At 68.1% G+C, this 57,671-nt stretch carries 46 protein-coding genes, 1 tRNA gene and 1 riboswitch (1 of these 48 only partly in view); of the genes, 15 read left to right on the top strand and 32 right to left on the bottom strand.

Features of this window, described 5'->3' with window-relative positions:
- The 9 genes in view from V7D63_RS03240 to V7D63_RS03200 are tightly spaced (at most 30 nt apart) and all read right to left on the bottom strand, a layout consistent with a single transcriptional unit that may run on beyond the window.
- Positions 1-460, bottom strand: partial view of a carbonic anhydrase gene (locus V7D63_RS03240; protein ID WP_333590816.1) — the 5' portion only. 203 nt of this gene lie to the left of the window's left edge; only the first 460 of its 663 coding nucleotides appear in the window; its start codon is at positions 458-460; the stop codon falls past the left edge of the window.
- The gene (locus tag V7D63_RS03235) at positions 457-1,020 is read right to left on the bottom strand and encodes a hemerythrin domain-containing protein (protein WP_333590815.1); all 564 of its coding nucleotides are present in this window, start codon (positions 1,018-1,020) and stop codon (positions 457-459) included. Before V7D63_RS03235 ends, V7D63_RS03240 begins: the two co-directional genes overlap by 4 nt.
- A 30-nt stretch (positions 1,021-1,050) precedes the next feature.
- Complete coding sequence (locus V7D63_RS03230; RefSeq protein WP_333590814.1) at positions 1,051-2,268, bottom strand: hypothetical protein; 1,218 nt, start codon at positions 2,266-2,268, stop codon at positions 1,051-1,053.
- Between the two features lies 1 nt (position 2,269).
- A complete protein-coding gene (locus V7D63_RS03225; protein ID WP_333590813.1) occupies positions 2,270-3,388 on the bottom strand; it encodes a peptidylprolyl isomerase in 1,119 nt (372 codons plus the stop codon).
- The gene (narI, locus tag V7D63_RS03220; RefSeq protein ID WP_333590812.1) at positions 3,385-4,104 is read right to left on the bottom strand and encodes a respiratory nitrate reductase subunit gamma; all 720 of its coding nucleotides are present in this window, start codon (positions 4,102-4,104) and stop codon (positions 3,385-3,387) included. Before narI ends, V7D63_RS03225 begins: the two co-directional genes overlap by 4 nt.
- A gap of 12 nt (positions 4,105-4,116) precedes the next feature.
- Positions 4,117-4,824 (bottom strand): nitrate reductase molybdenum cofactor assembly chaperone, encoded by a 708-nt coding sequence (narJ, locus tag V7D63_RS03215; RefSeq protein WP_333590811.1) that lies wholly within the window; start codon positions 4,822-4,824, stop codon positions 4,117-4,119.
- Between the two features lies 1 nt (position 4,825).
- Complete coding sequence (gene narH, locus V7D63_RS03210) at positions 4,826-6,352, bottom strand: nitrate reductase subunit beta (RefSeq protein WP_333590810.1); 1,527 nt, start codon at positions 6,350-6,352, stop codon at positions 4,826-4,828.
- Positions 6,349-10,077, bottom strand: a complete 3,729-nt coding sequence (locus V7D63_RS03205; RefSeq protein ID WP_333590809.1) for a nitrate reductase subunit alpha — start codon at positions 10,075-10,077, stop codon at positions 6,349-6,351. The genes narH and V7D63_RS03205 overlap by 4 nt, the downstream gene beginning before the upstream one ends.
- 2 nt (positions 10,078-10,079) lie before the next feature.
- Positions 10,080-12,770, bottom strand: a complete 2,691-nt coding sequence (locus V7D63_RS03200) for a nitrate/nitrite transporter (protein ID WP_333590808.1) — start codon at positions 12,768-12,770, stop codon at positions 10,080-10,082.
- A gap of 277 nt (positions 12,771-13,047) precedes the next feature.
- On the opposite strand from V7D63_RS03200, the gene ftrB reads away from it, so the two are divergent.
- Complete coding sequence (gene ftrB, locus V7D63_RS03195; protein ID WP_333590807.1) at positions 13,048-13,815, top strand: transcriptional activator FtrB; 768 nt, start codon at positions 13,048-13,050, stop codon at positions 13,813-13,815.
- A 3-nt stretch (positions 13,816-13,818) separates the two neighbouring features.
- Here ftrB and moaA read toward each other — a convergent pair whose 3' ends face one another.
- Positions 13,819-14,811 (bottom strand): GTP 3',8-cyclase MoaA, encoded by a 993-nt coding sequence (gene moaA / locus V7D63_RS03190; RefSeq protein ID WP_333590806.1) that lies wholly within the window; start codon positions 14,809-14,811, stop codon positions 13,819-13,821.
- A riboswitch (molybdenum cofactor riboswitch) is annotated at positions 14,801-14,938 on the bottom strand. It overlaps the preceding gene by 11 nt.
- Positions 14,939-15,077: 139 nt before the next feature.
- Here moaA and modA point away from each other — a divergent pair.
- From modA to modC, 3 genes are read left to right on the top strand one after another with little or no spacing between them, the layout of a single operon-like run.
- Positions 15,078-15,902, top strand: a complete 825-nt coding sequence (gene modA / locus V7D63_RS03185) for a molybdate ABC transporter substrate-binding protein (protein WP_333590805.1) — start codon at positions 15,078-15,080, stop codon at positions 15,900-15,902.
- Complete coding sequence (gene modB, locus V7D63_RS03180) at positions 15,899-16,588, top strand: molybdate ABC transporter permease subunit (protein ID WP_333590804.1); 690 nt, start codon at positions 15,899-15,901, stop codon at positions 16,586-16,588. The genes modA and modB overlap by 4 nt, the downstream gene beginning before the upstream one ends.
- Positions 16,585-17,646: a molybdenum ABC transporter ATP-binding protein gene (gene modC, locus V7D63_RS03175; RefSeq protein WP_333590803.1), complete on the top strand. Its 1,062-nt coding sequence runs from the start codon at positions 16,585-16,587 to the stop codon at positions 17,644-17,646. Before modB ends, modC begins: the two co-directional genes overlap by 4 nt.
- 9 nt (positions 17,647-17,655) lie before the next feature.
- Here the strand turns inward: modC and V7D63_RS03170 are convergent, their stop codons facing one another.
- Together V7D63_RS03170 and V7D63_RS03165 are read right to left on the bottom strand one after the other, a co-directional pair.
- On the bottom strand, positions 17,656-18,840 hold the full coding sequence (locus V7D63_RS03170; RefSeq protein ID WP_333590802.1) for an NnrS family protein: 1,185 nt from the start codon (positions 18,838-18,840) through the stop codon (positions 17,656-17,658).
- Between the two features lie 118 nt (positions 18,841-18,958).
- Positions 18,959-21,184, bottom strand: a complete 2,226-nt coding sequence (locus tag V7D63_RS03165; RefSeq protein ID WP_333590801.1) for an adenosylcobalamin-dependent ribonucleoside-diphosphate reductase — start codon at positions 21,182-21,184, stop codon at positions 18,959-18,961.
- Between the two features lie 162 nt (positions 21,185-21,346).
- Here V7D63_RS03165 and V7D63_RS03160 point away from each other — a divergent pair, with 162 nt between their 5' ends.
- Complete coding sequence (locus V7D63_RS03160; RefSeq protein ID WP_333590800.1) at positions 21,347-21,844, top strand: hemerythrin domain-containing protein; 498 nt, start codon at positions 21,347-21,349, stop codon at positions 21,842-21,844.
- Here V7D63_RS03160 and V7D63_RS03155 read toward each other — a convergent pair.
- The 8 genes from V7D63_RS03155 to V7D63_RS03120 form a co-directional block, all read right to left on the bottom strand.
- On the bottom strand, positions 21,841-23,028 hold the full coding sequence (locus V7D63_RS03155) for a molybdopterin molybdotransferase MoeA (RefSeq protein WP_333590799.1): 1,188 nt from the start codon (positions 23,026-23,028) through the stop codon (positions 21,841-21,843). The genes V7D63_RS03160 and V7D63_RS03155 overlap by 4 nt on opposite strands.
- Positions 23,029-23,352: 324 nt before the next feature.
- Complete coding sequence (gene moaC / locus V7D63_RS03150; protein WP_333590798.1) at positions 23,353-23,829, bottom strand: cyclic pyranopterin monophosphate synthase MoaC; 477 nt, start codon at positions 23,827-23,829, stop codon at positions 23,353-23,355.
- Positions 23,826-24,362 (bottom strand): molybdenum cofactor biosynthesis protein B, encoded by a 537-nt coding sequence (moaB, locus tag V7D63_RS03145; RefSeq protein ID WP_333590797.1) that lies wholly within the window; start codon positions 24,360-24,362, stop codon positions 23,826-23,828. The genes moaC and moaB overlap by 4 nt, the downstream gene beginning before the upstream one ends.
- On the bottom strand, positions 24,362-24,823 hold the full coding sequence (locus V7D63_RS03140; protein ID WP_333590796.1) for a molybdenum cofactor biosynthesis protein MoaE: 462 nt from the start codon (positions 24,821-24,823) through the stop codon (positions 24,362-24,364). Before V7D63_RS03140 ends, moaB begins: the two co-directional genes overlap by 1 nt.
- A gap of 3 nt (positions 24,824-24,826) precedes the next feature.
- Positions 24,827-25,078 (bottom strand): MoaD/ThiS family protein, encoded by a 252-nt coding sequence (locus V7D63_RS03135; protein WP_333590795.1) that lies wholly within the window; start codon positions 25,076-25,078, stop codon positions 24,827-24,829.
- Between the two features lie 5 nt (positions 25,079-25,083).
- Positions 25,084-26,919: a pyridoxal phosphate-dependent decarboxylase family protein gene (locus tag V7D63_RS03130; RefSeq protein ID WP_333590794.1), complete on the bottom strand. Its 1,836-nt coding sequence runs from the start codon at positions 26,917-26,919 to the stop codon at positions 25,084-25,086.
- A 95-nt stretch (positions 26,920-27,014) separates the two neighbouring features.
- Positions 27,015-28,523 carry a carotenoid oxygenase family protein gene (locus V7D63_RS03125; protein WP_333590793.1) on the bottom strand — a complete coding sequence of 503 codons (1,509 nt, stop codon included), beginning with the start codon at positions 28,521-28,523 and terminating at the stop codon, positions 27,015-27,017.
- Positions 28,520-28,897, bottom strand: a complete 378-nt coding sequence (locus V7D63_RS03120) for a DUF2141 domain-containing protein (RefSeq protein WP_333590792.1) — start codon at positions 28,895-28,897, stop codon at positions 28,520-28,522. The genes V7D63_RS03125 and V7D63_RS03120 overlap by 4 nt, the downstream gene beginning before the upstream one ends.
- 294 nt (positions 28,898-29,191) lie before the next feature.
- On the opposite strand from V7D63_RS03120, the gene V7D63_RS03115 reads away from it, so the two are divergent.
- A complete protein-coding gene (locus tag V7D63_RS03115; RefSeq protein ID WP_333590791.1) occupies positions 29,192-29,980 on the top strand; it encodes a LytTR family DNA-binding domain-containing protein in 789 nt (262 codons plus the stop codon).
- A 51-nt stretch (positions 29,981-30,031) separates the two neighbouring features.
- Here the strand turns inward: V7D63_RS03115 and V7D63_RS03110 are convergent, their stop codons facing one another.
- From V7D63_RS03110 to V7D63_RS03090, 5 genes are all read right to left on the bottom strand, one after another.
- Positions 30,032-30,805: a hypothetical protein gene (locus V7D63_RS03110; protein WP_333590790.1), complete on the bottom strand. Its 774-nt coding sequence runs from the start codon at positions 30,803-30,805 to the stop codon at positions 30,032-30,034.
- A 413-nt stretch (positions 30,806-31,218) separates the two neighbouring features.
- Positions 31,219-34,878, bottom strand: coding sequence for a hypothetical protein (locus V7D63_RS03105; protein ID WP_333590789.1), 3,660 nt, complete (start codon positions 34,876-34,878; stop codon positions 31,219-31,221).
- Positions 34,875-36,458 carry a hypothetical protein gene (locus tag V7D63_RS03100; protein ID WP_333590788.1) on the bottom strand — a complete coding sequence of 528 codons (1,584 nt, stop codon included), beginning with the start codon at positions 36,456-36,458 and terminating at the stop codon, positions 34,875-34,877. Before V7D63_RS03100 ends, V7D63_RS03105 begins: the two co-directional genes overlap by 4 nt.
- Positions 36,455-36,979: a hypothetical protein gene (locus tag V7D63_RS03095; RefSeq protein WP_333590787.1), complete on the bottom strand. Its 525-nt coding sequence runs from the start codon at positions 36,977-36,979 to the stop codon at positions 36,455-36,457. Before V7D63_RS03095 ends, V7D63_RS03100 begins: the two co-directional genes overlap by 4 nt.
- 42 nt (positions 36,980-37,021) lie before the next feature.
- Entirely contained in the window at positions 37,022-38,269 is a 1,248-nt protein-coding gene (locus tag V7D63_RS03090; RefSeq protein WP_333590786.1) for a hypothetical protein, read from the bottom strand.
- 313 nt (positions 38,270-38,582) lie between these two features.
- Here V7D63_RS03090 and V7D63_RS03085 point away from each other — a divergent pair, with 313 nt between their 5' ends.
- The 6 genes from V7D63_RS03085 (at position 38,583) to V7D63_RS03060 (ending at position 45,485) form a co-directional block, all read left to right on the top strand.
- Entirely contained in the window at positions 38,583-39,137 is a 555-nt protein-coding gene (locus V7D63_RS03085; protein WP_333590785.1) for a hypothetical protein, read from the top strand.
- Positions 39,138-39,142: 5 nt separating this feature from the next.
- Positions 39,143-40,561: a hypothetical protein gene (locus V7D63_RS03080; RefSeq protein WP_333590784.1), complete on the top strand. Its 1,419-nt coding sequence runs from the start codon at positions 39,143-39,145 to the stop codon at positions 40,559-40,561.
- A 74-nt stretch (positions 40,562-40,635) separates the two neighbouring features.
- On the top strand, positions 40,636-41,154 hold the full coding sequence (locus V7D63_RS03075) for a hypothetical protein (RefSeq protein WP_333590783.1): 519 nt from the start codon (positions 40,636-40,638) through the stop codon (positions 41,152-41,154).
- 163 nt (positions 41,155-41,317) lie between these two features.
- Positions 41,318-42,790, top strand: a complete 1,473-nt coding sequence (locus V7D63_RS03070; protein WP_333590782.1) for a hypothetical protein — start codon at positions 41,318-41,320, stop codon at positions 42,788-42,790.
- Positions 42,787-44,523, top strand: a complete 1,737-nt coding sequence (locus tag V7D63_RS03065) for a caspase family protein (protein ID WP_333590781.1) — start codon at positions 42,787-42,789, stop codon at positions 44,521-44,523. Before V7D63_RS03070 ends, V7D63_RS03065 begins: the two co-directional genes overlap by 4 nt.
- Positions 44,520-45,485: a serine protease gene (locus tag V7D63_RS03060; RefSeq protein ID WP_333590780.1), complete on the top strand. Its 966-nt coding sequence runs from the start codon at positions 44,520-44,522 to the stop codon at positions 45,483-45,485. Before V7D63_RS03065 ends, V7D63_RS03060 begins: the two co-directional genes overlap by 4 nt.
- Here V7D63_RS03060 and V7D63_RS03055 read toward each other — a convergent pair.
- From V7D63_RS03055 to V7D63_RS03025, 7 genes are all read right to left on the bottom strand, one after another.
- Positions 45,482-46,216, bottom strand: a complete 735-nt coding sequence (locus tag V7D63_RS03055) for a TetR/AcrR family transcriptional regulator (RefSeq protein WP_442882109.1) — start codon at positions 46,214-46,216, stop codon at positions 45,482-45,484. The two genes, V7D63_RS03060 and V7D63_RS03055, sit on opposite strands and share 4 nt — an antisense overlap.
- The gene (locus V7D63_RS03050) at positions 46,203-47,855 is read right to left on the bottom strand and encodes an AMP-binding protein (protein WP_333590779.1); all 1,653 of its coding nucleotides are present in this window, start codon (positions 47,853-47,855) and stop codon (positions 46,203-46,205) included. Before V7D63_RS03050 ends, V7D63_RS03055 begins: the two co-directional genes overlap by 14 nt.
- Positions 47,792-49,435 (bottom strand): carboxylesterase/lipase family protein, encoded by a 1,644-nt coding sequence (locus V7D63_RS03045; protein WP_333590778.1) that lies wholly within the window; start codon positions 49,433-49,435, stop codon positions 47,792-47,794. The genes V7D63_RS03050 and V7D63_RS03045 overlap by 64 nt, the downstream gene beginning before the upstream one ends.
- Positions 49,432-50,760 carry a spinster family MFS transporter gene (locus tag V7D63_RS03040; protein WP_333590777.1) on the bottom strand — a complete coding sequence of 443 codons (1,329 nt, stop codon included), beginning with the start codon at positions 50,758-50,760 and terminating at the stop codon, positions 49,432-49,434. Before V7D63_RS03040 ends, V7D63_RS03045 begins: the two co-directional genes overlap by 4 nt.
- 1 nt (position 50,761) lies before the next feature.
- Positions 50,762-53,080, bottom strand: coding sequence for a TonB-dependent receptor (locus V7D63_RS03035; RefSeq protein ID WP_333590776.1), 2,319 nt, complete (start codon positions 53,078-53,080; stop codon positions 50,762-50,764).
- A gap of 343 nt (positions 53,081-53,423) precedes the next feature.
- Positions 53,424-53,852 carry a DoxX family protein gene (locus V7D63_RS03030; RefSeq protein ID WP_333590775.1) on the bottom strand — a complete coding sequence of 143 codons (429 nt, stop codon included), beginning with the start codon at positions 53,850-53,852 and terminating at the stop codon, positions 53,424-53,426.
- A gap of 258 nt (positions 53,853-54,110) precedes the next feature.
- Positions 54,111-54,200, bottom strand: a tRNA-Ser gene (locus tag V7D63_RS03025).
- Between the two features lie 131 nt (positions 54,201-54,331).
- On the opposite strand from V7D63_RS03025, the gene msrA reads away from it, so the two are divergent.
- The 3 genes from msrA to V7D63_RS03010 all read left to right on the top strand — a co-directional run bounded on the left by msrA (position 54,332) and on the right by V7D63_RS03010 (position 57,542).
- The gene (msrA, locus tag V7D63_RS03020; protein WP_333590774.1) at positions 54,332-54,982 is read left to right on the top strand and encodes a peptide-methionine (S)-S-oxide reductase MsrA; all 651 of its coding nucleotides are present in this window, start codon (positions 54,332-54,334) and stop codon (positions 54,980-54,982) included.
- A gap of 4 nt (positions 54,983-54,986) precedes the next feature.
- Complete coding sequence (locus V7D63_RS03015; RefSeq protein WP_333590773.1) at positions 54,987-55,331, top strand: MmcQ/YjbR family DNA-binding protein; 345 nt, start codon at positions 54,987-54,989, stop codon at positions 55,329-55,331.
- Positions 55,332-55,475: 144 nt separating this feature from the next.
- Positions 55,476-57,542: a S46 family peptidase gene (locus tag V7D63_RS03010; RefSeq protein WP_333590772.1), complete on the top strand. Its 2,067-nt coding sequence runs from the start codon at positions 55,476-55,478 to the stop codon at positions 57,540-57,542.
- Positions 57,543-57,671 lie beyond the last annotated feature (129 nt).

The following is a 57,671-nucleotide window of genomic DNA, read 5'->3' as shown; positions in this document are numbered from 1 at the left end:
CTTGATCCACTACATTCAGTTCGGCCAGGAAGTCGGTCTGGGTTTCCACATCGCGCATGGCGCGCAAGGTCGAGGCGGCGTCCTCGCCCAGCCGTCGCAAGCCGCGCAGCCAGTGGTCGAGCATCCCGTGTCTGCCTCCATCCAGCGCCGCACGCACGCCGCCGCAGCCGGTGTGGCCGCACACGATGATATGGCGAACCTTCACGATCTCCAGCGCGAAATGGAGCGTCGCCATCAGGCCGAGATCGCCGCTGGGCGCCAGATTGGCGACGTTGCGATGGACCAGCAGCGCATCAGGCTCCAGTCCGACGATCTCATGGGCGCAGGCGCGGCTGTCCGAACAGCCGATCCACAGATAGTCCGGCGTGGTCCCGCCCTCGCGCCGCTGAAGCCAGTCGCCGTCGGCGCGGGCGCGGGCGGCGGCCCAGTTCAGATTGTTGTCGAACAGCGCCTCGATCACGGCGCCGCGTCCGATGTCGAGACCGGACGGCCCGGCAGGCCGCGCCGCGCGGCCATCCGGCGCGCGAAGACCTCCAGATCCTCCTGGGTCAGCCTCAGCCGCGCGATGGGCAGGACCACCGCATTCTCCAGGGCGATATGGGCGCGTTCGCGGGCGACGAAGGCGCGAAGCTGGCGCTGGGCCTTCGGGCTTGCGGCGGGGGGGCGCTCCAACCGCAGCGAGGCTTCCAACAGGCTGATCAGTTGCGCGACCACGTCGATGTCATCCCGATGGTCGGCAGACAGACTGCCGAGGACGCGGTCGACTTCGTCCTCGGGTTCGCAACGCCGTCGCAGCAGGGGGAACAGGTCGTCCTCCTCGTCCACGATATGCAGCGGCAGGTCGTGACGCAGAAAGGTCAGCGCCTCCTGGGTCTCCAGATGCGAGACGACCTGGGACGCCGCGATCCGCTCGATCAGGGCGCAGAACTGCCGGTGCCGATAGTGTTCGGCGAACAGCCAGTTCAACGGCTCGGCCATCAAGGCCGTCGGAATCGGTTCGATGGCGGGCGCGTGCTTCACCTCAACGTCTCCCACGGGAATGACCCCTGGTCAGAATTTGTACTCCAGCGCCATCCAGAGCTTGTCGCGATCCGCATAAGGACCGGCGCCGTCGAACAGGGCCGCCTTGGTCTCGACCGCCCAGCGGGCGTCCAGGATCAGACGGGCCGAAACGTCGAACTCTCGGCCGAAGTCGAGATCGCCGTCGCGGTCGGAAAAGTCCCGCCAGGCGCCGGTGAACAGCACCTGACGGCCGACCGGCGGATCGGCCCAGGTGTGCGTCACGGTGATCGAATCGTCGGTCAGGCCGCGCGCCGGCGTGGTCAGGAAGACATCGGCCCAGCCCTGAAAGGCGTGCAGCGTCGCCAACGGGGTCTGGAACCCGCGAACGCCGTTTCCGTCTAGTCTTTCCCGCGCCAGGGTCACGGTGAACGGGCCGTGCGCCACGCCCGCCGCCAGTTGGCCGTAGTCCAGATCGAACTGGGCCGGGTTGGCGCCGTATTCCGTCTGGCGCGCGTATTCGATGACCCAGTTCAGCGACCAACCGTCCGCGATCGGGCGGCCGCCCGCCAGGCGCGCGCCCACGGTGGCTGACGACTGGCCGGGCGCATTGTCGAAATCCAGCCACTGGCCGTCGAGCGACAACCGCCCCGCCGGGGTCGGCGTTTCGACATGAACCAGATGGCTGTCCGAACGCCATTCGCCGACCGGGCTGTCGTCGCCGAACACCCGGTGCACGCGGTCGATATAGGCGTAGGTCAGGTTGAACGGCTTGAACGCCGTGGTCGTCACCCGAACGGCGTCGAAGGTCTGTTCGTTCTGGCGAAAGCCGACATTGCCGACATAGCGGGCGTTGCCGAACACGATCCGCTGACGGCCCAGGGTCACCTCGGTGTCCGGCGCGCCGGTCCAGGAGACCTGGAGACGATTCAGCTCCAGCGTGTCGGGATCGGCCACGACGGCGCGGGTCGGCGGGCCGTGGATGGTGTCGTTGAAGTCATCGAGCACGGCCTGAACCGCCTCGCCCTCGACCAGGACGGTGAAGCCCGAGACGGTCGGGCTGCGCCACCCCAACCGCAAACGGGTGGTCAAGGCGTCGGCGTCGTCCAGCCCGTCCTGACGCACCGCCTCATAGCGGGTGCGGCTGTCGAACAGGATTGTTCCCGGCAAGACGCCGGCGGCCGTCCCGGACGTCGGGGGGGCCGTCTGCGCTAGCGCGGCGCCGGGAACCAGCAGGACGGCGACGAGGGCGGGAACGATGCGTCGCATGTCAGGCTCTCTTGATCAGCGTGTAGGCGCGAGCCGCCGGTTGGACCTTGCTCTTCAGGATCGCCCGCACGCAGCCCAGGGCCGGGTCGTCGGCGCCCTGGGCGGCCGAGATCAACCGGGTCCAGCGTTCATCGTCGGCGTCCTTCACGAAGTCGGCGATCTGGTCGCGCACGAAGTCCGCGAAAGCGGCCTGGTCGGCGGCGGCCGCGGTTCTGACCTGTTCGGCCAGTTCAGGATCGGCCCCGTCGAGCCAGGTCTCGACCCGTTCGGCCACGCCGTCGCGATCCTGAAGCAGGTCGCCCAGGGACAGGGTTCCGGCGCCGACGCGCCCGTCTTCCGTCAACGTCAGGGCCACCCCCTGTTCGCGCGCCTCGGCGGCCAGACCGGCGACATAGCGCGTCGCCGCCGCCGTCCAGGCCCGGCTCTCCAGGTGTAGGGCGATCTGTTCATGCACATGTTCAAACGGCAGATCGCGCCCGTCGATGCGGCGATCCAGGCGCAGCACGTGCCAGCCGAAGCGTGACCGCACCGGCTCAGCGGAGACTTCGCCCGGCCGCAGCCGCGCCAGACCAGTCTCGACCGAGGCGGTCAGGTCGCCGGGGCTGAGCTGGCCCAGAGAGCCGCCGATCGCGGCCGACGAACAGGTCGAATGGGTCTTGGCCAGGTCGGCGAAGCGGACGGCCGGATCGCCCAGTGCGTCGATCAGGGCCTGGGCGCGGGCGCGGGCCGTATCCCAGTCGGCGGGCGTGTCTTCGTCCGGCGCGATCAGGATGTGCGAAGCCTCGGTCAGGGTCGGCGTGCGGAAGGCCTCGCGGCGGCCGTCATAGACCCGGCGGCACTCGGCCTCGTCCGGCGTCTCAACCGTGACCTCGGTGTCCAGCACGGCGCGGATCAGGGCCTCTTCAGGCGTCTCTTCGCGGCCGTCCTCCTCGATCACCGTCTCCGGCTCCAGGCCCAGGGCGTGGGCGCGGTCCAGCAGCAGCGCCCGGATCGCCAGGGCATGGCCAGCGGCGCGCAGGGCGTCCTCGGCGGTGTCGGCTGGGTGGTTCTGGGCCTCTTCGGCGATCAGACGTTCGGGGATCTGGACCCCGTCGATGACCTTGCTACGGGCGGCGCTCATCGACGCACCCCGATCCGGCGGCGGTCGATCGGCATGGCCCGCTTGGACCGCACCAACTGCCAGCCGCGACGGTTCAGATACCAGATCGGCGCCGACAGCATGTGCACCAGGCGGGTGAACGGGAACACCAACAGAATGGTCAGGCCCAGCGCCAGGTGCGCCTTGAAGACCCAGTGCACGTCCGCGATGTAGGTCGAGGCCTGCGGGTTGAAGGTGAATATCCCCTGCGCCCAGTTCATGAATTTGATCATCTCGGCGCCGTCGCGGTGACCCAGCGACAGCGGAATGGTCGCCAGACCCAGGCACAGTTGCAGCATCAGGATGATCAGAATGGCGGTGTCGCCAAAGCTGGAGGTGGCGCGGATGCGCGGGTCGAACAGCCGCCGGTGCAGCAGCAAGAGGCCGCCCGTCAGGCAGAAGGCGCCCGCCACCCCGCCGGCGACGATGGCCAGCATCTGTTTGAAGCCGTGGCTGACGCCCAGCGTGTCCCACACCACCACCGGCGTCAGCAGGCCCACGAAATGGCCGCCGAAGATGGCCAGTATGCCCAGGTGGAACAGCACCGAACCGGTCACGAGCTGGCGTCGGCGCAGCAGTTGCGACGAGCCGGTGCGCCAGGTGTACTGCTCGCGGTCGAACCGCAGGACCGAACCGAGCGCCAACACCGCCAGGGCGATGTAGGGATAGACGCCGAAGGCCAGGAAGTTGATGTCCATCATCGTGCTCCTCTAGGCGGCCTGACCGTCGGGACGGTCGGCGCGGGGTTCGCCGTTCATGGCCTTCAGCATCGCTTCGGCCTTGGGGCAGCCGTCGTCGGTGGACGGGCCGAAGGTGACGGCGGTCTCCTCCCAGGCCTTGTCCAGCGCGGCCAGATCGTCGGGGTCTTCCTCAGGCTCGGCCATCAGGTCGGCCACGGCCTTGAAGTCCGGCGCCGCGTCCGACAGGGCGACCAGGGCGCCGAACACCGCCCGGTACGGGCTGGACTTCTTGTGCAGCCGCTCGGCCAGGGCCTCCAGCACATGGGCCGCCTCGCCCAGCAGCGAGGCCGCCTGGTCGTCGGGCAGCACCGACAGGAAGTCCAGGAACACCGGCAGATAGTCCGGCAGTTCCTTGGCCGACATCTCCAGGCCGTGCTGTCCATACAGCTCGATCAGATTGGCCATGGCCTGGCCGCGGTCGCGGCTCTCGCCGTGGACGTGCTCATACAGGTTCAGCGACAAGGTGCGGGTGCGGTCGAACACCTGCACATAGTCTTCCTGAAGCTCGTAGATATCCGCTTGGGCCAGGCGTTCACCCAGCCGCGTCAGAGCCTTGGCGACCGGCGCCGGAATGCGGCCTTCCTCGCCGATCACCCCGAGGATGGCGGGCATCACCTGCCGTTGCTCCTCGCTCGGATAGCCCAGCATCAGGCCCAGGGCGCGATAGATCAGAGCCATCTCAGGACACCTTCGCCAGGGGTTTGGCGCGTGAGCGCTTGTCCTTGCCGAACAGGCCCAGTTCGGTGCGGCCGCCCGAGCAGCCATTGCCGAAGGTGAAGCCGCAGTCCGAGCGCAGTTCGTAAGCGTCTTCGGCCATCTCGCGGTGCGTCGTCGGAATGACGAAGCGGTCCTCGAAATTGGCGATGGCCATGATCTGGTACATCTCGTCGATCTGGGCGGCGGTCAGGCCGACGCGCTCGGCGATGTTGTGGTCGATCCGGCCCTCGATGGAGCGCGCGCGCATATAGGCGCGCATCGCCATCATCCGCTCCAGCGCCTGGACCACCGGCTCCTCGACGCCCGCGGTCAGCAGGTTGGCCAGGTATTTGACCGGGATCCGCAGCGAGCGGACGTCGGGCATCTCGCCATCCATCTCCAGCGCGCCGGCGGCCGCCGCGTTCTGGATCGGCGACAGCGGCGGCACGTACCAGACCATCGGCAGGGTCCGGTATTCGGGGTGCAGCGGGAAGGCGACCTTCCACTCCATCGCCATCTTCCAGATCGGACTGCGCCGGGCGCCTTCGATCCAGGCCTCGGGCACGCCGTCGGCGCGGGCCTGGGCGATCACGGCCGGGTCGTTGGGGTCCAAAAAGACGTCGAGCTGGGCCTGGTACAGGTCGCCCTCGTCCGGGGTCGAGGCGGCGGCCTCGATCCGGTCGGCGTCATACAGCAGCACGCCGAGATAGCGGATGCGGCCCACGCAGGTTTCCGAACACACCGTCGGCAGACCCGCCTCGATGCGCGGATAGCAGAAGACGCATTTCTCGGATTTGCCGGATTCCCAGTTGTAATAGATCTTCTTGTACGGGCAGGCCGAGACGCACATGCGCCAGCCGCGGCACTTGTCCTGGTCGATCAGGACGATGCCGTCCTCTTCACGCTTATAGATGGCGCCCGACGGGCAGGCGGCCACGCAGGTCGGGTTCAGGCAGTGCTCGCACAGCCGGGGCAGGTACATCATGAAGGTGTTTTCAAAGGCTCCGTAGATCTCCTTCTGAACGCCCTCGAAATTGTAATCCTGCGACCGCTTGGAGAACTCGCCGCCCAGGATTTCCTCCCAGTTCGGACCCCATTCGATCTTCTCCATCCGCTCGCCGGTGATGGCCGAGCGCGGCCGGGCGGTGGGGAAATGCTTCATCTCCGGCGCGGTCTGGAGATGGGCGTAGTCGAAGGTGAACGGCTCGTAGTAGTCGTCGATCTCCGGCAGGTCGGGGTTGGCGAAGATCTTGGCCAGGATGCGCCATTTGGCGCCCATGCGCGGCTCGATCTGGCCGTTCTTCTTGCGCCGCCAGCCGCCGTTCCAACGCTTCTGGTTCTCCCAGTCCTTGGGATAGCCGACGCCGGGCTTGGTTTCGACGTTGTTGAACCAGGCGTATTCGACGCCTTCGCGGTTGGTCCAGACGTGTTTGCAGGTGACGGAGCAGGTGTGGCACCCGATGCATTTATCGAGGTTCAGCACCATGCCGATCTGAGCACGGACCTTCATTGGGCGGCCTCCTGGGCGTCGAGGGGTTGGTCCAGCCAGTCGACCTTGGTCATCTTGCGCACGACCACGAACTCATCGCGGTTCGAGCCGACCGTGCCGTAGTAGTTGAAGCCGTAGGCGAGCTGGACGTAGCCGCCGATCATGTGCGTCGGCTTCAGCACGATGCGGGTCACCGAGTTGTGGATGCCGCCGCGTTCGCCGGTGATCTGGGACCCCGGCGTGTTCACGATCTTCTCTTGCGCGTGGTACATGAAGGTCGTGCCTTCACGGATGCGCTGAGACACCACCGCCCGCGCCGCGATGGCGCCGTTGGTGTTGAACAGCTCGACCCAGTCGTTGTCGACGATGCCGGCCCGGCGCGCGTCCGTCTCCGATATCCAGATGACCGGCCCGCCGCGGTTCAGCGTCAGCATCATCAGGTTGTCGGAATAGGTCGAGTGGATGCCCCACTTCTGGTGCGGGGTGATGAAGTTCAGCTCGATCTCGGTCTCGCCATTGGGCTTGCGGCCCTTGATGGACAGCGTCTTCAGGTCCAGCGGCGGACGGTAAACGCACAGCGCCTCGCCGAAGGCTCGCATCCACGGGTGGTCCTGATACAGCTCCTGTCGGCCCGACAGGGTCCGCCAGGGTATCCGCTCGTGGACGTTGGTGTAGTTGGCCGCATAGCAGACGTGTTCCGACTCCAGACCGGACCAGATCGGCGACGAGATGATCTTGCGCGGCTGGGCCACGATGTCGGCGAAGCGGATCTTCTCGTCTTCCTTGGGGTGGGCCAGATGGGTGTGGTCCAGCCCCGTGTGCTTGGACAGCGACGCCCAGGACTTGACCGCCACCTCGCCATTGGTTTCCGGCGCCAGCATCAGCACGGTCTCGCAGGCCTGAACGGCGGTCTCCATGCGCGGCAGGCCCTGGGACACGCCCTCGTCCAGCACCGCGCCGTTCAGATCGGCCAGCAGCTTGACCTCATGCTCGGTGTTCCAGGCCAGGCCCTTGCCGCCGTTGCCGATCTTGCTCATCAGCGGCCCGAGCGAGGTGAACTGTTTGTACAGGTTCGGATAGTCGCGCTCGACCACGGTGATCTGCGGCATGGTCTGGTTGGGGACCGGTTCGCACTCGCCCTTCCACCAGTCCTTGACGTCATAGGCCTGGGCCAGTTCGGCCGGGCTGTCGTGCTGGATCGGGGTCAGGACCACGTCCTTCTCGACGCCCAGAACCTCGGTGCAGACCTCCGAGAAGGTCTTGGCCAGGCCGCGGAAGATGTCCCAGTCGCTGCGCGATTCCCACGACGGGTCCACCGCCGCCGTCAGCGGGTGGATGAAGGGGTGCATGTCCGAGGTGTTGAGGTCGTTCTTCTCGTACCAGGTGGCCGTCGGCAGAACGATGTCGGAATAGACCGCCGTGGTGGACATGCGGAAGTCCAGCGTGACCAGCAGGTCCAGCTTGCCCTGCGGCGCCTGGTCGCGACAGGTCACCTCGCTCGGCCGGGCCGCACCGTCCTCGCCCAGGTCCTTGCCCTGAACCCCGTGCGAGGCGCCCAGCAGGTGTTTGAGGAAATACTCGTGGCCCTTGCCCGAGGAGCCGAGCAGGTTGGAGCGCCAGACGAACATGTTGCGCGGCCAGTTGGCCGGATCGTCGGGGTCCATGCAGGACATTTCCAGCGACCGGTTCTTGAGCCGGTCGACCGTGTAGGTTTTGGCGTCGACGCCCGCCGCCGCGGCCTCACGGGCCACCTCCAGCGGATTGGTCTTCAGCGCCGGGGCCGACGGCAGCCAGCCCATGCGCTCGGCCTTGGCGTTGAAGTCGATCATCGAGCCGGACCAGTCGCCGTCCGGCGCCGTCGGCGACAGGATTTCCGACATGGCCACCGTCTCATAACGCCACTGATCGGTGTGGGCGTAGAAGAAGGACGTCGCATTCTGCTGGCGCGGCGGGCGGATCCAGTCGGTGGCGAAGGCCACCGGCGCCCAGCCGGACTGAGGCCGCAGCTTCTCCTGGCCGACATAGTGGCACCAGCCGCCGCCCGACTGGCCGACACAGCCGCACATCACCAGCATGTTGATGACCGCGCGGTAGTTCATGTCCATGTGGAACCAATGGTTCATGGCCGCGCCGATGATCACCATCGAACGCCCATTGGTCTTTTCGGCATTGGTCGCGAAGCCGCGCGCCACGGCGATGATCTGGTCGCGCGGCACCGTGGTGATGGTCTCGGCCCAGGCCGGCGAATAGGGCGCCGGATCATCATAGTCGGTCGGCATGTGGTCGCCGCCGAAGCCTTGATCGACGCCGTAGTTGGCCAGGAACAGGTCATAGGCCGTGGTCACGAAGGCCTCGCCGTCCGCCAGCTTCATGCGCTTGACCGGCACGTTGCGGACCAGGACGTCGGGGTGGTCAGTGACGGCGAAGCCGTTGCCCGCGGTGTTGCCGAAATAGGGGAAGCGCACGCCCTCGACGGAATCGTGCGCGCCCTTCAGGCCCAGGCGCAGCTTGACCTCGGCGCCGTGAGCCTTCTCCTCCAGGTTCCACTCGCCGTTCTCGCCCCAGCGGAAGCCGGCCGAGCCGTTGGGCGCGACCACCTTGCCGGAGATCTCGTCGATGGCGACGGTCTTCCAGTCCGGGTTGTTCTTCTGACCCAGGGCCTTGGGGAAGTCGGCGGCGCGCAGCATCCGGTCAGGCACCAGCGCCCCGTCCTGGGGAACCAGCCGCACCAGCATCGGCAGGTCGGAATACTGGCGCAGATAGTCGCGGAAGTAGGGCACCTCGCGATCGATGTGGAACTCTTTCAGGATGACATGGCCGAACGCCATGCCCAGGGCCGCGTCGGTCCCCTGTTTCACCGCCAGCCAGATGTCCGAGAATTTGGACGCCTCGGAATAGTCGGGACAGATCACCGCCGACTTGGCTCCGCGATAGCGCGCCTCGGTATAGAAGTGGGCGTCGGGCGTGCGCGTCTGGGGCACGTTCGAACCCCACAGCAGCAGGAAGCCCGAGTTGTACCAGTCGGCCGATTCCGACACGTCGGTCTGTTCGCCCCAGGTCTGGGGCGAGGCCGGCGGCAGGTCGCAGTACCAGTCGTAGAACGAGCCGCAGACGCCGCCCATCAGTTGCAGGTACCGGGCGCCGGCCGCGTAGGACAGCATCGACATGGCCGGGATCGGCGAGAAGCCGAACACCCGATCCGGTCCCCAGGTCTTGATCGTGTGGGCGTTGGCCGCCGTGATCAGCTCATTGACCTCGTCCCAGGTCACCCGGACGAAGCCGCCCTTGCCGCGCATCTGGACATAGTCCTGGCGTTTGGCGGCGTCGGCCTGGATCGAGGCCCAGGCGGCCACCGGCGTCATCGTCGCGCGCGCCGCACGCCAGTGTTTGAGCAGGCGCGAGCGGATCAGCGGGTATTTCACCCGATTGGCCGAATACAGATACCAGCTATAGCTGGCGCCCCGGGCGCAGCCGCGCGGCTCGTGGTTGGGCAGTTCGGGCCGCGTGCGCGGATAGTCGGTCTGCTGGGTCTCCCAGGTGACGATGCCGCCCTTGACGTAGATCTTCCACGAACAGGAGCCGGTGCAGTTCACCCCGTGGGTCGAACGCACGATCTTGTCGTGCTGCCAGCGGTTTCGATAGGCGTCCTCCCAGGTGCGGTCGTCATCGTTCATGACGCCATGCTTGTCGGAGAACAGCTCGGTCTTGCGCGTGAAGAAGGCGAGACGGTCGAGGGTGTGGCTCATGTTCAGGCCGCCTTGTTCGAGGTCGGGTTCAGGATGGAGTTCTTGCGGGCGTAGAAGACCCAGTTCACCGCCGCGCAGGTCAGGTAGAAGCCCAGGAAGATGTAGAGCGCCGTGGCCGGGCCGCCGGTCGCCCCCATCGAACTGGCGAAGGCCAGGGGGATGAAGAAGCCGCCGTAGGCGCCGATGGCCGACGAGAAGCCGACGATGGCCGCCGACTCCAGCTCAGAGGACTTCAGCCGCTCCTCCGCCGTGGCAGTCGGCATCAGCCGGGGCATGTCGGCGCGCACCAGGGCCGGGATCATCTGGAAGGTCGAGGCGTTGCCGACACCGGTCCAGAAGAACAGCCACAGGAAGCTGGCGAAGAAGATCGGGAACGACGGCTCGGCCCCCAGGGCGCCGACGCCGTAGAGCACGCTGACGACGCCGGCCATCAGGGCGACGAACACCCACTGGGTGACGTGCTGGCCGCCCAGGCGATCCGAGATCCAGCCGGTCAGGGCGCGCGACGCCGCGCCGACCAAGGGTCCCAGGAAGGCGAAATGCAGGATGTCGATGTGCGGGAACAGCGTCCGGCCCAACAGCGGGAAGGCCGCCGAGAAGCCAATGAACGAGCCGAAGGTGCCGATATAGAGATAGCACATCAGCCAGTTGTGCTTGCGCTTGAACACCACCGCCTGCTCCTTGAACGAGGCGCGGGCCGAGGCGACGTCGTTCATGCCGAACCAGGCGGCGATCGCGGCCAGCACGATCAGCGGCGCCCACATGAAGCCGGCGTTCTGAAGCCAGACCTGATGCTGGACACCCTCGATCACGGCGGTCTGGGGCGCGCCGCCCATGGGACCGAACAGGGCGAAGCCCGCCGCGATCGGCGCCAGAAGCTGAAGCGCGCTGACGCCCAGATTGCCGAAGCCGGCGTTCATGGCCAGGGCGTTGCCCTTCTCCCGTTTCGGGAAGAAGAAGCCGATGTTGGACATCGACGAGGCGAAGGCGCCGCCGCCCAGGCCGCAGGACAGCGCCAACAGCACGAACACCCAATAGGGCGTGTCCAGATCCTGGACCGCCAGGCCCACGCCGACCGCCGGGATCAGCAGCGACAGGGTGGTCAGCACCGTCCACAGCCGCCCGCCGACGATCGGCACCATGAAGCTGTAGAAGATGCGCAAGGTCGCGCCCGACAGAGCCGGCAACGCCGTCAGCCAGAACAACTCGGCCGTCGAGAACTGGAAGCCGACCGTGTTCAGCCGCGTCGCCACCGTCGACCACAGCATCCAGACCGCGAACGCCAGCAGCAGGTTCGGGATCGAGATCGTCAGGTTGCGCAGGGCGATGCGTTTGCCGGTCTTGGCCCAGAACGTCTCGTCCTCGGGCCGCCAGTCGTTCAGCACATGGGCCGATTCCGGTTCGCCCAGTTCGGGGAACGCGGGCAGACGCGCCAGATCCGGCTCGCGCGCCACCTCCATGCGGCGCACCGAGAAATGCATCCAGACCAGCGCCGTGCCGACCAGCACGAACAGCAGCATGAAACAGCTCGTCCACACGCCGGTGAAGTCGGCCAGCACCCCGAACAGGATCGGCAGGATGAAGCCGCCCAGACCGCCGATCATGCCGACTAGGCCGCCGACCGCGCCGACGTGGTTCGGGTAATAGACCGGGATGTGCTTGAACACCGCCGCCTTGCCCAGGCTCATGGCGAAGCCGAGCACGAAGATCAGGGCCACGAAGCCGACCAGGCCGATCTCGGCGTGGAAGGTGATCGGGCCGCGAATGCCCTCGACCACATAGGTCGTCGCCGGATAGGCCAGCAGGAAGGTGCAGATCACGCTGAGGATGAAGGTGATGTACATCACCTTGCGCGCGCCGATCCGATCCGACAGCCAGCCGCCGAAGATGCGGAACAGCGAGCCGGGAATGGAATAGGCGGCGGCCAGCATGCCGGCGGCGGCGATGCCCAGACCGTACACGCCGGTCAGATAGTGCGGCAGCCACAGGGCCAGGGCGACGAAGGCCCCGAAGACGAAGAAGTAATACAGCGAGAAGCGCCAGACCCGGATGTCGCGCAGAGGCGCCAACTGCATCCAGGCCGGTTGGGCCTTCTGACCCGTGCGGCGGCGTTCCACCGTCTGCGGGTCGTCGGAGGTGAACAGGAAGAACAACACCGCCAGGCCCGCCAGGACCACCGCCCAGATCTGCGCCACAGCCTCCCAGCCGAAGGCCAGCATGACGAAGGGCGCCGCGAATTTGGTGACGGCCGAACCGACGTTGCCCGCCCCGAATATGCCCAGGGCCGTGCCCTGACGCTCGACCGAGAAGAATTTCGACACATAGGCCACGCCGACCGCGAAGGCGCCGCCGGCGATGCCGACGCCGAGGGCGGCGGCCAGGAACTGCGGATAGGTCTCGGCATAGGACAACAAGAAGGTCGCCGCCGCCGCCAGCAGCATCACGACCACATTGATGATGCGGCCGCCGAGCTGGTCGGACCAGACGCCCAGGAAGACGCGAATGAGCGATCCCGTCAGGATCGGCGTGCCGACCAGAAGACCGAACTGGGCCTCGTTGAGTCCAAGCTCGGCTTTGATCTGGACCCCGATGATCGAAAAGATGGTCCAGACGGCGAAACAGGCCGTGAAGGCCAGGGTGCTGAGCCACAGCGCCTTGTTCGCGCCCGGCGCTTGAAGTTGTGCATCGACCATGATCAGAACCTGACCTCCGCCCCCATTTGAGCGGCCGATGCAGCTTCTAATCAGGTTACGGCAACCAACATTTGATCAAGGTCAATTGATAATTGTTCTCAATGAAAGACATAAAAGTATTGATGTGAATCTATACGTAACTTACCTAAACTCATAGCTGCTCATGATCAACAACTAGCCATCAGTTGATTAAAATCAAGCGCGCCATATCCATCATGCGGCCAGTTGATATTCGTCAATCGTGGTGCGATTGTGGGCGCACGCCCCGGAGACTCCCATGACGATGCGCCCATCCGATCTCGACCGCGTGAAGGCGCTGCCCCTGTTCCAGGGCACCTCCGCGGAGACGTTTCGTGATGTCACCGCCGGGGCTTTTCTTCAACGTTTCCCGGCGGGTACGACTCTGCTGCTGGAAGGGGACACCGTCGATTTCCTCTATGTGCTGCTGGACGGAATTGTCGAGCTTCAGGGGTCCTGGAAGGAAAAGGACACCACCCTGACCGTGCTGCGGCCGGTTTCGACCTTCATCCTGGCCGCCGTGGTGCTGGACGCTGATTCCCTGATGTCGGCGCGCACGCTGGAACGCTCCGAGATCCTGATGCTGTCGGGCCAGGCCCTGCGGCGCACCATGCGCCAGGACGCCGACTTCGGCTTCGCCGTCGCCCGGGAGCTGTCGGGTTGCTATCGCGGCCTGGTTCGCGCGGTGAAGAATCACAAGCTGCGCGGCGGCACCGAACGCCTGGCCAACTATCTGATCACCCAGCGGGTCCGCCAGGGCCTGAAGGACACCATCACCCTGCCGCACGAGAAGCGGATCCTGGCCTCGCTGTTGGGCATGACGCCGGAGAACCTGTCTCGCGCCTTCGCCAGCCTGTCGGCCCAGGGCGTGGTGGTTCACGGTCCCGAGGTCACCTTGACGCGGCCCGAGGCGCTGGAGCGGCTGGCGCGTCCGACGCCGTTGATCGACAACCACATGCCGCCCCAGTCGCGCGTTCTCGGCAAGGGCGAGGTCGAGAGCTGGTCCGAAGCGACCGGCTACGCCTGACCGTCAGCCGCCGAGCTGGGCCAGGTTGGACAGGTCGCCGGGATTGCTCTGGGCCAGCAGATGCCCCGCCCGCTTGCCCGACATGGCGCCGACGATGCGTTCGCCCAGCGCCTGACGATCCGCGTCGTCGGCCAGGAGGTCGCGCAGGTCGACCCCGCCCTCGCCGAACAGGCACAGCCTCAGCTTGCCGCGCGCCGTGACCCGCAGGCGGTTGCAACTGTCGCAGAAACCCGGCGCATAGGGCGCGATCAGGCCCAGGGCGCCCGCATGGTCGGGATGCCGGTATTCCTGGGCCGGGCCGCCGTCGGCGGGTCTGGCGATCGGCGTCCAGCCGCGCGCCTCCAGCCAGGTCCGCAGGGCGGCGCCGCCGACGTGATGCGCGGCGAAGAAATCGGCGTTGTCGGCCGTCCGCATCAGCTCGATGAACCGCACCGACACCGGCCGATCCCGAACGAAGGCGGCCCAGGCGTCAAAGCCGCTCTCGGCCGTTTCACGCAGCAGGACGGCGTTGACCTTCACCGCCTGGAGGTCCAGCGCCAGGGCGCGGTCCAGCCCGGCCAACACCTCGTCCAGCCGGTCATGGCCGGTGATGCGGTGAAACGCTTCCGCCTCCAGGGCGTCCAGGCTGACGTTCAGGTGAGTCAGGCCGGCCGATCGCCACGCCTCGATCCCGCGCGCCAGATTCCAGCCGTTGGTGGTGACCGCGACCTTTTCGACGCCCGGCGTGGCGGCCGTGCGCGCCACGATGTCCGTAAAGTCCTTGCGCACCGTCGGCTCGCCGCCGGTCAGGCGCACCTTGGTCAGACCCAGGTCCGAGAAGGCGGCGGCCAGCCGACCGATCTCGTCGGGCGTCAGAAACGAGAGAGGGCCGCTCCGCTTCCAACCGTCGGGCAGACAATAGGTGCAGCGGAAATTGCACACCTCCGTCACCGACAGGCGCAAATAACGGAATCGACGGCCGAAGCCGTCGGTCAGGCGACCGGCGTCGAACGCCATGGAAGCTCCTTTCCAAACACGGGAGGCGACGGAGTTTCCTCCGGCGCCCTCGGCCCTTGACGGGACCCGGCCCGCCGACCCTGGCGCGAAGCGCTTTAGGTCGTCAGGCTCGGAGCGAGATGGACGCTGAATACGTGAACCCTAGACGCGGAGCTTTGACTCCAAGCTCATCGACACTTGACCATGATCAATCGTCAAGACGCCAAATGAGGTCAGACATCACTCGGCGCCGTGATACGGCGACGCCGCCGCTGGGAGAGATCGCCATGTCCGTCTCATCAAGACCGTCCGTCTGGTCGCGTCGATCGCTGTTGGCCTTCACGGGCGCCGCCCTGGCGGCCGCGTCCTGTTCGCGCGGCCCCAGCGCGCCGGAACGTCCGCTCACCCTCTTCGCGGCCGCCAGTCTGAAAGAGGCCCTCGACGCCGTCATCGCGGCCCATGCCGGCGCCGGAAAGGGCCAGGCCCGCGCCGTGTACGCGGGAAGCTCGCAACTGGCCCGGCAGATCGAACAGGGCGCGCCGGCGGATCTTTTCATCTCCGCCGATCTGGAATGGATGGACCGGCTGCAGGAACGGAACCTGATCGACGCCGCCGCCCGGCGGAATATCGCGGGCAACCGTCTGGTCCTGATCGCCCCGGCCCAGGGCGACGTCGCGCCGCTGGACCTGACGCCGGGACCGGGCCTGATCGGTCGCGTCCTGGCGCGCCTGGGCGACGGCGGCCGGTTGGCGACGACCCAGCCGGACGTTCCGGCGGGCCGCTACGGCCGCGAGGCGCTGACCGCGCTGGGTCTCTGGCCGAACCTGGAGCCGCGCCTGGCCCCAGCCGAGAACGTGCGCGCGGCCCTGGCCCTGGTGGCGCGCGGCGAGGCGCCGCTGGGCGTCGTTTACGCCACCGACGCCCGCGCCGAACCCCAGGTCGCCGTCGTCGCCGAATTCGCCGCCGCCCTGCACAGCCCGATCGTCTATCCCGCCGCGCCTGTCGTCGGGCCAAACGCCCAGGTCAAGGCGGCCAAGGCGTTCCTGGATCTCTTGTCGGGCGACCAGGGCCAGGCGATCCTGCGTCAGCACGGATTTGCCCCGCCTCCATGACGCTGACCGCCGCCGAGATCGAGATCATCGCCCTGTCGCTGAAGGTGGCGGTGACGGCGGTGGCGTTCAGCCTGCCGCTGGGCGTCGGCGCGGCCTGGCTGTTGGCGCGACGACGGTTTCCGGGACGGGCCTTGCTGTCGGGACTGATCCATCTGCCTCTGGTCTTGCCGCCTGTGGTGACCGGCTATGTCCTGTTGGCGCTGTTCGGGCGCAATGGTCCGGTCGGAGCCTGGCTGGAGCCGCTGGGCGTGGTCTTCGCCTTTGACTGGACCGGCGCGGCCCTGGCCGCCGGGGTCATGGGCTTTCCGCTGATGGTGCGTTCGGTCCACCTGGCGTTCGACATGGCCGACCCCGGACTGGAGCGGGCGGCGGCGACCCTGGGCGCCTCGCCCCTGGTGCGGTTCCTCACCATCACCCTGCCCCTGGCCCTGCCCGGCGTGATCGCGGGCGCCGTCCTGGCCTTCGCCAAGGCCCTGGGCGAATTCGGCGCGACCATCACCTTCGTCTCCAGCATTCCCGGCGAAACCCGGACCCTGCCGCTGGCCATCTACGGCCTGACCCAGGTTCCGGGCGGCGAGGCGGCGGCGCTTCGGCTGGTGTTGATCTCGACCGCCGTGTCGATTTCGGCCCTGGTCGCCTCCGAGGTCCTGGCGCGCAGGGCCTCCGCCCGAAGGGGGCGTCCATGATCGAGGTCCAGGCCGAACTGACGCGCGGCGATTTTCGTTTCCAAGCCGACTTCGTCGCCCAGAGCGGGGTCAGCGTGCTGTTCGGCCGTTCCGGTTCGGGCAAGACCACGGCCGCCGATCTGATCGCCGGATTGCTGCGCCCGACCAAGGGGCGGATCGTGCTGAACGGCGAGGTGGTGTGCGATACCCAGGCCCGACTGGACCTGCCCCCCTGGCGTCGCCGGATCGGCTATGTCTTTCAGGACGCCCGCCTGTTTCCGCATCTGAACGTGCGCGACAACCTGCTGTACGGCGCCCGGCGGCGCGGGGTTCAATCGCCGCCGATCGACGAGGTGGTCGGACTGCTGGGCCTGGAGGGTCGGCTGATGCAGCGGCCGGACGCCCTGTCCGGCGGCGAGGCCCGACGGGTCGCCATCGGCCGCGCCCTGTTGGGCGACCCCGGCGTCCTGATTCTGGATGAGCCGCTGTCGGGGCTGGACGGCGCGCGACGGGCCGAAATTCTGCCCTATCTGGATCGGTTGGCGCGGTCGGGACCGCCGATCCTCTACATCACCCACGCCGTCGACGAGGCCGCGCGCCTGGCCGACGAAGTGTTGCTGGCCGTCGAGGGGCGGGTCTTCAACGCCGGTCGCCCGGAACTGGCCTTCGCCCGGCCCGAGGCGGCCCAGGCGGCGGGCCTGGGTGCGCCGATCTCGGTGGTCGAAGGACGCGCCATGGCGGACGGCGCGGGATCGGTCGCCGCCGTCGACCTGGGCGGCGCGCTGTTTCACACGCCCCGGCTGGACGTCGCGGCCGGGGATCGGGTTCGGATCGTGATCGATGCGCGAGACGTCGCCCTGGCCTTGCAGCCTCCAGCCGACGCCAGTTTCCAGAACCGTCTGGCCGTGCGCGTCGAGGCGGTCGAACCCTGGGCCGACGGACAACTGGTCCGTCTGCGCGGCGAAGGCTTCGGCCTGACGTCCCTGGTCACGGCCCAGGCGGTGCAGGCGCTGGGCCTGACGCCGGGCCGCCCGGTCGTCGCCCTGGTCAAGGCGACAGCGACGGCGCGCTACGCCTAGGCCTTTGCTCTAGGCGCGCGGACGCGGCAGGGCCAGCATGGGACCGTACACCACGGCGAAGGTCAGGAAGGCCAGACACCACAGCCCCGCCGAAACGATCAACAACGGCTGATAGTGCGCCGGCCACAGCCCGCCGACGACGCGCGTCAGGGCCGCCGCATTGATCAGGATGTAGATCAGCGATCCGGTCCAGCCCGCCTCCAGCGGACGGCCGGTGTGGCCGCGTCCGGCCCGCGTCATAACCGCCAGGGTCATCACACCGACGGCGCCCGCCGTCAGGGCGTGGATTCCCGCCGACGCCGCGATCAGGTTCGGCCATAGCACCGAGGCGCCGACCAGGCCCAGTCCGACCGCCAGCCACAGATAACCAAGGTGCAGGATCAGAACCAGCGGCTCGGCCGTCGTCGCCTCGCCCCGCCAACGCGCCAGGCGGATCAGGTTCAAGGCCCCCGCCGCCGTCATGGCCCAGCCGACCACGGCTTGCTCCGGCGCCGCCGTCCAACCGGCCAGGGCCAGGCCGGTCACCGCCAGGGTCAGGGCGTCGAACCGTCCCGTGGTGGCGGGCAGCGGTCCCTGACGCTTCAATTGCCAGTTGCGGGTGAAGCTGGGCGTGATCCGCCCGCCGATCAGGGCGATCAGCATGGTGATCAGGGCCAGGGCCGCGCGCGTGGCGATCGGCGCGACGCCGCCCGTCAGATGCGCCTCGACATGAAAGCCGACGTTGGACAGGGCCAGCAGGCTGACCATCACGGCGACCGGCAGGTTGCGCCAGTTCCGACCCGCCAGGATCTCGCGCCAGATCAGTCCCGCCATGGCCAGCAGGAACAGGCTGTCGACCACGGCGGGCCAGACCGCCCCCGCCAGGTCCGGGCTGAACGCCGTCGCCAGCATCGCCGCCCGTCCCGCCAGCCACAGCCCGACCATCGCCATCAGGGGCGGCCCGACCACCGGCATCCGGCCGGTCCAGTTCGGCACGGCGGTCATCAGGAAACCGACGATGACGCCGCCAGCATAGCCGAACAGCATCTCATGGACGTGCCAGGTCAGACCCACCGGGCCGCCCGCCGTAAAGGCGTGGACCCACAGAGGAACCGCGACGGCGGCCCAGATCGCCGAGAACAGGAAGAACGGCCTGAGACCGATGCTGAACAGAGCGGGTCCCTGATAGGCCCGCATCGCGGCGGCGGTGTTCATGTCAGGCGTCCATTGATGGCGGGTCCTCACTCTAGAGGACGGGTCCGTGATCGTACTTGACCGGCGCGAACCGGTTCCTTGTCGTCGATCAAGGAACCGGCCGTTTCCTCATCCGCGGCTAGCCGCAGCGCGAATAACCGCACGACAGGCAGGTGTCGCACCCCTCCTTGCGCAACAGGCCAGGCGTGCCGCACTGCGGACAGGCGAGGCGCGACGCCGTCGGCGGCGTCTCGGCGACGGCCATGGGCGCCGGTTCAACGGCCTGGCCGTCGATGCCCATGTGGCGGGCGATGACGTCGCCGATGGCGGCCGGGATCGAGGGGATGTAGGCGCCGTCCATCCACGCCCCTCCGGCCGGATCGAACACCGCCTTCAACTCCTCGGCCACGAAGCCGACGTCGCCGCCGCGCCGGAACACCGCCGAGATCATCCGCGTCAGGGCCACGGTCCAGGCGTAGTGGGCCATGTTCTTGGAGTTGACGAAGATCTCGAACGGACGCGGCCCGTCCTGGTCGCCCTCGATGTCGTTGATGGTCACATAGACGGCGTGCGCGTCCAGCGGCCAGCGCACCTTATAGGTCGATCCGGTCAGCCGCTTCGGGCGCGGCTCCAGCGGCGGCGCAGCGACGACCGGGGCGGCGGCGGCCGGTTCGGCCACGCTGAGCACCGAACCGGTGATGGCGTTGGGCCGATAGGTCGTCAGACCCTTGCACCCCATGTTGAAGCCCTGGACATAGACGTCGCCGAAGGCCTCGAAACTGATGTCCTCGGGGCAGTTGATGGTCTTGGAGATCGAGCTGTCGACCAGGCCTTGCGCGGCGGCCTGCATCCGCAGGTGATCCATCGGCGTCAGGGTCTGGGCGCTGACGAAGGCGGGGTCCAGCGGAACGTCGTCGCCCTTCACCCGCTTCCAGACTGACAGGGCGTAGTCCTGGACCGCCTCTTCGCGCCGCGAACCGTCCGGTTGCAGCACCTTGCGCACATAGTCGAAGGCGAACACCGGCTCGATGCCCGACGAGACGTTGCCGGCCAGCAGAGAGGTGGTGCCGGTCGGGGCGATCGAGGTCAGGCAGCCGTTCCGAAGGCCGTGCTTGCGGATCAGGTCGCGGGTCTCGTCGTCCAGACGGGCCAGGTTGGGCTGGTCCAGCATCACCGGATCATAGTCGGGAAAGGCGCCCTTCTCGGCGGCCAGCTCGGCCGAGGCGCGATAGGCCTCGCGCTGGATGACGCCCAGCCAGCGCTCGGTCAGGGCGACCGCCGCGTCCGAGCCGTAACGCGCGCCGCAGAAGATCAGCGCATCGGCCAGGCCGGTGACCCCCAAGCCGATCCGCCGCTTGGCCTTGGCCTCGGCCTCTTGCGCCGGAAGGGGGAAGCGCGAAACGTCGATGACGTCGTCCAGCATCCGCACCGCCGTGCGCGTCAGATCGGCCAGCGCCGCCTCGTCCAACTCGGTCCCGGTCTCGAACGGATGGGGCGCCAGGCGCGCCAGATTGATCGATCCCAACAGACAGGCGCCGTAGGGCGGCAGCATCTGCTCGCCGCAGGGGTTGGAGGCCGAGATGGTCTCGCAGTGAGCCAGGTTGTTGGCGGCGTTGACCCGGTCGATGAAGATCACCCCCGGTTCGGCCGCGTCATAGGTGGCGCGCATCAGCCGCGCCCACAGATCGGCGGCGCGCACGGTGCGGAAGGTCTGACCCTTGAAGGTCAACGGCCAGTCGGCGTTCGCCGCCAGCGCCGCCATGAAGGCGTCGGTGACCAGCACCGAAACGTTGAAATTGCGCAGCCGCGCCGGGTCGCGCTTGGCGTCGATGAAGGCTTCGATATCCGGGTGGTCGATGCGCAGGCAGCCCATCATGGCCCCGCGCCGCTGACCGGCCGACATGATGGTGCGGCACATCGAATCCCACACGTCCATGAAGCTGAGCGGACCCGACGCCTCAGCCCCGACACCCTTCACCGCCGCGCCCGCCGGCCGCACGGTGGAGAAGTCCATGCCGACCCCGCCGCCCTGCTGCATGGTGACGGCGGCCTCGCGCAGATGTTCAAAGATGCCGTTCAGGTCGTCGGGCACGGTTCCCATGACGAAGCAGTTGAACAGGGTGACGGATCGCCCCGTCCCCGCCCCGGCGATGATCCGACCGGCCGGCAGGAAACGATAGCCCTCCAGCGCCTCGCGGAACCGCGCCCGCCAGCGCGCGCGCGTCTTGGCTGGTTCGGCCTCGGCCAGGGCCGCCGCGATGCGGTCCCAGGTCGCCGAAACCGTGTCGTCCCCGCCCCCTTCACGCGGATTGAAGCGGTATTTCCCGTTCCAGATTTCACCGGCCAGGGGGTTGTCGAACGCCATGTCTCGCTCCCGTCAAAAGAGACCCAAGGCTTCCTGATTCCCTGCGGCGTCCGAAAGCCGCGCGGCGCAGGCGAGACGACGAACTCGGTCAAGGCGGCGATTGATCCGCCTCAATCCAGATCACGCGCTTCAGGCCTATCTGGGCGCGAAAGGAGCCGTCCGATGGCCTTGCCGCACCCGATTCCGGCCCAGGCGTCGCCGCCGACCGAGGATCTGATCGCCAACATCTTGGTGCGACGCCACGCCGCGCATCGACGGCTTCTGACCAAGGCGATCCGACTGGCGACGCGGGTTGAGCGCGCCCACGCCGTCCACGACGCCTGTCCGCACGGCCTGGCCGACCTTCTGCTCCTGATCAGCGACGATCTGGAGGATCACCAGCAGAAGGAGGAGGCCGTGCTGTTCCCGCTGATGCTGTCGGGCGCGGCGGCGTCGCTGGCGGGTCCGCTGTCACGGATGCGGCGCGATCACGACGACCTGATCGATCTGGCCGAGGGTCTGAGCGCCCTGACCGACGGCTTCACCCCGCCCTCCGGCGCCTGCGCGGCCTGGTGCGCCCTCTACGCCGTCTGCGCCCAGCTCGACGTCGGCTTGAACGCCGACATCACCCTGGAGAACGAGGTGCTGTTTCCGCGTTTCGGCGCGCGGGCGCCAGTCTAGAAGTCCAGAACCGAGACCATCTCTCCGACCTCGGCGGCGGGCGCCGACGGACGGCGGCGTATCAGCACGTCGGCCGCCGCCAGGGCGCGCTGAGAGCCGGAATCCTGGTCGCTCAGCGCCTCGACGCGACCGTTCTGAATACGGCCGCGCTCTAGCGTCTCGCGGTCGCCGACAGGCTTCAGCGGCGCGCCCAGGGCCGCTTCGCGCCAGGCCAGGGCCTCAAGCGGATCGCGCCCCGAAAGTCCGGCCAGCAGCGGCGCAAGGAACAGGCGGCCCGTGACCATGGCCGAGGTCGGATTGCCCGGCAGCCCCAGCACCAGCCGATCACCGGCGCGCGCGAACCAGACCGGCTTGCCCGGCTTGATCGCGACCTTGGCGAAGATCAGGTCCAGCGCGCCGTCGGGGAACATGGACTTGGCGAAATCCCGCTCTCCGACCGAGGCGCCGCCCGTGACCACCACCACATCGGCGTCATCCAGGGCCTGGCGCGCCGCGATCTCCAGGGCCTGGGGATCGTCGGGAAGCCGACGGCGGCCGACCACCTGGCCGCCCCAGGCCAGGACCAGGCCCATGACCCCGAACGAGACGCTTTCTGGAATGGCGCCGGGCGTCTTCAAGGCCCGCCCCGGCTCGGCCAGTTCATCGCCGGTGCCCAGGATGACGACCCGCGGACGGCGATGCACCCGCACATGATCCCGGTCGGCGGCGGCGGCGGCGACCAGCGCCCGCGCGTCCAGCCGCCGTCCCGGCTCCACAAGGATGTCGCCCGTCCGAAAATCCGACCCCGCCGCGCGGATATGACGCGCCGGGCCGGGCGCCGCCTCGAACACGGCCCAGTCGCCGTCGGCCCGCACCTGTTCCTGGATCACCACCCGGTCGGCGCCGGGCGGGACCGGGGCGCCGGTGAAGATGCGCGCGCAGGTTCCGGCCTCCAGCGGCGCCGGGTCCGCCGCACCGGCGAAAATCCGCGCGACGACCGGCAGGCGCGCGGGCGTCGTCGTCAGGTCTGCGTCGAGCACGGCGTAACCGTCCATCGCCGACACCGCCGCCCGGGGAGCATCGCCGCGCGCCGTCAGCGGTTCGGCCAGCACACGGCCGTAGGCGGTTTCCAATCCGACCGGCTCGTCACCCAGCGGACGCGCCCGCGCCAGCACCCGCGACAACCCTTCATCCAGCGAAATCATATGAAGTCCTTCAGAAACGCCGCACCGCGATAGCCGCAAGGCCCGCATCGACGATTGCCTTCAATCAAGCGGGGATCGCAACTTCATCACGGCGCTGCTCGGCCACAGCGACTAGGGTTTCGGCCATCGTCGAGCGCTCGATTCCATCCCCGGTCCGAGCCTGGGCGACCGGTTGGATCGGGTCCTGCTCCCGCCCCAGCCATGGTGAGGCGGTGACGACGATAGTTTGAGTTCCTTGTCGCCGCCTCATTCCCATCCTCATGCTCCGTTCCCGCCAAGCCGCGTAGCTGGTCCCGTCCCGCCCTGCCCTGACGGGCCGAGGGGCTAGATCGGCGCGGTCCAGTCGCCGGACTTGCCGCCGGTCTTGGAGATCAGGCGGATGTCGCGGATGACCATGCCCTTATCCGCCGCCTTGAGCATGTCGTAGAGCGTCAGACAGGCGACCGACACGGCGGTCAACGCCTCCATCTCCACGCCGGTGACGCCGGTCAGCCGCACCTCTGAACGCACGTGAAAACCGGGCGGATCGGCCGTCGGCGTGACCACGACCGTCGCCTTTTCCAGCATCAGCGGATGACACAACGGGATCAGGTCGGAAGTCCGCTTGGCGGCCATGACGCCGGCGATCTCGGCGGCGGCGACCACCGCCCCCTTGGGCGCCGCGCCTTCGACGACCAGGGCCAGGGTGTCGGGCGCGCAGTCGATCCGCCCTTCGGCCACGGCGACGCGGCGGGTGGCGGCTTTGTCGCCGACATCGACCATGCGCACGCGCCCGTCCTTGTCCAGGTGGGTCAGGCTCACGGGCAGATGCCCCGATAGCGCGGGATCTGACCGACCAGGGAACAGGGCCTGAAGCGGCTGTCCAGCTCTTCGGCCAGCACCATGTCCCAGGCGTCGCGACAGGCCCCGGTCGAGCCGGGCACGCAGAAGACGAAGGTGTCCTCGGCCTGACCGGCGAAGGCGCGCGACTGCAAGGTCGCGACCCCGACGGTCTTCAGACTGGCCATATGGAAGACCACCGCAAACCCGTCCAGCTCGCGCCGGAACAGCGGCTTGAGCGCTTCGGGCGTGACGTCGCGCGGCGAAAAGCCGGTGCCGCCGGTGGTGATCACCACATCGACCCCCTCGTCCTCGACCCACAGCCGAACCTGGGCGCGGATCGCCTCGACCTCGTCCTTGACGATGACCTTGCCCGCCAGGACGTGACCGGCGCTCTGAAGCCGTTCGGCCAGCAGGGCGCCCGAGGTGTCGGTCGTCTCGTCGCGCGTGTCCGACACGGTCAGCACCGCGATGTTCAGGGGGTGGAAGGGCAGGTCCGCCTGTATTCCGGCCATCAGTCGCTCCAACGCGCCCGATCGGCGCGATCCTGTTCGGTGGGTTCGATCCAGCGGCCGCCGTCGGGACCGCTCTCATGTTTCCAGAACATGGCCTCGGTCTTCAACCGATCCATCAGATAATCCGCCGCGAAAAAGGCCTGACGCCGATGCGGCGAGGCGACGGCCACGAAGACGATGGTCTCGCCGGGCGTGATCTCTCCGCCGCGATGCACGACCAGGACGTCGCTGACGTCGAAACGCGCCGCGGCCGCATCGGCCAGGGTCGTCAACGACCGCGCCGTCATCACCGGGTGCCAGTCCAGCCGCAACCGCTCCACCGCCGCGCCGTCCTTGCCGCGCCCACGCGCCAGGCCGGTGAAGGACACCACCGCGCCGTCGGCGTCACGCCCCGTCAGGAACGCCGCCAGCTCCGCGCCCGCGTCCAGCCGCCCCGCCTCCAGCCGCGCCTCGACCGCCACCGATCAACCCCCTGAAACGATCGAGAAGAAGACGACATCCTGACCGGATTTCACGCCCGCGTCGTCCTCGACGACGATGGAATCGACCGCCGCCCGGATCTGGGGATTGAGCAGGATCGCCGCGGCCTCGTCCTGGCGGGCCAGTTCGGCGCGGATCTCGCCGACGGTGATGTCATCGGCGGCGAAGACCATGGCGCGTTCGCGCCCCAGCCGGTCGGCGATCTCGCCATAGAAGGAAACCGATAGCCGGATCATGTCGATCAGTCCTTCACCGATGCGGTCTCGACCGCTTGCAGGGCCGAAGCCAGTTCCGCGACGAACAGCGCCGCCATCTCATCGCGCATCACAGGATCGCACCAGTAGGGACTCATCACCACCAGACGGATGACCGACAGCTCATCACTGTCATCGGCGCCGCCATGACCGGCCAGATGGGCGGTCTTCAGCGCGGCGCAATCGCGACCCAGGGTGGTGCGCGACACGGCGAAGGCCGGAGACTCCTGGAAATAGGCGAAGACCGCCCCGGTTCGGGCGTTTGAAACGCTGAGCGGCTCACCCGCTTCGGCCAGGGTGAAACAGGCGATGTTGGCGTCGCCGGGCAGGAACCGCGCCTGGGGCACGGCTCGCGCCACCGCATCTTCCAGCGCTCGCCGGGCCTCGATCGTGCCGGCCAGGACCGCGCCCAGGCCGTCGGGACCCAGCCCCAGCGTCTCGGCCGTCAGCCAGGTCGCCGATGCGCCCGCCGCCGAACGCGACCCCTCCAGCGTCGAGGCCCATTTGCCCGCCCCCAGTTCGGGCCGATGCAGATAGGGCGCATCAAAGGCCGAGACGGCGTAACTCTGGGCGTCGGACGTCAGGAAGGCCCCGCAGGCATAGGGGATGTAGCCCAGCTTGTGCGGGTCGATGGTGATGGAATCGGCGCGCGGCAACGCCCGCAGGGCCGCGACCACATCAGGCGTCAGCGCCGCCTCGGACGCCCCGTCCAAAAGGGCGCGGAAGAAGCCGCCATAAGCGGCGTCCACATGCCGCCAGATGCGCCAGCCGTATTCCCGCTCCCACGCATCCAGCCGGTCGAACAGGCCGTCGATCGGATCGACCGCCGACATCTCGGTCGTGCCCGCCACGCCGACCGTCATCAGCACCGGACGGCCCTGGTCGCGCGCCTGAAGCACCAGACGCTCGAAATCCTCCAGATCCAGCCTGCCGCGCGCGTCCAGCCGCACGCTCCACAGCGCCTCGGCGCCCAGGCCGAACAGATTGACCGCCTTGTTCCACGAATAGTGCCGATTGCCCGGCGCGATCACCACCGGTCCCAGATAGTCGATCCCCGAGGCGCGGCTGATGCGGCGGCCGACGTCCAGCGGATTGCTGGCCATGGCGCTGGCCTGTTTCAACTCGGTCTCGGTGAAGCCGTGCTCGCGCCACAGGTCACGGAACCGGTCCCAGCCCATGTGCGCGGCCGCGAACGGATCGAGCCGTTCGCCTCGCGTCTCGCTGATGTGCAGCGCCATCGCCAGCCAGTGATCCAGCCGATAGCGCGCGCGCCACATGGCCTCGAAATTGGCCACCGTCCCGCCCGAGGTGAAATGCCCCTGGGCCTGGTCGGGATCATAGCCCAGCATCGTCGCCAGATGGGCGACCGCCTCGGTCTCGATCACGCTGCCGACGCGGCTGGCCTCGCGCGAGGTGTTGTTGGGATTGTGCAGCATGGCCGCGAACCAGCCCAGGATGGCCGGCAGCGACAGGTCCGACTTCATGTGGGCGATGTAGCGCGGCGTGAAGGTCGGGGTCTCTTCGGTCAGGGCCTCGCGCAGGACCGCCAGGCGCTCCGAAAGGCGATCATGACCGACCCCCGCCGCGACCGGCTCCTCGGTCTCGCCCGACGACTGGAAGCGGCGCTTTCGCCAGTCGAACCAGTGATCCAGCATCGCCAGCATCTCGTCGCGCAGCCATGGCGCATGTTCGGAGCGCGCGCCGGGGAAATGCTGCTGGGCGAAGGCCGTCGGGACCTGGCGGGCGGCGGCCGGATTCATCGTCGAAGACATCATGGCCCGCCCATAGCGGGTCAGGGCGGGATCGCTCTTGTCATGTGTCAAACCCGGCCTTCACGACCGTCAATACGACCGCCCGCCAGGGCCGATGCGGCGCCGCGAACAGACGCCGCACCGATGTCTCCCGTCGATGATCAAGCCTAGCCCGTTCTGAAATGCCCATGCAGGCCCAGCGGCATGGGCGTGTCCAGCCACGCCCTGGCGATGAAGCCGTCACCAGGGCGCGCGGCGTCAAAGATCGTCAGCGCGCTCTTCTGCGCCGTCCAGTTGAGCGCGGTTCCGACAAGCCACCCGTCATCCTCGTCCTGGGCGCCCGGTCTCGGCACGAAGACATGCTCCTCCACCATCCAGTCGGGACCATAGTCGAAATACTGGTTCCCGCCGCGCTCCAGATCGATCTTGACGACCGCATCGAACCAATCCTGGCGCGCGGGGTTCTGAAAGGCCGTCGCATAGACATAGCGGTTCCTGCGCGTCTCGAACCGCGGATTGATCGTGGGGAACTCGACCCGATCCTGCAGCCGTTCAAACCGGGGCGCGCCTCGCGGCGGCAACGACGCCCGGTACGAGACGGCCTGCCAGGCGGGAAACAGCCCAGACATCGGCTTGAAGAATTCCAGCATCAGATCACCGTCGGGGCTGTGGACGATGTCGAAATTGATCGTACCGTCGTCCTCTTCCCAGGCGTTGCCGAAGTGAAAGGCGAAACCGCTCGGCAGCTCGGATTCTCGGACGAGTTCAAACGTCTCCCTGTCGAAAACATGCACCCGCATGGGCTTGTCCGGCGCGGCGCGCAGCGATCCGAAACTGCCGCTTTCAAAGGAGCGAACACCCTGTGTCCGCGTCGAACACTGGATCAGAACCAGCGACCGACGGGTCAACAGGAAGTCGTGAAAATAGCCCTCCTGGCCCAGAGGCTGGATCTTGAATTTCTCCAGTTCGCCTGAGCGCCCGAGCCGATACAACAGAACGCGCTGACCCAAGGACCCGACATTCCACAGTCGGCCGTCATCGCCGCGTCTGGGGTGGGCGGAAAACGGCGCGCCGTCGATCTCGCTGTTCCATCGAACCAAGCCCAAGGTGTCCAATGTCTCGGGGTCCAGACGCATGGCGCTTCCCCCTTCCCACAAGGCCCAGGTCTCGCCGCCCATGCTGATGACGCTGGTGTTCGACGGATTGGTGCTGTTCGCCCCGGTAAAGGCCGCCGTGGGCGTGATCCCGCCCCCGGACACCGGCAACAGGAAACGGCTCGCCGCATTCTCCAGCGCATATTTCGAGGTTTGGATGAAACGGCTCCGATAGCTCACGGCCCCGTCGTGAATTCGCCACCGCTGCATCAAGCCGTCACCGTCGAACCAGTGCCGGTACCGGACGCCCTCCCGCTCGAACATCGCGGGACCGTTGCGGAAGAAGCCGCCCGCCAGGTCCGCGGGGACCTCGCCCTCGACAACCAGACGGGCCGTGTCCAACTCGCGGCCGTTGCTGAAGGCGACGAGGCGCGGATCGACGACCGTCGCATCGGCGTACGCGGATCGCGCCGCACCGCCCTGGGCTTGCGCGTGCGTCGCCGTCATGGCGGTCGTGACGCCGGCCGCCGCCGCGAGGGCCAGGAAGGCGCGTCGATCCGGCTGTTCTGCGCCGCCGCTCATGGCGCATAGACCAGAACGGCCGTGGCGGAGGCGTCAGCGGCCACGCTCACCTTCATGACGTCGAACGGAGGAATTCCCCCCTGCACCACGGGCACGTTCGAGAAACCGTAGCCCTCCAGGGGCACGCCGATCACGTTCATGTCGACCTTGCCGTTGGCGTTCTCGTCATGGAAAAGCTGGACGGCGTAGTCTCCGGCGGGAAGGTCGGGGAACACCATCACATTGGTCCCGGCCACGGCGTCCTGGACGCCGAATGATATCCGCCGAGGCGCCTCGCCGTCCTGGGACCGCCCCAGCAGTTCGGCGCGGAGTTGACCTGAAGCCGAGCGCACGCCCTCGACCCGCAGCGTCAAGGCATAGCGCCCTTTGGTCATCTCCGTGGGCTGTTGGGCATGTGTGCAGCTCGGCAGCGCGGCCAGCATCAGCACACAGACAAGTCGTTCGATACGTCGCATCGTGGGTTCACCTAGGGGGATCTGGAGCGGGGCGTCGTCGCCGTCCGCCAGCCGATCTGGCGATGCGGCGCATGTGCCGCCAAGGGTCGAATTCGTGAGCTGCCGTTCACGCTTCGTGGGGTGTTTTCGATTTTCGCGAACGGTCTGGAAATCACCACATCAGACCCAGCGCCGATGTTGGCCCGCCGTCTTGGTTGATCTATGAGCCGAGACGTGGGGTTCGACGTGAACAGCGAGACGCGATCCAAGGACGGTCGGCCGGCTTTGCGCCTGCTCGCCGTGCCGGTGGCCGTGGGCGCCGTGACGGGCGCGCTGCTCAGCATCATCGCGCCCTATGAAACGGGGGCGATATTTTCGCCCTGGCAAGGTCTGCTTTTTTGGACATGGTCCAGTGTCGTCGCCGCCCTGTTGCTGACCGCTTGCGGCGAGGCGGTCTCGACCATCGGCGGTGAGAACCGCGTACCGAAATACATCGCGATTTCGGTGGCCACGGTCGTCGCAGCGGTTCCGATCACTCTGATCGTCTACGCCACGGCGCCGGCCATCGACGACGACATCAAGCTGCTGCCCTTTTGGCAGTTGTTTCCGTCGGTGCTGATCCTCTGCATTCCCTTGCAGATCGTTCTCACGCTTTTGTCTGGCCGCCGGGTCGGCGACGTCGCCAAGGTCGCCGAAACCGCGCCGGGCCTGCGCTCGCCGCTCCTGGACAAGCTGCCCGCAACGCTCGGGCGAGACATTCTGTGCATGAAGATGGAGGACCACTACCTCCGCGTCTTCACGGCCAAGGGCGACGCCCTGATCCTGATGCGGATGGGCGATGCGGAGGCCGCGCTTGGGTCGGCGGGCCAACGTGTTCATCGCAGTTGGTGGGTGGCCCGCGAGGCGGTGCGAAGCGTCAAGACCTCGAACAACGCGGACTGTCTGATCCTCAGCAACGGGTTGGAAGTGCCCGTCTCACGATCACGACGCCAAGGGCTTCGGGACAAGGGCTGGCTTCATTGAAAACGGCTCACGGGCGCGGTGACCGCTCCCGTTCAAGAAGGCTCGTCCACTCTAGTCCCGCAGGCCGCCGATGACGCCCTTTTCAGAGACGACCAGCAGGCCGTCGCTGAAGCGGCCTAGGCCCGCGCGTTCCAGCTTGGGGTTGCGGCTGCCGTCGGCCTGAAAATGGAACGCGCACCGCGCGTCCTCGGGCATGGAGCGTTCGGCGTCGTACATGCTGGAAAAGTTCGAGGCGAGTTCCGGTCCCGGAACGATCGCATAGTCGTCGCCCGCCAGCGGCAGGGCGATCAGCATGGCGCTGGAGGCGTCCTCGACCAGGCGACCGTCGGCGACATAGCGCGCGTCACGCTCTTCGGCGAAACGGACCAGACTCTTACGCGACCGCACCGCGGCGGCGTAGTGCGGCATCAGCGCCTGCAAGGCCCCGGCGTGGCGAGACGGCGCACCGGTGGCGAAGATGTCGGGCGCATCGTCATGGATGCGGGTCCGGCGTGGCTGGATGACGGGTTCGCTCGGCGCGTCCCGTTCCACCCTGGAGGGGTCGCCGCCGAACCCTTGGGCGCCGCGCGCCTCGTCATAGAAGCCGCCGGGCCGCTCAACGAAGTCCGCATCGCCGTCGGGCGCGTCGCCCCTCAACCGGCTCACTTCCGACTTCAGCTCCTCCATCTGGCGATAGAGCGCGACCAGAACGTCGACCAGGGTCGTGGCCGACCCGCGCGACAGGGCCTGGGTCTGGTTGATGAAGCCCCCGCGTTGACGCGCCAGCATGTCGGCGTGTCGCCCATCGGCGAACGCCTCGATCAGGACTTGTGGGGAACCGACCATGGCCAGCCTTCGCCTCTGCGAAAACATCAGGAAAATCACTACGGCCTGGAGCAGTACGATGAAGGCGCCCAGAACATACAAGGCCCAGTCAGCGCCCAGCCAAGCCACGATCGGAGACTGGACCTCGACCCTTTCGGATGAGTTAACCTCTTGGTTGTTTTGCTCGCCACCAGACACCAAAGGTGGAATTCGCCGATCAACCAGACTCTCATTCGTCGATGTCCGTTCAGGGCGCCCGGCAGCCTTGGCAGGCGGGGCGGCGTCCGGGGTCGTGTTCGCGGCGGTCGCGCCGGGACCCGCCGCGCGCGGGTCAGGACGGGCCTGCGCGGCCGTTTCTTCCTCCGGGGGCGACGCGGCTTGGGCCTGGGCGGCGGCGACGCTCAACAGCACCCAGGCGGCGAGACCGGCGGCCCTCATTGCGGGGCGCCTTGCGCCCGGCGCTCTCGCCGACTGAGACCCGAACTGGGCGCGCCGACGGACAGGCGGTTGTTGTAGCCGGGCGTGGTCAGGTCGCCGAGCAGATGGCGCAGGGCGCTGACGAACAGGGGTTCCAGCGGGACCTCTCCTCGAGCTTGCCCCTTCTGCACCGTGGCCAACAGCTTGTTGCGGATATTGGCCGCCGCGCTTTGATCGCCCCTGGCCTGGATGTCCAAGGCGAAGGTGCTGTGTTGGCCCAGGGCCTTCAGGAAGGTGTCGAACTCCGTCAGGTCCGGCCGGGACACCGAACCCTGATGCGGGAAATCGATGATGTCGGCCTCGGCCCCCATGACGACCGAGCCGATCTGCACCGCCAGGCCGGAGGGTTCAAAGTCCTGGGCCGCACGCTCATTGTCCTCCAGCACGATGGCGGCGTCGCGGATCACCATGCCGTTCGCCACCTCCAGCTTGGGGATCGGCGACATGAAGACGGACGGGCGGCGCGCCTGACCGTCCGCCGCCAGGCTGAAGAGCGTCAACAGCCGGCTGACGGGCGTTTCCGCGCGCGCGTCGGCGTGGTCTCCGTGCATCCGTTTGAACAGGCCCGCGCCGCGGCCGCACAGGGCGAAACCGCATGAGGTCAGCAGTTCCGGCCGCAGGTCGCCCTGGGCGATCAGGCCGCGCGCGACCAGACCCAGATACCAGGCCACCCCGCCCAGGAAGGTGAAGGCCGAACGGGTCAGGGCCTGGCATTCCTCGGTGCCCGAATTGTGCAGCCAATGCTCGTCCAGCGCCCTTTCGAGCACCGGGCCGCTGAACAACAGTTCGCCGACATGGGGCAGGCGATCTCGGCCGATCCCCTCGGACTCGTCGCCCGTCAGGATCTTGGCCCAGGCCCCCAGATTGAGACGGTCACGCAGCAGCGCCGGGTTCTTGATGACGTGGGCGGTGAAGAAGTCCTGGCCCGCGAGGCGCAGCGAACCGCGCCACAGCGGCCGGTTGTCGGCCCAGATCGCCACGTCCGTCGTGCCGCCGCCGATGTCCAGAACAATGTTCAGATCGCTGGCGACGAAGCTGTGATCGCCCAGGCCGCCGCTAAGCACATAGTTGGCGGCCGCCCGGCCTTCCGAATACAGGCCGCGGATCGGTTGGGTCTTGATTTCACCCATCCGCGCCTCGGCCGCCGGTCGAATGACCCGCAGCTCGCGCCGTAACAACTCCAGGAATTCGCCGCCGTCGGTCCTTTGCGCGTCAGGCCGCGAGAAGCGCCACTCCAGCAGATCGGGGTCCTTGTTGCGGGCCAGGGCCTCCACGCCGATCATCATCATCATCTGACGCAGGAAACGGCCCGCCAGGATACGGGATCGCGGCGACGGGTCCGACTTCAGGCCGAAGTCGGCGGTCGATCCGGTCTCGGAGCCATGGTGCCATTTCAGATTGAAGCTGGCCCGCGTCAGGACGCCCCGGAACTTCTTCTCGTCGTCATTGTCTTCCTTCAATTCGAGATCGGGCTGGAAGTAGATCAGCGACGAGAACAGGGTGCGATGGTCGTCCTCGCTGACGCCCGCGCGCTGGACCACGACGGTCGGCGTCGGCGTCGGCTTGTCCACCAGGGGAAAGAAGATTTCGGCGAACGGCCATCGCAGGCCACGCTCGGCCGCCGCGTTGCGCGCCGGTTCGCTGGACGTGATCGCCTCCAGCGTCCGCTTGCCGAACACCACCGGCAGTCCGTCCTCGAAACAGGCGACGGTGTTGGTCGTGCCGAAATCGACGGCGGCGATGCCCGCTTCATTCGCCGTCTCGATGACCGTGGGCCGCAACAGGGTCATGCCCGCCGGTTCCGCCGCCGATCCCTGACTTTCGGCATAGGCGAAGAAGATGGCCTCGAAGGCGAAGGGCGAGGACTGAAGCTCCTCGACGACCGCGTCGTTGTCGGGCCGGACCCGATTGTTCCAGGAAGACGCGAAACCCTTGCCCGCATAGGGTTCGGCCTCGCTGACGATGTCGTCGTCGGCGCACAAGGGACGGAAGGCCACCTCTTTCTGAAGCGGCGCCATCGGCTTCAGCATCTCCGCCAGCGCCCGTCCCGAGACGGCGAAGCGCGCGCGGATATTGTTCTCCATCTTGGTGGAGTAGTTCAGACGCGCGAAATACCAGTTCCATTTCGAGCTGGCGATGTCCGGCCACACCGCGGCCCCGCCATAGTTCCACTCCGCCTCATCGACACGTTCGCCCTGGCCGGGTTCGGGCTGGTCGGCATAGACGCGCCGCATGGTGAATTCGGCGGGCTTGACCACCCATCCGTCCGCGTGGCCGGGCGTGTTGGAGCGGTGGCCCTCCAGCTTCAGCTTCAGCGAAACGGATTCGCCGGACCCGCCTTCGGATCGGACCTCGATCGCCTCGGCCAGGTCGGACGGCTTCATCAACAGCAGGGCCAGCGGGGTCAGCGGCAACAGGGCGTCGCGCAGGCCGGAGGGGTGCCCCGGAACGACGGCCTTCAACGCCAGTCGCAGGAATTTGCGGGTGAACAGGGCCGACGGACGCGCGACCAGATAGTTGGCCTCGGCCGCCGCCGTCTGCACCTTCAGCAGCGCGGCCTCGCTGTCCAGCACTTCGGCCAGGGTGGTGCTGCCCCAGACCACGACGTCCCGCGCGGGCTTGCCGCGCGCCTCGGCCACGGCCGGATCGACCAGGATGACGCCCTTGAACGGCGCCGTCTCCGCGTCGAAGTCGGCGCGCAGCGCGACCCGGCATTCGGACAGCTCCGCCGGCGCCCCCAGATCGCCCTGGTCGCCCAGTTCGACGCTGGTGCGAACCAGTTCATAGAGGGGCGGCGCCCCGTCGCGAGGGCCTTGGCGCACCTTCAGCCGATAGGGGCTGTCCGCCTCGCCGCAGTCGTCGGCGAAATCGGTGATGTGATCCCGCAGACTGACATAGACGGGATCGTTGTGATCCGCGGTCAGGGTCTCCAGACCGTCCGCCAGATTGTCGAGATAGGTCTGCAAGGCGCGTCTCTGCACCGCCGACAAGGCGCGCTCGCCCTTCAGCTTCAGCGGGTTGATCCAGTGCGGCCCGGCCATCCAGGGCACGACGGGGATCGGCGTCCGGTCGCAGGCCCGGCCCGGCGACACCAGGCTGGCGGGGCTGAGCATGCCGATCAGCTTGGGCCGCTCATAGTTGCGGCGATCCTGGCTGTTGCGGCCCTTCACCGTCTCGATGTGGATCAGCCAGGGCGTCCGCCAGTCGGCCTGTGACGCGGCCGCCTCCTGGGGCAACACCTGGGTGGGCAGCAGGGCCAGCAGGACCCGATCCAGACGCGGCCCGTCCGCCTTCAGCCGCACCGGCCGCGTCGACAGCTTGTAGAAGTCGGCCATCAGGTGTTCGAGCGCGAACAGCGCCAGCAGGGCGCGCCATTTCTCGATCGTATCCGCCTCCAGCGGATGCTCGTCGGTGATCAGGGCGTCGGCGAAGGTTCGCGGCTGCGCCCAGGCGTCCGGCACGGATGTGACGTCCTGAACGCCGCCGCCCGCCTTGACGTCCAGTCGTGACCCCATCTCGGCCAGGGTGCCCGGCGACGGCATCCATTCACCGGCGCGGTCGGGATCGGGAAACGATCCCCGGGCCTTCAACGGGGGAAGGTTGTAGGTCCGGCTCATTCGGCCCTCTCCTTGGTCGGCGCCCGCGCCGCGTGATGCACCATGGCGGCCAGCCGACCGAAGCCCCTGTGCCCGGCGGCGGCATGGGTGTCGCGCAGGGCGCGGTTGGTCAGTTCGTCATGCAGGGCGGCGGCGGTGCGCGGCGGTTCGTTGTGATCCAGGGGCGACAGCGCGGCGTTGTACGCCTCGTTCGCGCGTTGATCCGACAGGCCGTCGACGATCTTGATGGGGCGCCGGGGTTGCCGCACATCGGCCTGTTCCTGAACGATCTCGGTGTTCCAGAGCTGGAATTTCAGGCCCGCGTCCTCGGCGTACAGACGCATGGCGCCGCACCACATCAACAGGCTGTCGAACAGCAGGATGAGGCGTTTCCTGGCCTCGTCGGTTTCCGTGGCCTGGAAGTCGACGTCCCGGGTCAGGTCCTGAAGCCAGCCCGCCTTCAGCTTGCCCAACAGGTTGCGGCGCCCCAGTTCAGGCTCCACCTGGAACCGCCACCACACCGCCGTGCGCAGCAACTGGCCCAGCCGGTCATAGGTGTCCTGGTGCCGCGCATGGGCCGCGCCGGGCAAGTCGCCCCAACCCACGACCCCCGGCTTGGCGCGGGCGCAGACCTTCACGGCGGTCCCGAACTCTTCCGAGGCTTCGATGACGGGCGCGTTGAAGAAGTCGAGCGCGGCCTGGGCGCCCAACAGTTCCGACGGCAGCGGCGGATTGATCTGGTCGTTGTCGCCGGGCGAGTGGTGCGGCAGTTTGAAGATCTTGTCGCTGCCGGCCAGATAGATGTGGTCGAAGACCGGTTCGCTCTTGAACAACTGGTTGTAGTATTGGAGCGCGGCCTGCGCCTGGGGCATCAGGTTGGCGGCCAGCACGACGTTGTCGGTTTCGTCCTCGGGATCGGCGAAGCTGAAATAGGGCAGCATCAGCGCCCCGCCCAGCTTCACCTTCTCGCCGTTGCGGGCGTCCTTGCGCAGCGCGTTGATCCGCCGCGCCAGGGTCGGAAACCCGGCCGCGCCGGTGCCGCCGAAGGCCGAACCGACCAGGAAGATGCGCACATCGCCGTCGATGGTCGCATTCTTCATCAGTTCGATCATGCGCTTCTTGAACAGGCCGTCGCCCAGTTCGAGGCTGGCCAGCATCGCCGCTGCGCCGACATGGGCGCGGCCGCGATAGCCCTGGGCCAAACCCATGTCCTGTTCCTCTCGGCCCTCCAGGAACAGCAGGTCCATCAGGGCTTGCCGGTCGGCGTCCAGACCGCCGCGATCCAGGATCTGGGCCAGACTGCCCTGCCCGTCGGCCGAGGGCTGCCAATAGGGATCGTCGTCGAACAGCGGCTCGATCTGCACCCGCCCCAGCGCGGTTCGGCTCCAGTCCAGCCGGTTGTCGGCGCTGAAGTCCTTTCTGAACTTCACCAGGTCGTAGAGCAGTTCGCGCGTGCGCGTCAGATTGCCGTTCGCCTTGTCCTGATCGACCAGGCCGACGATGACCTTGCTGGGTCCCAGCCCCGCGAAGAAGAGATAGAGCGCGGCCTCGACGACCTTGGCGCCGGTTCCCCCGACGCCGATGAGAACATTGGTGGTCATCCGCGCCTCCTCAGGCGATGCAGCACGGCCGCGCCAGGCACGGCCGCCGCCATGGCCGGGCGGGTCGCGAAGACGGTGCCCAGATAATAGGCCAGGGCGACCCCGCTCATCGTCAGGCCGACCGCCAGGGCCATGGTCGCGGGGTTCTGAAGCGCCACTTGAAGCGGGCGGCTCCACAAAACGAACCAGCCCGTCCCGCCGACGGCCGTCAGCCCCGTGACGAACAGACCGGCCCAGGCGCCGCGATAGGCCTCGGCCTGGCGGTCGTTGATCGGATCAGCCCGCAAGGTGATCCACACCCAGACCATGGACAGCAGCGCGCTGAGGGCGAAGGCCGCCGAGACCATGGGCAACAGCAATTGCCGCAGATCGTTGAGCGCCAGGCTGATCTGAAGGCGGCTGGACGCCGTCTCCATGAAGCTCTGGTTCAACGACTCTTCGCGGCCGCCGATCAGCCAGAGGCTGAGCGCCACGACGCCCCAGAACAGAAGATGCACCAGCACTGTCCGCAAGAAACGCATACGCCACCCCCTCTCAAAATGATCAAACCCAGGCCTCTGCCCCTAGCCTTCCGTGCGTACGATGAAGGCGAAGCCCGCCCCCGCGCCCGGCCCGCCGCGCGCCGTCAAGGCCCGGGCGTGGGCGCTTTCCAGAGCCTCGGCGAAACGGGCCAGCCCCAGCGTCGGCGCCAGGCCGTCGTCGCGATCCAGGGCGGCGCGTTCAGACTCGACCGACCAGTCGAAGGTCCAGTCGGCGCTGCGCATCCAGGCCGCGGCGGAACCCGCCCCTTGCCCCGGCGCCAGCGGAACCTCGCCCACGATCAGCAGCGTCTCGCTGGGAAGCCCGCGCGACTCCGCCTTGGGATCGAAGCGGAAGACGACATCGCCCGCCTCGTTTTGGCTCCAGTCGCCGTTCAACCGGCCGAGCGGGCGCCACGCCCGCGGCGCGCAGGCGCCGCCGCCGCCCTTGACCCAGACCGAAGCCGTCGCGGCGCGCACATCCAGCGGGCGAGCGACCTCTGCGTCCCTGCCCCTCTCGCTCCAAACGAGGCGAAGTGCGGGGGCGCTGGCGCCCGAGCCGCCGTCGCGTTTCAGCGTGTACTGAGAGATCGGCCCGACATCGACGCGCGGCAGGACCGCGGCCCTCTCCATGCCGACGCGGAACAGCGGGCCTTCCAGGTTCGCCGGTTGAGGCGTGACCGCCTGTTTCGGGTCCAGGCTGAACAGGGTGCGGCGAACGCGCCCCTCGCTGAAGGCGGTCTTCAGATAGTTGGCCGACCGCAGTTCGCGATCCAGGGCGGCGAGGCGGTCGGCCGGCCCGGCCGCGACGACATAGAGCGGACGACGCCGCGCCTCGACATTCCTGCGGCCGCTGGGAAGGCTGTCCAGGATCCGCCCCTGATAGGGCAGGTTGAAACCATAGACGGCGACGCTTCGGCCCGAGTCCATGATCCGACGCAGCGGCTCGCCCAGGGCGGCGGCGTCGCTAACGGCCTTCTGCCGATTGTCCATCCACAGGTCGCTGATCAGGATCGACAGTTGGTCCCGCCGGTCGCCCGCCATGCCTTCGAGCGCCGCGTCGATATGGCTGGCCCTGGCGTCATAGGCGCCGGCCCTCATGAGGCGGTCCAGCTCGGCCGCGGGCGCCTCGGTCATCGTCTCGCCTTCGCCGAACAACCTGTAGTTGGTCTGATCCGCGCCCCACGGCGGATATTTCAGAAGGTCGGGGATGAAGCTTTCCCGCGCGCCGCCCGCGCGCAGATAGCCCTGCATGCTGGCCGACCGGTCGAGATAGACGACCGCGCCGCTCATGGCGGCCGGGACGGCCTGGGCGGGGGCGTCGACCGGGATCCACGGCCTCGCAGCGGGGGGAAAACAGCCCCGGACGCCCTGAACGCCGTCGGCGGCCGGCGGCGGGCCGTCTTGGGTCTTCGCCAGGGGCAAACGATCGCATCCGGCGGCCCCCTGAAAGGCGCCCAGGCAGACGGTCCCTGCGACCAGTTTCTTCAGCAAGCTTGCCCCCATAGGTTGAACTATGGAACATGGTTCAACCTGATGTAAAGGTGAAGACCGAGTTAATTCGGCCGGGCTGGGGGACTGGGGGTTGGCGGCGTTCGAGACCATCATGTTTGACGACGGCGGGACCGTGGTCGAACTCCAGACCGCCCGCTCGGTGCGGCGCGCGGTGGAGAACGGCGTCCTCAAGCCCGACACCCTGGTCACGCTGATCGCTCTGGACGGATCAAGCCGTCGGCTTCGCGCCGCCGAAATCGAGGCGTTGCGTCCGCTGTTCAGCCCGACCTCGGTCGTCGATCAGGCAGCGGCGCCCGCCGAACCGACGACGGCCGTCGAAGCCGCCAATGACGAGACGCCGCCTCCAGTCGACCCCGTCGCCGCAAACCCGGCGATGGAGGTCATGACCATGCGTTCGGCGGTCCCGCTGACGGTGGCCGCGACGGGCGCGCCCTCGACCTTCCCCGCAGCGTATCGGACGGCCGCCACGCCCACACCGAAACCGGGAGGCTGCGGGCTGATCGCCTGGGGCTGGACGCTGTTGATCGGCGGCTTTCTGCTCAGCGCCGCCTTTCCGCCCGCGAGCCTGGCCTTCCTGATCGGTCTGGGACTGCTGATCTTCGCCGCCGTGCGGGGCGTGGCGCGCCGCATGGCCGGGAGCGCGTGAAGGCGATGAGCGGTCTCGACTTCAGCCTGCTGTTCTCCGAGGGGGGCGGCGCCCATCAGTTGAGTTCCGTCCGGTCTCTTCGCCGCGCCATCGAGAACGGGTTGTTGGCCCGCGAGACCCTGGTCACCCTGATCCGAGACGAAGACAGCCGAACCCTGCGCGCGGGTGCCGTGCCCGAACTCTCGGCCCTGTTCGACGAGATCCTCGGCGCCCGCCCGGTTCCAGGGGCCGAGACGGAGCCTCAGCCCCTGGCCGAGGACGCCCGAGCCGCCGAAACCGATGCGCCCGCCCAAGACCCGTCCGACGTCACCGACGCGCCTGAGCTTGAGACGGTCTCGACGATGGTCTCGCCCGCCGCCGAGGACGTGGAGGACGACGCCCAGCCCGAACCTGATGCGGTCGATCACGCCGAGCCGGGCCGAACGCCTGAACTGTTCGACCTGGATCGACCGCCCGCCCCGGTCGTCTGGGGCGGCGTCGCGGCCGTCCTGTTGGCGGTCCTCTTCCTGCTCGCGAAATGCGCGGGCGCCGGACCCACGACCGGCGTGAAGCCTCCCGCCCCCGTGGTCGTGATCCTCTATGTCACGCGTCAGACCAATGTCCGCCCCGATGTGAAGGCGCCTGAGATCGGAACCGTGGAGCGCGGCGACGTCCTGCGCGGCGTGATCCAGGGCGGCGGCGACGGCGACCGCTGGCTGCAGGTGTCGCAAGGCCCGCACCAGGGCCGCTGGGTCTGGGCGGGCAATCTGTCGCCCAATCCGCGCCCCGAGCTGATCGAACGTCTCGACGGCGCGCATCAGGCCTTGAGACCGGGCGTGCTGCGACGGGAAGGTCAGGACGGGCGGTTCGTGGAACAGGCCGTTCGGGTCGGCGACCGGCTGACCCTATTGGCCTATGTCGCCGGCGATCAGGTCGAGGTCCAGATGGACGGCGGAGGCGTCGGCTATCTTCCGGCCCAGGTCTTCCGTCCCGACGAACAGGCCGAGGCTCGACGCCAGGCCGAACAGGAGACCGCCCGCCAGGCCCGAGCCGCCGCCAGGGCCGAGGCCGAGGAAAACCGCCGACGCGCGATCGAAGCGGCCAATGAGGCGGCGGCGGCCGCCACGATCGACACGCCGCGCACGATCTCGCAGGCCGACGCCAACTGGCGACTGCGGCTCACCCCGCGTCTGCCCAGCCGACTGAACCTGTCCGAAGGCGCCACGCTGCGCGCGAGCGTCGCCTGCATCGTCAGGGATGACGGCGGCACGAGCGATTGCCGCCTGGTGTCGGAACAGCCCCGCAACTCGGGATACGGAGCCGCCGCCCTGGAGGCGGCCCGGTCCAGCCGCCACTACCTCGAGGATCGAAGCCGCCGGCCCGCACCGGGACGCCAGGTCGTCCTGAATTACGAAGCCGATGTCGGGGTCTTGGTCAGTCCCTGACCGCGCCCAGCCGCGACGGTTCGCCCGCGCGGCCAGTGTTTGTTTCAACCCGAGTATTCAAGAAGGAGAAGGACATGACGAAGCGAGCGGGCCTGGCCCTGGCCGTGGCTGGAGCAATGACGATGTCGGCGTGCGCGACCACGGGTCAAGGCGCCGGGAGCGGCGGAGGCGGCAGCGCCCTGGACCATGCCGTGGCCCGATGCGCCGGCACGGTGCTGCTGACCGCCGCCATCGGCGCCGTCATCGGCAACAATACGGGCAGTGGAAACGCCGGCAGGGGCGCGGCCATCGGCGCGGCGGGCGGCGTCGCCCTGTGCGCGATCCTGCGACAGGCCCAGCGCGACCAGGCCGTCATCCTGGAAAGCGAGCAGATCGCCGCCACCCGCGGCGAGGACCTGGAGAGCAAGGTGCGGGGCGAAAGCGGCAAGGAGGCCACGCTGAGGCATGTCGTCGAAGCCGCCCCCGAACAGGCCGCCCGGCAACGCTGTCGCTATGTTTCGACCGTGGTGTCCTACGGCCAGGGCGAGGCCCCCACCGGCAAACAGCTCTATTGCGAAAGCCAGACGGGCACATGGGAGCGCATCGACGCCTAGCGGGCCAGGGTGCGCGGCCTCTGACGTGAAATCGGCCATGATCACCGGCGCCTTCCGTCACAGCCCAGGATTGCGACGGAATGAAAAACGACGCTTCGCTGGAACATAATTCCGTTCTGCGAAATACGTTGTCATCACGACGGGGGCATTCATGACAACGCGTTTGACTTGGACCGCCGCGGCCTGGGCCGCGTTCGCCGGTTTCCTCGGCCTTCAGGGCTGCGCCACGGTGCGAACCGCGCCCGATCATCGGTTCGACACCCAGCCGACCGGGATCGCCTATTTCCTGCCGATGCGGTTGGCGCGGCTGACGATCACCCAGACCCCCGTCAGCCTTGAGGACCTGATCACCGATCGGGACGAAAAGGTCGTGGCCCGCGCGACGGCGCGGGCGGCGGCGGCGGCGGCCACCGTCAAGCGCGAACAGGCGCAGACCGCACTCAACGCCGCCGCCGCCAACGCCGCAAACCGCGCCGATCTGACCCGTGCGCTCGAAACGGCGACGACGGACGAGACCAAGGCCAAGACCGCCGCGACGGCCGCCAATGCGGCGGTCGAAGCCGTCACGCGCGACATCTACGCGGCCAGCGTGAACGGGCAATCCTGCGCCTTTGTCCCGACCGTCGATCTGCTGCCTGTTCAGGCGGATCGGCGCCGCCGCTTCGCGCTTCAGCCCGTTCACAACGAACTGCGTGACGACACCCTGAAGATCGGCCTGACGCCGACCAGTCTGCTGACCACCGGCGACGTCACCGCCGTCGATCAAACCGGCCAGATCCTCGTCGACCTGGCCGGCGCGGCCGGGGCCGCGGCGGGCGTCGGCCGGGAGGGCGGAGGTTCCGACGACGACGGTTGTCCGGGTCCGGCGGTCTGGGCCACGGTCTTCGATCCCGCCGAGGCCGCCGCCGTCGCCGCGATCAATCTCCAGCTCGAGAGCAACGGCCTGCCCTTCCATCTGACGACCCAGGTCGATGGGCCGCCGATCACCCGCGATCGAACAGCCGACGCGGCCCTGCCCGCGGCCCAGGTGATGGAGGGCGTCTTCTACCGCTCGGCCGCGCCGCTGTTGCTGATCCTGAACCGCACCTTCGAGACCCGCGAGGATGCGGACCACGATGATGCGGCCGCCGGTCAGGGGGAAACCGCCGGACGCGACCGGATCGTCACTGGACCAGTTCAGATCCCGCGCGCCGCCGCCTCTCCGGCCGAGACCGAACCCGACCCTCCGGTCGAAATGGTTCCGGCCCTGGCCGCCGTGCTCGTCCTGCCTCAGGCGGGACCGGTTTCGCGCCTGTCGCTTCCGGCCTCGCCGTTCGTGCGCACCCATCACGCCTATGAATTCGCGGACGGGGCCTTGATTTCGGTCTCCAGCGAGCGCCCCGGCGCCGTTCCGTCCGCCGTCAAAGTGCCCCTGCTCGCGCTCAGCGCCTTCACCGACGCCTTCGCCAAGGCCGTGGCGGTGCGTGTCGATATCCGCACAACCCGCATCAACGACGATACGGCGGCCATCGACGCCGTCATCCAGGACCGGCTCAACACCGCCCTGATGTCCTGCCTGGACGCCGCGGGCGCCGACACGGCGGCGATCCGCGCCTGCGCCAGCGCGTATCGAGGCGCCGGGACGCCCGCGCCGTGACACGACGGCGCGTTCGATCCTGGACCTGCCGGATCGTCGGCGCCGCGCTGTGCGGTCTCCTGGGGGCCACGGCGGCGTCCGCCCAGACTCTGGCCGACCTGCCGACATGGGCGCAGGAACGCCGAGACCCGCCCAAGCGCGCCCTCGTCATCGGCGTGCAGGACTATGCGCGGGTCCCGTCCCTGGTCACGCCCAGGGCCGATCGGGACCTTGTGGCCCGCCGCCTGCGCGCCCTGGGCTTCACGGTCGCCGCCCCCCAGGCCCTGAATCTCGGTCGGGACCAGATGCTGGATCAGATCGACGCCTTCCTGGCCTCCCTGCAACCCGGCGATGTCGCCGTGGTCTATTTCAGCGGCCATGGGATCGAGCGCGACGGCGCCCTCTATCTCGCCCCTAGCGACGCCGGGCCGCCCGCGCCCGAACGCGAGGGGCTGGAGCTGATCAGCCTGGACTTCCTCCTGGACGAACTGCGGCGCGTCGGCGTCGGCCTGGCCGTGGTCTTGTTGGACGCCTGCCGGACGGACCCCTTCTCCGGCGCACCCGCCGCCGATGTCGTGCTCGCCGCTCAAGCCGACGAAGTCTCCGCGGACCCGGCGTCGCCCGAGACGCCGGGCGCGCCGTCCAGCCCACGATCAGAGCCGGTCGATCTGGCCAAGGTCGATACGCCGTACAGCGTCCTGGTCGGCTACGCCGCCCGCGCCGGCCAGCCCGCCTACAGCCTTCAGGGCGTCGACGACACGGCCGAGCGCGGCAGCCTGTACACCCGGGTCCTGGCGGCCACCCTGGGCCGACCCGGGGCCGATCTGTACGAAGACTTGCGCGACGCCAACCAGACCGTCGCGATCCGCACGGGCAACCGTCAGACGCCGTGGATCGGCGCGGGCGCGCCGCCCGACTTTGAACTGCGCCCGTCCGAGGCGTTCCGTCGTCGCGAGGAAGAGGTCTGGGTCATGGCCGCCTCCCTGCTCACGCCGCTTCGTGAGGCCGGAGAACTGGCCGACTATCTGGCCTATTTCCCGGCCTCTGGCTTCTCCCATGCCGCACGGCGGCGACTGTTCGCCCTCCAGCAAAGGGACGCCAGTCTGAGGGCGGCCTGGCAGGCCCTGTCGTCGGCCGCCTCATCCGACAGCTTCCAAAGGCTGGCCGGCGCCTTGATCAGCCGCAGCCTCAATCTTCCCGACCAGGGTCTGATCGGCGTCGCGGCGAACGACCTGGTCGTCTATGACGCCCCCGCCGGTTTCCTGCGCCGTCGCGAGGCGCTGGCGCGGCTCGCCGAGGGCGCCCAGGTGGAGATCCTGGACACGACCCTGTCGAACAAGGCCTCCAGCGTGCGGGTCGCCTTGGGCGACGGGCGCGTCGGCTATATCGATCACGTCCGCAGCGAGACCGTGCCGGTTCGGGCCACCGCTGCCGCGGCCTTCGCGGCGGCTTCGCCCGGCCAGGCGGCGGGCTATGCGCCGACCTTCGACCTGACGACGGCGAGCCTGGCCCTGCTGCGTTCAAACCGCGCGCGGATCGAGGTCGACGTCGCCCCGCCCGTCCCGGCCGACGCAGACGATGCCATGGCGGCGGCCGAGGCTCGGCGGCTCGCCTATGTCCGCGGATTGGCCGTGCGGCGACAGCTCATCGACCTGGGCGCATCCGGCGCGGACGTCATCGTCAACATCTCCGAACCGGGCCGAGGCGTCGACGCCGCGACCATTCGGATCGGGGAACTGGGGGGACCGCGATGAAACGCGCCGCGCATCGCCTGGGACCGGTGCTGTCAGGTCTCGTCCTCGTCCTGATCGGGTCGCCGCTGGACGCCCAGGTCGCGCCGCCTCCGGTGCGGGCGTCCGACTACGGCGCGGCCGTCTCGGATCGCATTCGCGAGACCCTGCTCGCGGCCGAGAGCGGCGATGTGATGCTCGGCGCCAAGATCATGGGCGGGTCCGAGGCCGTTCAGGGCGACGATCCCTGGCAGGCGGGCCTGATCATCGGCCGCACGCCGGACGAGGTCCGGGTTCCGTTCTGCGGCGGCGCCGTCATCGCGCCGCGCTGGATCGTGACCGCGGCCCACTGCGTCGACAACGGCACCAGTCCGCGGGTCGTCGATGTGGTGACGGGTTCGGTCGATCTGACGACGGGCCGACGCAGCCATGTCGATCTGATCGTCATCCATCACGGCTGGACGCCCGGGCCGCGGGCCGCCCCTCTGTTCCGCAACGACGTGGCGCTGCTGCATCTGACCGAGGCCGTCACGGTCACGCCGATCGCGCTATCCACCGCCGCGGCCGCGCCGGATCTGGAACGGGCCGGAGCCTTGGGCCGCGTCACGGGCTGGGGCAAGACCTCGGAACTCGGCGCCTTGCAGAACCGTCTTCGCACCCTGACGATCCCCGTGGTGGCGGCCGCCGACTGCAACGACCGCGTGGCCTATGGCGACCTTGATCCGACCACGCCGCCCCTCGTCGAAGAGATCATGCTGTGCGCGGGCCGCGCCGCCGGCGGGCAGGACGCCTGTCAGGGCGACAGCGGCGGTCCTCTGACCGGGACCACGGCCGACGGCCGTCTTCTGGTCGGCGTGGTCAGTTGGGGCAAGGGGTGCGGACGGCGCAACAAATACGGCGTCTACACCCGCCTGTCGGCCTTTTCGGACTGGATCACGACCTGCATCAACGGCGGCGACTGCCCCCGCCGACAACCCGACGCCTAGACGCCCTGTGGTTTGCAGATCGACAGAAAGCCCGCGGCCATGAAGGTGGCCATGCGGCTCTTCACCGCCTCGAAGTCATCGGAATCGCACAGCCCCCCGGACAGACGGTTGATCCGCCCGGTGCGCGCCAGCGTCAACATCAGGGCGCCGGTGACGAAGTGATAGCCCCAGAAGATGTCCTGTTCGGCGCAATCCGGCAGGGCCTTCTTCAAGATGCCGATCAGGCGCAGGACCACCGGATCGAAATGGTAGTCCATCAACTCGGCGCCGTAGGTCGTGTTCGACACCTGGGCGCCCAGGGCGCCGTAGTTCTTCCAGTTCTCGCCGCCGTTGCCATAAAGGTCCAGGTCGGTGTCCAGGAAGGCGCGCAAGGCGCCCTCGACCGTCGGCGCGCCGTCGGTCTCGGCGTCGTACTTGTCCAGCGCCGCCATGCGCAGCTTGATGGTCACCTCGGCGCGCCGCCCCATGACGGCGTCGAACAGCTTCTTCTTGTCGGTGAAATAATAGTTCAGCAGCGTGTGGTGCACGCCCACCCGCTGGGCCACGTCCTTCAGGGTGACGCCGTAAAGGCCGTGGATCGAGAACAGATATTCGGCCGCATCGAGGATCTGCTCCATCTTGTCGGCGCGTTGTTCGACCTTGGTGCGGCGTCGGCGCGGCTTGGCGACGGCGGGCGCATCCGTGCGCGCCTCCCGGGCCGAACCCTCATGCTCTTTGCTAGCAACCGCCATAGTCGACTCTCAGACGCATCTTGTCGATTTTCCCCGTCGGGGCCAGAGGCATCTGCTCCAGGCGAATGACGGCGTCGGGAATCCACCAGGACGCCACGCGCCCCCGCAACGCCTCCAACAGGTCCTCGTCACGGCTCGTTTCGCCTTCCCGAGGCTGCACCACCAACACCGGACGTTCGCCCCATTTGGCGTCCAGGCGCCCGATCACGGCGGCCAGAGACACCGAGGGCAGCTCATTGATCACGGCCTCGATCTCGGCCGGATTGATCCACTCCCCGCCTGATTTGATCAGGTCCTTGGCGCGGCCGGTGATGGTCAGATTTCCCTCTGCGTCGATCCGGGCCAGGTCGCCGGTCGAGAACCAGCCCTCGGCGTCGACGGCGGGGGCCGCATCGCCGAAATAGCGTTCGACGACGGCCGGGCCGCGCACTTGCAGATGGCCTTCCGCGCCGCGCTGATCCGGCAAGGCCCGGCCGTCGGCGTCGGTCAGCCGCAGATCGACGCCGACGGCCGGTCGGCCCGAAAGCTGAGCCGAGCGCGCAGGATCGCTCGATGGGGCGCATGTCCCCAGGGGCGACAGCTCCGTCATGCCCCAACTGGTCTGGACGACGACGCCCAGCCTCTGTTCGATCCGCTCCATCAGAGCCGGGGCCATGGGCGCGCCGCCGACGATCACCCGTTTCAGACTGGGCGTCTCGCCGCCGTGCGCTTCCAGATGCTCGACCAGGCCCAGCCAGACCGTGCCGATGCCGACGGCCAGGGTCGCTTCTTCTTCGTTGATCAGCTTCGCCAGGCTGGCGCCGTCCAGATGGCGGCCCGGCAGCACCAGCTTGCACCCCGCCGCCGCACAGGCGAACGGCAGGCCCCAGGCGTTGGCGTGGAACATGGGCACGGCCGCCAGCACGCTGTCGGCGCCGGTGATGCCCATGACGTCGGCTTGCAGCAGCCGCAGGGTGTGCAGATAGCTGGACCTGTGGGTGTAGGTGACCCCCTTCGGCGCCCCCGTGGTGCCCGAGGTGAAACACAGGCCCGACGGCGCCGTCTCCTCGAAACCGCCCCAGATTTCGTCGGTCGCCGCCGCCGCCAGCAACGGCTCCATCCGTTCGACGACGGGCTTGGCGGACACGTCCTCGGATACGGTTTCGGACACGTCGATCAGCAACACCCGGGTCAAGCCTGGCGTGCGGGTCGCGACGCGACGCGCCAACGGCGCCAGATCGGCGCTGGCGATCAGGATGCGGGCCTGCGACTGACCGGCCATCGCGGCCAACTGGGTTTCCGTCAGCCGGGGGTTCAGGGTGTGGCACACCGCGCCCATGCCGATGACGGCGTACCAGGCTTCGACATGGGCCTGGCTGTTCCAGGCCAGCGTCGCCACGCGGTCGCCGGTCCCGACGCCCAGACCGGCCAGGACGTGCGACGTCTTCAGCGCGCGCACGCGCAGATCGGCATAGCCGATCCGGCTGCGTCCCCCGTCATCGCGCGCGGTCACGACCTCGACCTCCGGGCGCCATTTCGCGGCGTGATCCAGAAACTTGTCGAGGGTCAGGGCATAGGCCTGCATCTCGCCGTCGATCATGGGCAGGGCGGCGCCGCGGGCGGGACGGGGCTGGCCACGACGCCGACGGCCCAGTTCCATGGCGTTCCGCCGGCCGCGCGTCGGCGACAGACCTCGGTCTCGCGCAGTTCAAACATGCCCGGCATCACCCGCTCGCGCAGGACCGGGCCGTCTTCAAAGGCCATGTAGGCGCGGGTCCGCCCGTAGGGCGCCCAGGCGGGCTGGCGGTCTGCCTGAGGCGCCCCGTCGCGCGCGAAACTGGTCCAATAGGCCAGCATGGCGTCCGACAGGCGGATCTCGGTCTCGGTCTCGGGAATGGTCGGCCAGCGCGGCGGCAGACGGTCCCGATTGCCGAACACATAGGGGATTTCGGCCGCGTGGAAGGCGTGCAGATCGGCCTCATCCGCGGCCGGATAGCCGTGGTCGAACAGATACAGATAGCCGGGCTGGCCCAAGGCGGTCTGGCGGCGGACCAGGCGTTCGGCGGTCCAGCCGTACAGGGCGTCGCGCGGTGCGGCCAGGACGGCCTGGGCCAGGTCGTCGGACGGATACAGGGCCAGGAAGGCGTCGGCCAGGTCGCCATAGCGTTGGCGCACGGCCGCCTCATAGGCCGCCGCGTCTGCCGGAACCGGGGGCGCCAGGACGCGCAGGGAGCGGATCTCTCCCTGGTTGAAGCCGGCCAGGATCGGCACCGGCGCCTGCTGGCCGCGATCGAAGACCTCGACCAACTGCTCGGGCAGATATTCGCCGTCGATCGTTCCCCAGGGCGAGAAACCGGCGGCGGCGGCGGATTCCGTCAGGGTCTGGGCGTCCATGGCCCGCAGGTCGGCCAGGCTGGACTGGGCCAGCCGCCCCTGCAGCCAAACCCCGACCGTCTCGGCCGCGATGTCGCCGTAGCGGCTGGAGCGCAGCTCGGGCGTCGAGATCATATAGGCGCTCTGGGCGATCGCCTTGTCGAACAGACCGCGCGCCGGGGGCGAGGCCATCAGATACATGACGCTGAGGGCGCCCGCGGATTCTCCGGCGATGGTGACATTGTCGGGATCACCCCCGAAGGCGGAGATGTTCCGCTCGATCCAACGCAGGGCCTCGATCTGATCCATCAGGCCGTAGTTGCCCGAGATGTTCTTGCGCGATTCCGCACTGAGTTCCGGGTGCGCCAGATAGCCGAGGACGCCCAGTCGATAGTTGATCGTGACCACCACCACGCCCTGGGCCGCCATCCGGGCGCCGTCGTACATGGCCTCGCGGCTGGCGCCGTTGACCAGGGCGCCGCCGTGAATCCAGACGAAGACCGGGGCCTTGGTTGCGTTCTCGGGCGTCCAGACGTTCAGCGACAGGCAATCCTCGCTCATCGGCGGGGCTTCGGCGGCGGCGTAGATGCTGGTCCCGCGTGAGGTCAACTGGTGGCACGCCGGGCCGAAGTCGGTCGCGTCGCGCACGCCGGACCAGCGCGGCAGAGCCTCCGGCGCCCGCCAGCGAAGACGGCCGATCGGCGCACGGGCGTAGGGCATGCCCTTGAAGGCGACGACCCCGTCCTGGGCCACGCCGCGCACCGCCCCGGCGGGGGTCTCGACCACCGGCTGGGCCGACGCCCGCGGAACGTGGACGCAACCCGCCATGACGACGGCGGCCATCGAGGCGATCAGGGCGCGGATCATCGGGCCGTCTCCGTCTGGGCCTGACGTCGGATCTTGCCGGCCAGGCCGATGAACATGGCGATCGCCAGAACGTAGAAGGGCAGCAGCGTATAGAAGGCCATCTGCAACGAATTGTCCGGGTGGCTGGCGCTGAACCAGTCGCTCATGAAGCCGAGATAGGTCGGTCCCAGACCCAGGCCGATCAGGTTCATGACCAGCAGCAAAAGGGCGCCCGACAGGACGCGCTGATCCGGCCGGACCTCTTCCTGCACCAGGGTGACGGCGGGCGAGAGGTAGAAATAGTTCAGCCCCATGGGCAGGGCCAGAAACACCAGCGCCAACGGCCAGGTCGGCGCCCAGATGAAGCCGGCGAAGAACGGGGCGGCGACGGCCAGGCCGATGGCCGGCAGCCAAGCGTAGGCGGTCTTGGATTTTCGGGCCAGACGATCGATCAGGCGACCCGAGGCGAACATGCCCGCGCTGATGCACACGCCGGTCAGCAGGGCGTACCAGACCGCGACCTCCTGCAACGTCATGCCCTTTTCACGCATCAGGAACAGGGTCGCGAAATTCAGGAAGGCATAGGTGATGAACTGGGTCGCGCCGCAGGCCAGGGCCATGCCGCGCAGCACCGGATTGGCGAAATAGGCCTTGCACGTCGACCAGAAGCCGGCCTTGGGAACCGGCGCGGCGTCGGCCGCGGGCGGGGCTTGCACCGGCGCGTCCAGCCCGCCCTTCTTCGGCTCCTTGACGAAGAACCAGACGGCGACGGCGGTGACCACTCCCACCACGCCCACCCACAGGAAGGCGTCGCGCCAGGAATAGGCCGCCGCGATCGAGGCGCCGAAGGCGACGCCCAGGGCCTGGCCTATCGGCGGGCCGAAGTTGAACAGGCTCAACGCCGTGCCGCGCGAGCCGCGCGGGAAATAGTCCGAGATGATGGCGTAGGACGGGGGCACGCCTCCGGCCTCGCCCACGCCCACCGCCATGCGCGACATCGCCAGTTGCGCATAGTTGTTGGACAGGCCGCAGGCCGAGGTCGCCGCGCTCCATAACGCCAGGGAGAAGGCCAGCACCTTCACCCGATTGGTCCGATCCGCCAGCCAGCCGACCGGAATGGCCAGGATGCAGTAGAACAGGGCGAAGTAGAGTCCCGAGATCATGCCCAACTGGCCGTCGGTGACGCCCAGTTCGTCCTGGATCGGCTTGGCCAGGATCGACAGCAACTGACGATCCAGGAAGTTCAGCACATAGACGAAGCACAGGACGCCCAACACGAACCAGGCCCTGGCCCCCGGGCGCGCGACGGGCGCGGCCGGGGGCGCGGCGTTGACGGGATCGGCCATCCTAGAAGTCATAGCCGATGCGGATGCCGATCGTGCGCGGCCGGACGCGGGCGTAGCGGCCGTCCAGGAAGGCTTCGGGGTGGACGTAGGTCACCGAGCGGTCGTCGAACATGTTCTCGACATAGGCGCCGACAGTCAGTTGGTTGAAGGCCACGGCGAAGTTGGCGTTCACGAAGGTATAGGCCTCGGTGTAGTCATAGGTCGGCATCGGCACGGTCGGCCGCCCGGGCGTGTTCGGGAAGGTGTTCGGGAAGTCGCCGACATGGGCGATGGCGATGGAGGCGTTGGCGTCCATCCCCGGCCCGATCTGCCAGTCCCGCGTGATCCTCAGCGAACCTTGCACCTCGGGTCCGGCCAGACGCGCGCCCAGGACGGCGCCCGAGATGGCGGCCTCCAGCGTGCTCAGCTCGGTCACCTCGGCCTGGTTGAAGGCGCCGTTCAGCGCGACCGTCCAACCGTCCGCGGGCATGGCGAACACCTCGAACTCGATCCCCTTGGAGGTGGCGCCGCCGATGTTGGTGGCGAACTGGACCGAGTCCGACACGCGGTTGGCCTGGACCTGGATATCGCTCCAGTCGATCCAATAGGCGGCGATGTTGGCGTTCAGCCGCCCGTCGAACCAACGCCCCTTCACCCCGATCTCATAGTTGATCAGCTTGTCGGAATCGGCGCCGTACGGAATGACGATGTCGGTCGGGTCGATGGTGCTGGCCGCGCCGGCGCGGGCGTTGACGACAGGCGTCCTGAAGCCGGTGGCGACGGCGGCATAGGTCGTCACCGACGGCATGGGCCGCCACGAGGCGCTGAAACGATAGGACGGGCCGTCCTCCTCGACCTTCACCCCGACGGCGGCGGGGATCGGCGTCATGGTGACCGGCACATTGCGGAAGCCGTACAGCGCCAGAACCAGATAGTTGCTGTTGTAGCCGCCCGGATCGGTGAAGCCCTGGGCGTCGGTCTTGCCGTAACGCACGCCGCCGGTGACCCAGAAGTCGGGATTGAAGCGATAGGTCAGCTCGCCGAAGGCCGCCATTTCGTGGCTGACGAAATAGGAGTGGAACCGGTTGTAGTATTCGTCCGGCAGGCCCGTCAGGCCCCGCGACGCCAGGAAGGCCGGGCTGGAGCGATAGTTGTAGTCCACATCGCGCCGACGCTTGAAATAGAAGGTGCCGACCGACCAGTCGATCGCGCCGCCGGGGTCCGAGACCAGTCGCGTCTCCTGGACGAAATTGTCGTCCCAGGCGTCGGCGTCCAGGGCGAACGGAAAGGCCTGGGCGAAGGTGCCCGCCAGATCGACGTAGAACAGGGCGTCATAGTCGCCCATCGTCGTGGAGGTGGTCAGCTTGGCGCCGTCGAACTGATACTCCAGCGTCAGATTGTGGTTGGTCATGTCGCCGGCGAACTTGTCGGGCCGATCCGACAGGCGGATGTCGGTCCCCCGCGCCGGATTGGTCAGCGAGGAATCGGCCGGTTGGCTGACCTCGCGCGAATAGGTGTAGCGCGCCGAGAACCGATCCGTCGGCTCCCATTGCAGGATGGCGCGGCCGCCGTATTGGCGCAGGGAATTGGAGTTCTCGACGCCGGTGCCGACATTGTCGACATAGCCGTCTTCGTTCCGATAGAAGCCGGTCACGCGTAGGCCCAGTTGATCCTCGATCAGGGGCACGTTGACCATGGCGTTGTAGCGCTGGCGCAGCGCGTTCTTGTCATAGCCGCCGAAGTCCATCAGCACCGAGGCGTCCCAGCGGTTCGGGTCGGGATCGTGCGTCAGGATGCGCAGCGCCCCGGCCAAGGAGCCGGAGCCGAACAGCGTCCCCTGCGGGCCGCGCAGGAATTCGATCCGCGCCACGTCGTACAGGCTGGGGTCCAGGATGGTGGAGTTGCCGTTCGACGAGATCGGCAGTTCATCGACATAGATGGCGACGGTGCTTTGCAGATTGGCGCCGTAGCCGTTGGTGGCGATGCCGCGGGCGGTGAAGTTGTTGAAGTTGGCGGTCGGGCGGTTCAACACCACGCCCGGCGTGGCGATGGCCAGGCCCTCGTAACCGACGATGCCGCGCTCATCGAGTTCTTCCTGCGACAGGGTGGTGATGCTGAGCGGGACGTCCTGAAGACGCTCGGTTCGGCGAGTGGCGGTCACCACCACCTCTTCGACCGTCGTGGCCTGGCGGTCGTGTCGTTCGTGCTCAGCGGCGGCCTGGGACGCGGTTTGCGGCGCGGCTTGGCCGGCGGTCTCGGCCGGTTCGGCCGCCAGGGCGGAGTTGGACGCAAGGCAGGTTACGGCAGCGGCGCAAGCCGACGCGAAGAGCATCGCTCTCATAGATTTTCCTCCCGTAGTCCGATCATGAGCGCCGGACCTGAACCCGAGTGGGACACGGCGTTCGCCGAGAGTCAATATTCGCTCACACGAGCGCGAATATCATAAGATGAATACGTGATAATTCAATGTATTGATGGATGTTGCGACACGCGCCAATGTCGCATTTCCGCCTTGCAGCCCGTCTCCGGGCCACGCCGGACCCTTCGCCGCTTTCGCTCCGAAGCCGACCAGGCGCGGGTCGCGGCCAAGGCTTGTGATCTCAGGGTGAGGGCTGCTTCATGCGCATCGGCCAGGCTGACAGCACTCTCCGTTCCCGGTGACTGCGCCCGTCGACCGACGCCCTCTAGACACGGGTTCGGGATCGTTCGGCGTCGTGCGCCGCCACCAGGAGAAGCAGCATGATCAGCGCGACACTGTATTCGCTCCCCCCCGTCCCGTGCTCGCCGACCCACCAGCCCAACCTGGCATGGATCAGGACGATGCCGCCGAACGCGATGCTGAACAGCGCCAGGGCCGCCCATCGCACATGGCGCCCCAGGATCATCAGCAGGCCCGCGACCAGTTCGGTCGCCGTGATGATCCAGACCACGACCACGCCCGCCGGGAAGCCCAGGGTCTCCATGAACAGACCGAACTGAGGAATGGTCCCCAGAACGATGCGCCCCACCGCATGGGCGACGAAGAAGCCGGCCGTCGCCAGACGCGCGACGATCATCGCCTGGTCGAGCGTGAGCCACGGCGCGCGCCCGATAAGGTTTCCGATGCGGCTCATCATGGATGTCCCTCCTTGCGCCGTCCGAAGACGACCGCGCCAATCGCCCGCCTTCGCAACGACGACGCCCGCCCCGAAAACAACCTAGGCGCGGTCGGCGCCGTCAGCCTAACGCTAACTTGCCTCCGCTTGAGATCGAACCCTTCGCCGCTTCTGCGCCAAAGTTAATGCGGCGCGTGGGGCGCGGCTTGAGAATTCAGAGAACGGGTCAAGTCATGCGACGACGGCGCTCTGACAGCACACACGTGCGGGGGCATGTGGCGGACAGAGAGGGATTCGAACCCTCGGTAGGCTTTCACCTACACACGCTTTCCAAGCGTGCGCGATCGACCACTCCGCCACCTGTCCGTTTCCCGCCTGCGCGGTGCGTCGAAGGTCGGTTCGACGCGAGGCGAGGCAGATAGAACAGACCGAACCCCTCGGCAAGCGCCAGCACGACGCCCATATAGGCGACGACCGATATTTCAGGAGCATCGCCCATGGCCTTTGGAAAAAGCCTCGACCTGCCCACCGCCGAAACCGCCCTGCCCGGCCGCGCCGACGCGATGGCGACCGACGCCGTGCATTTCGTCACCGGACGGCCGCTGAAAGGGCCGCACCCGGAGGGCTTTCAGACGGCGATCTTCGGCATGGGCTGCTTCTGGGGCGTGGAGCGGGTGTTCTGGAAACTGCCGGGCGTCTGGGTGACCTCGGTCGGCTATTCCGGCGGCGTCACGCCCAACCCGACCTATGAGGAGGTCTGCACCGGCAGAACCGGCCACAATGAGGTGGTTCAGGTGGTCTTCGACCCCGCCGTGATCACCTATGGCGACCTGCTGAAGGCCTTCTGGGAGAACCACGACCCGACCCAGGGCATGCGCCAGGGCAATGATCGGGGCACCCAGTACCGCTCGGCCGTCTATACGCTGAACGCCGCACAGCAGGCCGAGGCCGAGGCGTCGCGCGACGCCTATCAGGCGGCTCTGACGTCAGCGGGGCGCGGAACGATCACCACCGAAATCCTGCCCGCCGGGCCGTACTATTTCGCCGAGGCCTATCACCAGGGCTATCTGGCCAAGAACCCGGCCGGCTATTGCGGCATCGGCGGCACGGGCGTGGTCTGCCCCATCGGCGTCGGCGTCGTGGCCTGAGGCGATGGACCGCGAGGGGATCGGCCGGGCCTGTCTGGCCCTGCCGCACGTGACGCTGGACCACCCGTTCGGCGATGGGCACGACGCCTATCGCATCGGCGGCAAGATGTTCGTCATGGTCGGCGAAATGGGCGGGGTGTCGTTCAAGGCGTCGGACATCGCCTATGCGGTTCTGACCGAGAGCGGCCGGGCGCGGCCGGCGCCCTATCTGGCGCGGGCCAAATGGGTGAACCTGCCCGATCCCGCCGCCTGGCCCGACGATGAACTGACCGAGCATTTCGCCATCGCACGGCGGATCGTCGGCTCGAAACTGCCCAAAAAGACCCGGGCGGCGCTGGATATCGACTAGGCGGGCTGGCCTTCGTCGCCTCGCGTCGCGACAGGGTGCGACCGAACGCCTGATCGTCGATTGGCGACTAGGCGCCGTCCGTCACCCGTTGCAATCTGCCCTCCATCTCGAACCGGACGAACCGGACGATCAGGGAGCGTATCGATGCGACGGATTTTGGGTGCGGCGGCGGGCATGGCGGCCCTGGGTCTGGCGGCCGGGCCGGCCATGGCCGACGAGGGCATGTGGACCTTCGACAACTTCCCCATGGCGCGGGTCAACGCCGCCTACGGCACGTCCATCGACCAGGCCTGGCTGGACAAGGTGCGGGCCGCCTCGGTGCGCATTCCCGGCTGTTCCGCCTCGGTGGTCTCGGGCCAGGGGCTGGTGATGACCAACTATCACTGCCTGGAATCCTGCGCCGGATCGCTGTCGACCGCCCAGAACGACTATTTCGCCACCGGCTTCCTGACCGCCACGCGCGAGGAGGAGAAGCGCTGCGTCGGCATGACGGCCGAGGTGCTGCAATCGATCGAGGACGTCAGCGGCCGTCTGACCGCCGCCTCGGGCGATCGCACCGGCGCCGAACGGGTCCAGGCCCAGACCGCCGAGATCGCCCGCATCGAGACCGAAGGCTGCGAAGGTCAGGCCGGCATGCGGTGCCAGGTCATCGCCTTCTACGGCGGCGGCCAGTACAAGCTGTATCGCTATCGCCGCTATGAGGATGTGCGGCTGGTGTTCGCGCCCGAATTCGGCACCGGCTTCTTCGGCGGCGATCCCGACAATTTCAACTTTCCGCGCTACAACCTCGATGTCGGCTTCCTGCGCCTGTACGACGACGGCCGACCGGCCGTGACGCCGGACCATCTGACCTGGAACCCGGCCCCGCCGACGGCGGGCGAGCCGATCTTCCTGCCTGGCAACCCCGGCTCGACCCAGCGGCAACTGACCCAGTCGCAACTGACCTTCATCCGCGACATCCAGATTCCGTTCGATCAGTCGATGCGCAGCGAGCTGCGCGGCAAATACTATCAGTTCGGCGACGCCTCGCCCGAGGCGCGGCGCATGATCGTGGACCGGCTGAACAGTCTGGAGAACGGGATCAAGGTCTATGACGGCCGCTTCCGCGCCCTGGCCAATCCCGGCTTCTTCGGCCGCAAGGCCGAGCAGGAGGCCGACCTGCGCGCGCGTGTCGCCGCCGACCCGGAACTGGCCCGCCAGACGGGCGACGCCTGGGGCGAGATCGACCGGGCCTACGCCGCCTATGCCGACCTCTATCCCGAATACGCCTTCCTGGTGACCCAGGCCGGGGCGGGATCGACCCTGTTCAACCAGGCTCGGACCATCGTCCGCGCCGCCCTGGAGCGACCCAAGCCCGCCGCCGAACGGATGAGCGGCTATGACGACGCCGCCCTGGGCCGCGCCCGCAACGCCCTGGCCGGCCAGACGCCGGTCGAGCCGCAGATGGAGCGGTTGTTGCTGATCCACTGGTTCGGCAAGGCGCGCGAGAAACTGACCGTCGACAGCGAGACCAGCCGCCTGCTGCTGGGCCGCGATTCCCCCGAGACCAAGGCCACGGCCCTGGTCGAAGGCACCCGCCTGGGCGATCCGGCCGAGCGGCTGCGTCTGTTCGACGGCGGGTTGGAGGCGGTTCAGGCGTCCGACGATCCGATGATCAAACTGGCCCTGGCCATCGACCCGGCCGCGCGCGCCATCGCCCGGCGCGTGGCCCAGGAGGTGACGGGTCCGACCGGCGCCGCCCAGGCCCGCCTGGCCCAGGCCCGCTTCGCCGTCTATGGCGACAGCCAGTACCCCGACGCGACCTTCTCGCTGCGTCTCAGCTACGGCCGGATCACCGGCTGGACCGAACGGGGCCGCGAGATCGCGCCCTTCACCACCTTCGCGGGCCTGTATGACCGCGACACCGGCCAGGCGCCGTTCGACCTGACCGAGAGCTGGGAACGCGCCCGCGGCACGATCGACATGGACACGACGTTCGACTTCTCGGGCACCAATGACGTCATCGGCGGCGCCTCCGGCTCGCCGACCCTGAACGCGCGCGGCGAGGTGATCGGCATCGTCTTCGACGGCAACATCCACTCGCTGGGCGGGGCCTTCGGCTATGACCCGGTGCTGAACCGCTCGGTCCACGTCGCGGCCTCGGGCATTCAGGAGGCCCTGCTGAAGGTCTATGGCCGCCGCGCTCTGGTGGACGAACTGAACGGGCGCTAAGGCGAAATCGGCCGCGTCGGCGCGGGTCGGCGCGGCTCAGATTTCGGCCCAGAATGATTTCCCGTCAGCGCCCAGCCTGCTCGGCGATCCAGGCGTCCATCCGGGCGTCGAGCAGGTCCAGCGGCAAGG

The organism is Brevundimonas sp. (assembly GCF_036732845.1).
GTDB lineage: Bacteria > Pseudomonadota > Alphaproteobacteria > Caulobacterales > Caulobacteraceae > Brevundimonas.
This window is presented reverse-complemented; position numbering and strand designations above follow the sequence as displayed.

What these genes read in the sequence shown, in the direction of transcription:
- V7D63_RS03230 (WP_333590814.1), bottom strand. Translation starts at nt 2,268, where the DNA reads ATGCGACGCATCGTTCCCGCCCTCGTCGCCGTCCTGCTGGTTCCCGGC.
- V7D63_RS03225 (WP_333590813.1), bottom strand. Translation starts at nt 3,388, where the DNA reads ATGAGCGCCGCCCGTAGCAAGGTCATCGACGGGGTCCAGATCCCCGAA.
- narI (WP_333590812.1), bottom strand. Translation starts at nt 4,104, where the DNA reads ATGGACATCAACTTCCTGGCCTTCGGCGTCTATCCCTACATCGCCCTG.
- narJ (WP_333590811.1), bottom strand. Translation starts at nt 4,824, where the DNA reads ATGGCTCTGATCTATCGCGCCCTGGGCCTGATGCTGGGCTATCCGAGC.
- narH (WP_333590810.1), bottom strand. Translation starts at nt 6,352, where the DNA reads ATGAAGGTCCGTGCTCAGATCGGCATGGTGCTGAACCTCGATAAATGC.
- V7D63_RS03205 (WP_333590809.1), bottom strand. Translation starts at nt 10,077, where the DNA reads ATGAGCCACACCCTCGACCGTCTCGCCTTCTTCACGCGCAAGACCGAG.
- V7D63_RS03200 (WP_333590808.1), bottom strand. Translation starts at nt 12,770, where the DNA reads ATGGTCGATGCACAACTTCAAGCGCCGGGCGCGAACAAGGCGCTGTGG.
- ftrB (WP_333590807.1), top strand. Translation starts at nt 13,048, where the DNA reads ATGACGATGCGCCCATCCGATCTCGACCGCGTGAAGGCGCTGCCCCTG.
- moaA (WP_333590806.1), bottom strand. Translation starts at nt 14,811, where the DNA reads ATGGCGTTCGACGCCGGTCGCCTGACCGACGGCTTCGGCCGTCGATTC.
- modA (WP_333590805.1), top strand. Translation starts at nt 15,078, where the DNA reads ATGTCCGTCTCATCAAGACCGTCCGTCTGGTCGCGTCGATCGCTGTTG.
- modB (WP_333590804.1), top strand. Translation starts at nt 15,899, where the DNA reads ATGACGCTGACCGCCGCCGAGATCGAGATCATCGCCCTGTCGCTGAAG.
- modC (WP_333590803.1), top strand. Translation starts at nt 16,585, where the DNA reads ATGATCGAGGTCCAGGCCGAACTGACGCGCGGCGATTTTCGTTTCCAA.
- V7D63_RS03170 (WP_333590802.1), bottom strand. Translation starts at nt 18,840, where the DNA reads ATGAACACCGCCGCCGCGATGCGGGCCTATCAGGGACCCGCTCTGTTC.
- V7D63_RS03165 (WP_333590801.1), bottom strand. Translation starts at nt 21,184, where the DNA reads ATGGCGTTCGACAACCCCCTGGCCGGTGAAATCTGGAACGGGAAATAC.
- V7D63_RS03160 (WP_333590800.1), top strand. Translation starts at nt 21,347, where the DNA reads ATGGCCTTGCCGCACCCGATTCCGGCCCAGGCGTCGCCGCCGACCGAG.
- V7D63_RS03155 (WP_333590799.1), bottom strand. Translation starts at nt 23,028, where the DNA reads ATGATTTCGCTGGATGAAGGGTTGTCGCGGGTGCTGGCGCGGGCGCGT.
- moaB (WP_333590797.1), bottom strand. Translation starts at nt 24,362, where the DNA reads ATGGCCGGAATACAGGCGGACCTGCCCTTCCACCCCCTGAACATCGCG.
- V7D63_RS03135 (WP_333590795.1), bottom strand. Translation starts at nt 25,078, where the DNA reads ATGATCCGGCTATCGGTTTCCTTCTATGGCGAGATCGCCGACCGGCTG.
- V7D63_RS03125 (WP_333590793.1), bottom strand. Translation starts at nt 28,523, where the DNA reads ATGAGCGGCGGCGCAGAACAGCCGGATCGACGCGCCTTCCTGGCCCTC.
- V7D63_RS03120 (WP_333590792.1), bottom strand. Translation starts at nt 28,897, where the DNA reads ATGACCAAAGGGCGCTATGCCTTGACGCTGCGGGTCGAGGGCGTGCGC.
- V7D63_RS03110 (WP_333590790.1), bottom strand. Translation starts at nt 30,805, where the DNA reads ATGGTCGGTTCCCCACAAGTCCTGATCGAGGCGTTCGCCGATGGGCGA.
- V7D63_RS03105 (WP_333590789.1), bottom strand. Translation starts at nt 34,878, where the DNA reads ATGAGCCGGACCTACAACCTTCCCCCGTTGAAGGCCCGGGGATCGTTT.
- V7D63_RS03100 (WP_333590788.1), bottom strand. Translation starts at nt 36,458, where the DNA reads ATGACCACCAATGTTCTCATCGGCGTCGGGGGAACCGGCGCCAAGGTC.
- V7D63_RS03095 (WP_333590787.1), bottom strand. Translation starts at nt 36,979, where the DNA reads ATGCGTTTCTTGCGGACAGTGCTGGTGCATCTTCTGTTCTGGGGCGTC.
- V7D63_RS03090 (WP_333590786.1), bottom strand. Translation starts at nt 38,269, where the DNA reads ATGAGCGGCGCGGTCGTCTATCTCGACCGGTCGGCCAGCATGCAGGGC.
- V7D63_RS03085 (WP_333590785.1), top strand. Translation starts at nt 38,583, where the DNA reads ATGTTTGACGACGGCGGGACCGTGGTCGAACTCCAGACCGCCCGCTCG.
- V7D63_RS03080 (WP_333590784.1), top strand. Translation starts at nt 39,143, where the DNA reads ATGAGCGGTCTCGACTTCAGCCTGCTGTTCTCCGAGGGGGGCGGCGCC.
- V7D63_RS03075 (WP_333590783.1), top strand. Translation starts at nt 40,636, where the DNA reads ATGACGAAGCGAGCGGGCCTGGCCCTGGCCGTGGCTGGAGCAATGACG.
- V7D63_RS03060 (WP_333590780.1), top strand. Translation starts at nt 44,520, where the DNA reads ATGAAACGCGCCGCGCATCGCCTGGGACCGGTGCTGTCAGGTCTCGTC.
- V7D63_RS03055 (WP_442882109.1), bottom strand. Translation starts at nt 46,216, where the DNA reads ATGGCGGTTGCTAGCAAAGAGCATGAGGGTTCGGCCCGGGAGGCGCGC.
- V7D63_RS03050 (WP_333590779.1), bottom strand. Translation starts at nt 47,855, where the DNA reads ATGGAACTGGGCCGTCGGCGTCGTGGCCAGCCCCGTCCCGCCCGCGGC.
- V7D63_RS03045 (WP_333590778.1), bottom strand. Translation starts at nt 49,435, where the DNA reads ATGATCCGCGCCCTGATCGCCTCGATGGCCGCCGTCGTCATGGCGGGT.
- V7D63_RS03040 (WP_333590777.1), bottom strand. Translation starts at nt 50,760, where the DNA reads ATGGCCGATCCCGTCAACGCCGCGCCCCCGGCCGCGCCCGTCGCGCGC.
- V7D63_RS03035 (WP_333590776.1), bottom strand. Translation starts at nt 53,080, where the DNA reads ATGAGAGCGATGCTCTTCGCGTCGGCTTGCGCCGCTGCCGTAACCTGC.
- V7D63_RS03030 (WP_333590775.1), bottom strand. Translation starts at nt 53,852, where the DNA reads ATGAGCCGCATCGGAAACCTTATCGGGCGCGCGCCGTGGCTCACGCTC.
- msrA (WP_333590774.1), top strand. Translation starts at nt 54,332, where the DNA reads ATGGCCTTTGGAAAAAGCCTCGACCTGCCCACCGCCGAAACCGCCCTG.
- V7D63_RS03015 (WP_333590773.1), top strand. Translation starts at nt 54,987, where the DNA reads ATGGACCGCGAGGGGATCGGCCGGGCCTGTCTGGCCCTGCCGCACGTG.
- V7D63_RS03010 (WP_333590772.1), top strand. Translation starts at nt 55,476, where the DNA reads ATGCGACGGATTTTGGGTGCGGCGGCGGGCATGGCGGCCCTGGGTCTG.